Genomic DNA, 56,240 nt, shown 5'->3' on the forward strand with positions numbered 1-56,240 from the left:
TGGCATCGGGCGCGCCGCGGTCCATGAGCTCGGACCCGGACATGCCTTGGCACCCGGCGATGATATCCATGCCAGGGCCCAAGGCGGTGAGGTAGGTCTCGAGTGCGTTCATGCCTGCAACGCTACGGCGCGCACCTACACCAGCGCACGGCCGGCGCAACCGCTACGGCCGATTCTGTGGATAACCCGGCCCGCATACCCGCCATGGGCCGGAAAAGCTGTGGATAACCCCGAAAAGTGTCGTTTAGATTAGGCAAACGCGAGCCGGCGCGTGCCATCCACATGGGGGAAGACGAAAAAGCTAAGTCCAAAGACCACTAGCCACACTAGGCCGGCGCCCCATGCGGGCAGGGCCACGATGGGCGCGAGCATCACCATAAGCCACAAGATCATAAGCGGTACGAGCTGTGCGATGGTGGGAACCAGAGTGACGTTGCGCTTGTCGGCATAAGCGCGCATCGCGCGGCGGTACGGGTGGGCGAAGACGAGGACGAAGGCTGCCACAAGGCATACGAGCGCCCCAACCAGTGCGGCAAAGATATGCGCGCGGCTAGCCAAGAGTGCCACGGCCGCACCGATGAGGATGGACGAGCCCAAGCGCACCCATGGCGGAGTAGGGATGGGGGTGGTGTGCTCGCGCATGGCGCCGTAGGCAGCGTTGAAGTTCATGCCGCTAAGGCTACCATTCGAACATACACTTGCATGTGTCCGGGTGAGGGTTCATACTATTCGGGTGAGTCAAACGAGCGTTCGCCTAGAAAAAGCGGTGGCCGGGCTAAGTAGGTCGGACCGCGTGGCGGTGCTGCGTACCCGTATGCGCGCTATGGAGCGCGGTCCGGAAGAAGAGCTGGTAGATACGCTCCCTGGCCTGGCGCGCTTGCTTCCTGCAGGTGGTCTGGCGCGCCGGCAGGTGGCGCACTGTGCGAGCTGCCCGGCGCTGGTAGTGGAGCTTATCTGCCACCTCACCGCCCGTGGCGGGCATGTAGGCGTGGTGGGGTGGCCGGATTTGCTACTCGCACAAGTGGCCGAGGAGGGTGCTATCGAACGCGTGGTAACCGTGCCGGATCCGGGGCTGGAATCCTGGATGGTGACGGGAGTATTGGCGGAAGGGTTGGACCTTGTTGTCCACCATGGGCCGCCCGGCGAGGTGAGCCCTACCAAGGCTCGGCCGGTGCTGGCAAAGGTGCGCGGCGGGCGCGCGGCGGTGCTCACGGTGGGCACGCGCCTGCCCGGCACGGCGGTGGGGATAGGGGCACGGGTGAGTGCCTATCGGGGCGTCGGCAAGGGCAGCGGGCGCATTCGCGGCGTGGACATGGACGTGGAGGTGACCTCGAAGCAGGGGGCCTCGCGCGGGGTGCTCACGGTGGGGCAGCGTCGCCGGTTGGAGGCCGTATGAGGGTAGCGGCCGTGTGGTTTCCGGATTGGCCCATCCAGGCCGCCGGCGGGCAGAGCCCTATGGTTATTGCGCGCAATCACTCGGTGGCGGTGTGCGATAGGAGGGTGCGCCGGGCGGGTGTTCGGCGCGGGATGCGCCTGCGCCAGGCCCAAGCGCTGTGCCCCGAGGCCGCAGTGGTGGAGGCCAATCCGGACCGGGATGGCGCGGCGTTTGCGGAGGTCGCGGCCGGCTTAGATGCGGTGGCGTCCTCGGTGGAGGTGTTGCGCCCAGGCCTGGCGATTGTGGATGCGGGCGCGGCTCTGCGCTACCACGGGGAGAAAGCACTAGAGATGCTTGTCGACGCCTCTTCGTACGCCGGCTTCGACTCCACCCTCGGCGTTGCCGATGAGATTGCCACGGCCGTTATCGCAGCCCGGCACCGTGGTGTGGGCGCAGTGGTGCCGGAGGGCGGCTCGCGGGAGTTTTTGGCCACCCAGCCCGTAGGTGTGCTGGCGGCCGATGAGGCCTTGGGCTTTGAGGCGGGGTTTATCGCACAGCTGGACAAGCTAGGCGTGCGGCGTCTGGGCGACTTAGCCGCGCTGCCGTTTAAGCAGGTAGCCATCCGGTTTGGCGAGCCGGGCCGGCGTGCCCACGAACTGGCCCAGGCCCGTGCGGATAGGCGCGTGGCCCCAGAGCTGGCGCGCCCGGATCTGGCGGTGGAGATGGAAGAGCGCATCGAGCGCGTGGACGCGGCGGCCTTCGCGGCCCGCCAACTTGCGGCTCGGCTGCATGCCCGCTTGGAAGCGGCCGGCAAGGTATGCCTGCGGCTGCGCGTGGTGGCGGAGTTTGGCACCGGTGAGGAGCTGGCGCGGGTATGGCGCACGCAGGAGGCGCTGACGGAGCAGGCCACCGCGGACCGCGTGCGCTGGCAGCTCGATGGCTGGCTCACGCGCGCTACTGGTGAGGGCGCGGCCATTCGCCGCCTGGCGTTGGAGCCGGTGGAGGTTGCTGCCCCGTCCGCCACCGGTTTGTGGGGTGGGGAAGGCTCGCAGGAGCAGGTCAAGCGCGTGATCGCCCGCGTGCAATCACAGCTGGGGATTGACCGCGTGCTGCAGCCGCGGGCAGTGGGCGGCCGTGGGGTGGCCGAGCGCATCGAGTACGTGCCCTATGGCGAGCAGCGCGACGCCCCGCCGGACGGCGAGTGGCCCGGCCGCATTCCCGCACCCTTGCCTGCACGGCTGGGCGGTGGGCCGAACCACCCGGCCGCGCGCATTCGGCTTGTCGACGCCGCCGAGCGCCCCGTCTTCGTCACCGCCGAAGCCCTCCTGTCCGGGGTGCCGGTGGCCTTGAGCTGGGGTGCGCATCGTTTCCGCGTGCTGGGTTGGGCCGGGCCGTGGCCGGTGGATACGCAGTGGTGGACCGATACTCCACAGCACGTAGCGCGCCTGCAGGTGGTGGGCCAAGCCGACCGCGAAGAGCATCAGCGGGCCTGGCTGTTGGTATGGTCCGGCGGCCGCTGGCGGGTTGAGGCGACCTATTAATCGCGAATATCGACCACGAGGCGGGTGGGGTTATCGAGCACCTGCACGGAATAAGGCTTGCGAGAGGTCATGCCGATGACAAATTGGCAGCGGCCCTCGTAGGTGCCGCCGTTGACCACTTGGGTGACAATTCCTTCTGTAGGGGCATCCACCACGCCGATGCGGGGATCGTCCTTGCCGGCCTCGAAGGGATAGACCACGCCGTCGATATTGACATTGAGTGCGGTCTCTCCGGAGTAGTCAATGGTCTTGCCGGAACCCTGCTGTGTGGGTGTATCGGCGTAATCCACGAACCAGCCGGGAGCGCCGCCGCCATCGAGCTCGAAGACGACGCGCTCAAAACCCTCGTGCCGGCCGATGCGCACGTCGGTCACCGTGAGCTCGGAGGGCGCCTGCGGCCGGAGGGTTTTCATCTCCATATTGGCCTGGCCCAGCGGATTGAGCTGGGAGTTATCCGCAGATGCAGCCATGGTGGTGCGGTCCGTCTCTTGGGCGGCGCAGCCGCTGAGGGAAGCAGCGACGAGGAGTGTTGCGGCGAGACGGACTTTTAGCATGCCCCCTAGGTTATAGTTTCGGCCGTGAACTGTATAGCCGAGGGGGTATTTCGTGGCCGAATTGTGGCCAAGGGTGTGAGCTGAAATGCAGAAAGGTTAGGCTTAGGTATATGACCGAGTTCTGTTCAGATATCCAGGTAGAGCCGCTGCCAGGCACGGCGAAGAAGGAATCCGTCTATGTGCTTTTTGAGTGGCCGGGCGGATGGTCGCGAGACGTGCTCGACGGCGATACCTTTGGGCCGGAGCTCACAGCGCAGCTCAAGACCAAGCTGAAGGGCATGGCGGGGCTGCAGCTTATTCGCCGGCCGGGCCGCAACGGCCGCCAGGTGGGCAAGATGCACCGCTGCTACCTGGTGTGGGCCGAGCAGGGCGTGATGGAACTCGTGCTGCTGACGGGACCGGAGAAGATCCTCGATCTGGACCTGACCGGGCCTGGCCGCAATGGGGGCGGCGCTTTGGATACGCCGCTGGTGCTGGTGTGCACGCACGCGAAGCGCGATACGTGCTGTGCGGTCAAGGGCCGGCCGCTGGCTGCGGAGCTGGTGGCGGATTATCCGGATATGGTGTGGGAGACCTCGCACACGAAGGGGCACCGGTTCGCGCCGTCGGTCATGCTCATGCCATGGGCCTATTCCTTTGGTCGCATGAATAAAGAAGCCGCCGCGCAGATGATTGCGGCGGCGGCGAAGGGGAAGTATTTCTACCCGGTAAATCGCGGGCGCGGTATTTTCGGCCCGCGCGGCCAGGTGGCGGAGTTGGCGGTGGCCCGCTCGCTTATTGACGCCGGCGAGGACCTCTCCTACGGCCAGCTCACCGCCACCGACGGCGGCGAGGTCAGCCACACTGACGGCCGGCGCTGGCGTGTGGCGCTCGAGGAGCGCGAGGTAGAAGGCGTGGTCTCATCGTGCGGCGATGCGCCGAAGAAAGGCCAAGCCATCGTAGCGACCGGCGTGGAGCCGGTCGCGGAGTAGGCCGAGCGGGGAGGGGCGGCGTCGGCAAGCGGGGGCTAGCGGCGCATGACCTTGGAAGAAAGCCAGTTGCCGAGGAACTGGGCGGCCTGCACCAGCACGATGATGATGAGTGTGGCCACGACGGTGACTTTCCACTCAAAGGCGCGGTAGCCGTAGACGATGGCAAAGTCACCCAAGCCGCCGCCGCCGACGTAGCCGGCCATAGCGGACATATCCACGATGGCGATGAATAGGAAGGTGTAGCCCAGAATCAGCGGGCCGAGGGCCTCCGGAACGATGACGGAGGTGATGATCTTCCACGGCGAGGCACCCATGGAGCGGGCGGCCTCGATAACACCGGGATCGATGGCCACGAGGTTTTGCTCCACCACGCGGGCCACGGAGAAGGTTGCGGCGATCACCATGACGAAGGTAGCCGGGCCGCGGCCGATGGAGCCGCCCATTACGGCGACGGTCAACGGCTGGGCAAAGGCCAGCAAGATGATGAACGGGATGGGGCGGACGAAGTTCACCAGCAGGTTAACAATGACGTAGACAAACCTGTTTTGCAGGATGCCGCCCGTGCGGGTGGTGTAGAGCAGCATGCCCAGGCCAAGGCCGAGGATGCCGGAGACGATGAGGGTGGTCGAGACCATGATGAGGGTATCGACGATGGCCTCGGCGAGCGAAGGGCCGAGGCGGTCCCAGTTGGCTTGGGCGAGGTTGGTGACGGTCATCGTGCAATCTCCTCAATCTGGGTGGTGGTAGAAAGCGTGCGGTAGAACTCTTCGATGGCGTTATTATCGCCGCTAAGCCGCACGGTCAGCTTGCCAAAGGAATGCTGCTGCAACGTGGTGATACCGCCGTGGACAACGGCGATGGACACGCCGGCCTCCTTGAGCCGAGCGGCGGCGGTGAAGAAGCCGGATTCCTCGGTGAGGTTGATGGTAAACAGGCGGCCTTCGTGCGCAAGCAGGTCGTCGGTTTCGACGACGTCGGGTTCGTTGCGCAGCGAGGTGGCCACGAACTTGGCGGCCACGGAGGTCTGCGGGTTGGAGAAGACCTCGTAGACGCTGCCTTGCTCTACTACGCGGCCGTTTTCCATCACGGCGACCTTATCGGCGATGGAGCGAACGACTTCCATCTCGTGGGTAATAACCACGATGGTGATGCCGAATTCCTTGTTCACCCGGCGCAGCAGGTCGAGGACTTCCTGCGTGGTGGTGGGGTCGAGGGCGGAAGTGGCTTCGTCGGCAAGCAGCAGCGAAGGATTGGTGGCCAGCGCACGGGCAATGCCAACGCGCTGCTTCTGGCCGCCGGAAAGCTGCTCCGGGTAGCTCTTGCCTTTGTCTCCCAGACCGACGAAGTCCAGCAGTTCTTGCACGCGCTGGGCGCGCTCCTGCTTGCCGACGCCCTGCAGCTGCAGCGGGTATTCAATATTGCCGGCCGCGGTGCGCGAGCTCATCAGGTTGAACTGCTGGAAGATCATACCGATATTGCGGCGAATGCCACGCAGCTTCCGCTCGGACATGCCAACGATATTGGTCTCGTCGAGCAACAGCTCGCCGGCGGACGGGGTGTCCAAGCCGTTGATCATGCGCACGAGGGTGGACTTGCCGGCGCCGGAATAGCCAATGATGCCGACGATTTCGCCAGGCTCGATGGTCATGGAGACATGGTCGAGCGCCTTAATTCGCGCCTTTTTCTGCTTAAAGATCTTGGTGATCTCGCGGAACTCAATGCGGGTGCCGCGGTGGGTGGAATCTGCCACGTGTTTGCGTCCTTAGCTAGGAAAGTGCCAAACCCCGCCGGGGTCTCCGGCGGGGTAAAAGCAAGGGTGATTAGTCCAGATCTGCTTCGAGCTTATCCAGGATCTCCTGCAGATCCTTCTGGCTGCGCTCCACCTCGACGGAGGTGCCGGCGGAGTCTTCGTCAACGCCCTCCTGGACGGCGTCGCTGTGCCATAGCTCGGCGAGCTTCTTGATGTCCTCGTTATCGGCGTCTTCCTCGCGGACGGCGAAGACGTTGATGTACGGCTCTGCCTCTTCAGAGTTTGGGTCGTCCTGGAAGATGGCGGTGGCTGGGTCGATGCCGGCGCGCTCCAGGAAGGAGTTATTGATAATCGCCGGGGTGCCCTCGCCGTGTGCGGACGTGGTCTGTGCCGCGTCTACCGGGGTGACCTTGACCTTGGACTTCTTCTCATCGATGTCCAGCGGGGTGGGCTCCAGGTTGTCCTTGTCCTTCAGGGTGAGAAGGCCGGCCTGGACCAGCACGTTGATGGCGCGAGCCTGGTTGGTGGAGTCATTCGGGATGGCGACCTCTTCGCCCTCGATGCCGTCGAGGGAGTCGTGGTCCTTCCAGAACAGTGCCAGCGGCACGATCTCGGTAGCCACGATAGGCACCAGGTTGGTGCCGTTGCCGTGGTTATACTCCGCCAAGAACTTCAGGTGCTGGAAGTTATTGGTGTCCAGCTCGCCCTGGTCCAGAGCCTGGTTCGGGGTGTTGTAATCCGCGAAAGGCTGGATATCAATGTCATAGCCTGCGTTCTTTGCTTCCTGCTCGAACGCTACCCAAGCCTTCTTTGCGTCATCGGTGGTGCCGACTTTGATGGCCTTGGAGTCATCGGAGTCGGAAGAGCATGCCACCAGGCTGGTGGCAGCGATGGTTACGGCGGCGGTAGCAGCCACTACGCGACGGATCTGCATGGGGAATCCCCTTCTTGTAGGAGTTGAAATAATTTGCTTGTTTAGCAACTTAGCAATCAGCGAACCGCTTTGTCTATTGTAGGCATCACGTCCCACCGGCTTGTCTAGAACAATAATTCGATATTACGCTTGCTGGAGTGGAATTTAATGGCGGAAGGGCACTGTCGTGGTCGCGGGTGGAGCGCATCCTCTCCGGCCGCGAATCCGCTGCGCCCGTGCCGGTGGATCACCTTCCTGGGTCTACGGTTTCTGCCCGGCGCGGCCATTCCACCGTGCCCTTTGCGGAGCTGCATGCGGTAAGTTCCTATAGCTTTCTCGACGGCGCCGCCGAGCCGGAGGAACTGGTGGCCCGGGCCGTGGAACTGGGGCTTGAGGGGTTGGCCATCGTGGACCGCGATGGTTTTTATGGCCTGATGAAATTTGCCGAAGCCGCAGCTAAAGCGAACCTTCCGGCCATATACGGTGCTGAGCTGTCGCTCGCGGAGGCCCCGGTGACCGTGCTGGCGCGCACCCCGGAGGGCTATCGCCGCCTGTCGCGACTCATCGCGCGCGCCCGGATGGAGGCGGGGGAGAAGGATCGCGTGACTTATCCGCCCTTGGATGAGGTGGCGCGCGAACTGGAAGGGGAGTGCTTCTTTCTGGTAGGGCCGGAGGCACTAGCGGAAATCGATAACCTGCTCGAAAGAATAAAAATAGACAGCATAGTTCTCGAATATTCGTGCAGCATGTCCCCCGAGGATGCGGATCGGCACCGTTTCCTCGATAAATACAATAACCTGCGGGCCATCGCAACCGCACGGCCCGCGGCCGCGACCCGCGACCAAACTCGGCTCGCCGCCGCCAAGCGTGCCCTGGCCCGGCGCGAATCCCTCGCGGCCGCCGCGCCGCACGTCCACCCCATGGGGGCTGGCTGGCTGCGATCCGGCGAGCAGATGGCGCAACTCTTGCCGGATCGGCCGGAGCTCATCGCCGAAACCGTGGCGCTCGCCCGCGAGTGCTCCTTTACCTGGGACGCCCTCGCTCCCAACCTGCCGCATTTTCCGGTGCCGGAGGGGTACACCGAAATGAGCTGGCTGGAGCACGAGGTCTGGCGCCGCGCCAAGGACCGCTATGCTTCGCGCCCGGCCGAGATCAGGCAGGCGGCGAGGAAACAGATTCGGCATGAGCTGGGCGTCATCAAGCAGCTGGGCTTTCCCGGCTACTTCCTGATCGTGTGCGATCTGGTGGATTTTTGCCGCCGCGAGAATATTCTGTGCCAAGGCCGCGGCTCGGCCGCCAACTCCGCGGTGTGCTTTGCGCTGGGCATTACCAATGCAGAGCCCATCTCCGCGCAGTTGCTCTTCGAGCGCTTTCTCTCCCCGGACCGTGATGGCCCGCCCGATATTGATATCGATATCGAGTCAGGCCGCCGCGAGGAAGTCATCCAGTATGTCTACCGCACCCACGGCCGCGATCGCGCCGCGCAGGTGGCCAATGTCATTACCTATCGCCGCAAGGGAGCTACCCGCGATGCCGCCCGCGCGTTGGGCTACCCGCAGGGCTCGGCCGATGCATGGTCGAAAGGTACCTCTGAGCCGCCTGCCGACGTCTCCTCATTAGCCGAGCAATTCCTCGGCCAGCCCCGCCACTTGGGCATCCACTCCGGCGGCATGGTGCTGTGTGACCGGCCCATTGCAGACGTCGTTCCTATGGAATGGGCGCGCATGGAAAATCGTTCCGTATTGCAGTGGGATAAGGACGATTGCGCGGCCGCCGGCCTGGTGAAATTCGACCTTTTGGGCCTGGGCATGCTGGAGGCGCTGCACCATATGATCGATGCCGTGCGCGCCACCACCGGCCGCGAGGTGCACCTGTGGGAGCTTGATCTGGCCGAGCCGGAGGTCTATGACATGCTCTGCCGCGCCGATGCGGTGGGTGTCTTCCAGGTGGAATCTCGCGCGCAGCTAGCCACGCTGCCGCGTCTGAAGCCGCGCCGCTTCTTTGACTTGGTGGTCGAGATCGCGCTCATTCGCCCCGGCCCCATCCAGGGCGGGTCCGTGCACCCCTACCTGCGCCGCCGCGATGGCTTGGAAGAGGTGGCTTATGACCATCCGGTGCTGGAAAAATCCCTGGGCAAGACGTTGGGCATCCCGCTCTTCCAGGAGCAGTTGATGCAGATCGCGGTCGACGCCGCCGGCTTCTCCGGTGCCGAGGCCGATGACCTGCGCCGCGCCATGGGCTCGAAGCGATCCCCGGAAAAGATGGCCGCGCTGCGCAGCCGCTTCTTTGCCGGCCTGCACGAGACCAACGGTATCGAGGGCGAGGTGGCAGAAAAGCTGTGGGCCAAAATCGTGGCCTTCGCCGCCTATGGCTTCCCGGAATCCCACTCGCAGTCCTTTGCCTCGCTGGTGTATTTTTCCGCGTGGTTTAAGTACCACTACCCGGCGGAATTCTGCGTGGGGTTGCTGCGCGCGCAGCCGATGGGTTTCTATTCCCCGCAGTCGCTCATCCAAGACGCCCGGCGCCACGGCGTGCGGGTGCTGCCGGTGAGCATCAATGACTCCGGCGTCCAGGCCCGTGCGACGGGGTCGGCCGAGATTCGCTTGGGCCTTAACCTCATCAAGGGGCTAGGGGAGTCCGCCGCCGAGCGCGTGGAGGCGGCCGCGCCTTTTACTAGCGTGTCCGATCTTTCGCGCCGGGCGGATCTCAGCGTGGAGCAGGTGGAGGCGCTGGCTACGGCCGGGGCGCTGGAGTGTCTGGGGCTGGATCGTCGCCAAGCGCTGTGGCAGGCTGGCGTCGCCGCCACCGAGCGTGAGGGCATGCTGCCCGGTACGTCCGCCCTGGCCTCGCCGCACCTGCCCGGTATGTCCGCGTTTGAGCTCATGGCTACCGACGTCGCCGCCACCGGCGTGACCCATAACCAGCAGCCGATGGAGCTGGTGCGTGCCTCGCTTGCCGACGTCCTCCCTGCCTCCCAGCTCCCCCATGTCCCCGATGGCACCCGCGTGCGTATCGCCGGCATCATTACTCACCGCCAGCGCCCGCGCACTGCTTCTGGCCTGACCTTTTTGGGCGTCGAGGATGAAACCGGCCTGATGAACGTGATGGTCTCACCCGGATTGTGGTCGCGGCATAAAGTCCTAGCCCGCACCGCCCGGGCGATGATCATCCGCGGCATCGTGCAAAATGCCACCGGCGCGGTCAGCGTGGTTGCAGATAAGCTCGAGCCGCTGGATTTTGGGGAATTCCTCTCCCGCGGCTCCCGCGACTTCCGCTAGTTGCCGCCGCTGCGCAGCTCGTCCGCGTTGAGCTTATTGGCCAATTCTTTGGCTACCGCAAACGGAATCCACAGCAGCTGGATATAGATGAGCTTGGCAAAGAAGATGGCGATATTAGTCCCAGAGGTCGCTGCCTCCGCTGTGACCTGCTCTGTGCCGAAGACTTGCAGGCCAAATGCGGTGGCACCAGCGACAAGGAAGAGCACTATGGCCGTGGCCAATGCGGTTTTCAGGCCTTTGTCGCGGGCGTCGGTATGCAGGCGCAGCTCGTACTCTTCCATCTCCGTAGTAGGAACGTCGAGGTGCCGAATGGACTGGCGCAGCCACGTGGTGCACATGGTCGCCGCAATGCCAGCTATCGGCCACAGCAGATTAGACAAGCCAAGCGCGAAGAAGTGCAGGGGCGCCGCCACGATGGCCAGGCCGAGAAAAATATCGCCGGCCAGGATCAAGCGCTTGCGGCGGGAAACAGAGGCAGGAATTGTGGTAGCCATTAGGAATTCTTCCTATAGATTTCAGTGGACATAGGGGCAAATTCCTGGCGGGAAAAGATGGCCTCCACTGGAAGGTCAAAGACCTCGCAGACGCGGAAAGCTAGGTCCAGGCTGGGGGAGTGGTCCCCGCGCTCAAGGGCTCCGACGGTCTGGGGGTTGACGTCGATGGCCTCAGCCAGCTGCGCGCGCGACATGTCCCGCTCGGCGCGTAGCACGCGTACCCGGTTATAAATGGGTGCGGAGGGCTTCTTCTTTGGGGACATGAGTCAAAGTATTGCATAAACCCAACGCCCTGGCAAGGGTTGCTACTCGACGCCGAAGATATCCCCTGGCTGGCAGTCCAGTGCCGCGCATAGTGCTGCGAGGGTGCTAAAGCGTACGGCTTTGGCACGATTATTCTTCAATACGGAGAGGTTGACTGGGGTGATGCCTACTTCTTTAGCGAGTGCCGTTCCGGTTATGCCGCGCTCTTCCATTATTCGGTCGAGGTGGCAGACTACCTGGGGCCCTTGTGGCTCAGACAAGTCCTTCGACCTCCTCTTCTAGCTTGCAACCGCGCTTGATGGCGGCTGAGAAGAGCTGTAGGGCGCAGGCAAAGAGGTAAAGCAGCGCGAGCTCGCCAAATGACGTTCCGCTCTGGCTGGACCACCAGTCGATCCCTAGCTGTGAAGAGGCCCAGTTGTTGCCCATACCTTCGAGCGGGAAGCGTCCGATAAACCAGACGAGAATCCCGATGGCTATTCCATTGAGGAAGCGAATATTTTTCGTAGTGAAGACCTGCCCGCGAAGCATGGGCTTGACCAGACGGTAGGTAAAGAACGCGATGATCAAAATAGCCGCAATCTTAACGACGAGCGCTGCGGTGAGCATCCAGAATGGTCCGCCGTCGAGGTTGTGTTTGCTTAGGCCTTCTGGGATGGCTGCGCTCAGTGCGGTGGAAAAGCGTCCGGTGGCAAGCTCACGCAGGTAGGTAGGGCCGAGGATGACGATGGTAAGGAGGCAGATGCCGGCCGCTGTGTTAATTTCGCGGCGCTCGGCCTTGGAGGTGGGTTGTGGGGTGGTCATGACAATCCTTTCCGCCGATTGTTTATCGACTCTCGATGTTGTCGTAATTCGATAATATCGATTAACGATAAGTGAGGCAAGGGTATGGCCCGATTGATACTGTCAATAACTATGAGCGAAGAAATGAATCCCGTCTCGCCACGCCTGGTGACCTCGCGTTATATCCACCACCTGAGCTGGATGATTGTCCTCGCGGCGGCCGCCGGTGCGGCAGGTTTCTGGTGGACCCCGTGGTTCTACTGGGCGGCCGGGCTTTTCGTCGCCCTTTTCTTCTGGCTGCTCTGGCTCATCCCCGCCCAGGTGCGCAACATGGGCTGGCTCGAGACCGACGATGAGCTGCTTATCACTCGCGGCAAGCTCTGGCATTCCTTCACCGTCGTGCCCTACGGCCGCATCCAATTCGTGGACGTGACCTCCGGGCCCATCGACCGCGCCCTCGGGCTAAAAAAGCTGCAGCTCCACACGGCCTCGGCCAGCACGGACGCCACCATTAAGGGCTTGGAAGCCCCGCTTGCCGACGCCCTCCGTACCCGCCTTGCCCACCAAGCCCGCGAACGGATGAGCGGCCTATGAGCGACCAGTCCAGCACCCAACCAAGCTTCCGCCGCGTCCACCGCCTCACCCCGCTGCTGCGCCTATGGTCAGTGATCCTGGCCCTCATCGCGGCCTTCGCCCTCAACGTCAACCTGGAAGCCCTGCGCGATATCTTCGCCTTCATCACTGGCGAGCACCGCGGCGAGGCCCTGCGCGATACCGCCCTAGCTCTCGCCGCGTTCGTTGCAGTCTGCGCGGTCGTGTGGCTCGCCTCCGGCCTGTGGTGGCGCCGCATGGGCTACCAGCTCGGCGCGGACGAGCTATCCCTGCGCCGCGGACTCTTTTCCACCCAACTGCGCACCGCGCGCTATGACCGCACCCAGGCCGTCGACGTCGTCGAGCCTGTCATCGCTCGCCTTTTCCGGCTAGCGGCCGTCCGTGTAGAAACAGCCGGCGGCCAATCATCAGTCATCGAAATCGCCTACCTCAAAAAGGCCGACGCCGAAGCCCTGCGCGAGGACATCCTCGCCCGCGTCCACGGCGCACCCGCACCGGCCGCGGACACTGACATCGACGCAACCGCAGCCGACTTGACCAGCGCCCCAACACCCGCCCCGCCGGCCGAAGAACCGACCCTCGTGCCCGAAATTCCGATCGCGCGCTCCCTTATGGCGGCCGCGTTGCGCGCCTCCACGCTTTTCCTCGTCGGTTTCCTCATCCTTGTCGTGGTCACCCGGCTGCCGCTGTCGACCGCGCTGCCCATCCTCGTCGGCGCGATACCCAACGTCTGGAACGTGCTCGATTCCTCCTGGCGCTACACCGCCCGCACCGACGGCGAGGTACTCAACATCACCTACGGCCTGGCCGATCGCCGCCGCCAAAGCATCCGCCTTGACCGCATCCACGCCGTGCAAATTACCCAGCCGTTCCTGTGGCGGCCGTTGGGCTGGTACGAGGTGAGGGTGTCGGTGGCGGGATATGGGGCGTCGGCAAGCGGCAAGGCTTCTGGCTCCACCCGCATCCTGCCGGTCGGCTCCCTCGCCCAAGCCCGGCAATTCCTCCCGGCCGACGCCGCGCCCACCTACGCCTCGCCGGCCCGCGCCAAATGGGTCTCCCCGCTGGATTACCGCCAGCAAACCGTCGCGCTCACCGGCGACTACGTCATCGTGCGCAACGGCCGGCTCAACCGCCGCGTCAAGGCCATCCACACCTCCCATATCCAGGAGCTAACCTACCGCCGCGGGCCGATTTCCCAGGCGCTCGGCCTAGCCACCGTCAACCTCGACCTAGTTCAAGGGCCCGTGCGCATGGCCGCGCGCAACCTCACGCTTGCCGACGCCACCGCACTCCTTGCCCGCCTGCGCTCCCGCCAACTGCCAGGGCTTAAACCGCCCCGTTAAAGCCCAGCTGGCGCCACGCCTCGAATACGGCCGTCGACGCCGAATTCGACAGGTTCATCGAGCGCCTGGCCGGCACCATCGGAATGCGCACGCGGTCCGTCACGCGCGGATGGTTAATATGCTCCTCCGGCAGGCCAGTCGGCTCCGTGCCGAAGAGAAGGACATCGCCCTCCTGGTATTCGATATCCGTAAACCACTTATCCGTATGCGTGGTAAACGCGAAGACGCGCGCCCCCGGCAGCGCATCCATGCAAGCCTGAAAATCCTTGTGAATCTGCACATCGGCCAGATCGTGATAATCCAGTCCGGCGCGCTTTAAGTGCTTATCGTCGAAATTAAAGCCTAGCGGCTCAATCAGGTGCAGGCTCGCGCCCGTCACCGCGGCCGTGCGGATGGCGTTGCCCGTATTGGTGGGAATGACGGGGTTATCAAAGACAATGTGCAGCTGGCTCATGCCTTCAGTCTAGGATGGTGGCTATGAGCGCTACCAAACTAGATGGCACACTGTACCGCGACGAGATTTTCGCCGACCTCGCCCAGCGCGTGGCCGCGCTGAAGGACAAGGGGATTACGCCCGGCCTCGCTACCGTCCTGGTCGGCGAAGACCCCGGCTCCCAGTCCTATGTGAAGATGAAGCACCGCGACTGCGAAAAGCTCGGCATCAACTCCATCCGCAAGGACCTGCCGGCCGATGTCACGCAGGAAGAACTTGAGGCCGTTATCGATGATCTCAACACCGATGATGCCTGCACCGGCTACATCGTCCAGCTCCCGCTGCCGAAGCACCTGGATGAAAACGCCATCCTCGAGCGCATCGACCCCGAAAAGGACGCCGATGGCCTGCACCCGGTTAACCTGGGCAAGCTCGTGCTCAACGAGGATGCACCCCTGCCGTGCACCCCGAACGGCTGCCTGCACCTTTTGCGACGCTTCGGCGTTGAGCTCAACGGCGCCAAGACCGTGGTCATCGGCCGCGGCGTTACCGTGGGTCGCCCCATCGGCCTGATGCTTACCCGCCGCAGCGAGAATTCCACCGTCACCCTCTGCCACACCGGCACCAAGGACCTGGCCGCCGAGACCCGCGAGGCCGATATCGTCATCGCCGCCGCCGGCCAGCCCCACATGCTCACTGCGGACATGATTAAGGAAGGCGCCGCGCTTCTCGACGTCGGAGTCTCCCGCGTCGACGGCAAGCTCACCGGCGACATCCACCCAGACTGCTGGGACAAGGCCGGATTCGTCTCGCCGAACCCGGGCGGCGTCGGCCCGCTGACCCGTGCCTTCTTGGTGCGCAATATCGTCGAGCGCGCGGAAAAGTTGGCGTGAATCTAGACAATCCGCACGACGCCGGCCTCGCACCCTCCTCGCTGCCGCCCGCCGCGCAGTGGGCAGCCATCGGGATCTTCGTGGCCGGCGTGGTCGTCTCCGGCGGCTACGCCGTCTTTGAGTACTGGCGCCGGGCCACGTTCCTCCTTGGCCTCGCCCTGCTGTGGCTCACTGTGGTCCGCCTTACCTGCGATTCCCGTCGCGTCGGCGTGCTGGCAGTGCGTTCGCGTCGCTTCGATGCCTGCTTTACCGGCCTACTCGGCGCCGTGATGGCCTTTCTGGCCTTCTCCGTGGATTCGCTCGGCAGCTAGTTATCCACAGTCTTTTGTAGAGCTTTCACCTATCTCGGCCTTAGAGGGTGTCGTTCGGGAGATTATCCACAGGCTGCCGCCCGTCACCGCGCGCCGAGTTGCGCGGCCGGTTTAGGCTCAGGGCCATGATTTCGAACTACCTGACAGCCGTGAATTCCCCGATGGTGCTCATCGAGGAGTGCGTTGGGCTGTCGGTAGAAAAGCTCGTCGATAAGGGCTTTAGCGATCGCGAGGCCGCCGAGTTTGCCCGCCTTGCCGACACCTACTTCGACCGCACTTCCTTTCGCGCCAAGCAGCGCGCCGCCCGCCGCACCACACTGCCGCTTGACGCGCTAAAAATCATCGAGCACTATGCCCAGAAGATGAAAACCCAGCGCGCGGCCTGGGCGCTGCGCGAGGAACTATGCGCTCTGCGCGTTGCTACCAGCGAGATTGAAAAGCGCGCCCGACGCCTTGTCCGCGAGGAGCGCACCACCAAGCGCTCTGAGGGCGTGCGTCTTACCCGCCGCCGCGATGACCTGTGGACGCTGACCATTACCGCCGAGTCCGAACTGGTGGCAGAGATTAATAACCATGTCTCCACCGTCGCCGATGCCCGCCGCGTCTTTTCCCAGGGTGCCGCCGCCTCCACAATCACCACCAATGTGGTGCTTACCCTCAATGAGATGGTCAAGGTCATCCACGGCGAGGACGTCACCTTGCAGCTAACCAATGGCGCGCAAATCTCCGGTGCGGACCTTGCCCGCCGCGCGCTTGCCGACGTCGGCCTTATCACCCTCATCCACCCTGTCACCGGCCCCGTAAACCTCTATCAATCGCGGCGCCGAGCTACATGGAAGCAACGCCAGATGGCGATGGCGGAAAACCCTGTGTGCCCGTGGCCCGATTGCCATACGCCAGCGGATGAATGCCAAGTCCACCACCTCACCCCGTGGCTGCTCGGTGGGGACACGAATCCCGAGAACCTCACCATGGCCTGCAAGTATCACAACGGGGTCAATGATGATGACCCTAATGCGCCGCCACGCCGCGGCCGGCTTGAGCGCCGCCCCGGCGAAGGCATCGTCTGGCGCCCGCCTTGGGCCAAGCCGCCCGAAGACGGCTGATCCCGTCCCGCCGCGTCAAGCCATAACCCCAGCGCAGCGTGCCGCACCGCTTATAGTTAGTGCGCGCTGCGCGGCTTCGGCGATCTCAGATGCAGCGAGCCTTTAAATCGAGTACTCGGTGGGATCGCCCGCCGCAGAATCGATGCCCGGGTCCGGTTGGGAAAGCGTGAGGAAATTGCGCAAGATGCGATCCATCTGGCGTGACTCGGTAAGAAAAGCGTCGTGGCCTACAGGGGAGACAATCTTCGCCATCGCCAGCAGGTTGCCGAGGTTGCGCGAGATGTGTTCCTGCTGGTGATACGGGTACAAGATGTCCGTGTCCACGCCGACGACCATGGTCGGTACCTCGGATGAGCCCAGCGCGCGGTTAAGGCCGCCGCGGCCGCGGCCGATATCGTGGCGGTTGAGCGCCTCGGTGAGGGTGACGTAGGAGCCGGCGTCAAAGCGATCGGCCAGCTTGATGCCCTGATAGTCCAGGTAGGAGTTGACGGCAAAGCGCTCATTGCGGCGGCGGTAGGGCCCGAGCGGGTTCTCGCCGGTCTGGGCCTGGACGCCGAAGCGCTCGTCGATTTCCTGCTCGCCGCGATACGTCAGGTGTGCAATGCGACGCGCGGCCGCCAGCCCCTCGCGCGGGCGCTGGGCGGAGGCGTAGTAATCGCCGCCGTGCCAGAAGGAATCCTGCTCGATGGCTGCGATTTGTGCCGACTGGATACCAATCTGCCAGGCGGAAGCGCGGGCCGATACGGCAATGACGCAAGCCGCATCAACGGCCTCGGGGTGCATCAGCGTCCATTCCAGCGTGCGCGCGCCACCCATCGAGCCGCCGATGATGGCGTGGACGTGGGTAATGCCGAGCTCGCGGAGCGCGGCACGCTCGGCCGTAACGAGGTCACGCACGGACAGCGCGGGGAAGCGCGAGCCCCAGGCACGGCCGTCGTCTGGGTGCGGGGAGGCGGGGCCGGTGGAGCCGGAGCAGCCGCCCAGTGCGTTGGTGGCGATAACGCACCACTTCGTCGTATCTAGCGCCTTGCCGGGGCCGACCAGATCCGCCCACCATTCGGCCACATTCGAGTCACCGGTCAGGGCGTGTTCAACCACAATGACATTATTGCGGCCGTGGGGATCGCCGAGGAGGTGGCCGAAGCGGTGGTAGGCAATGTGGGCGTCGGCAAGCGTGGCGCCGGCTTCGGTGTGAAAGTCGCCGATGTTAACTAAATTCATGCCAGCGCGTTAAAGCCTAGCTCGAGGTCCGCGATGATGTCATCGATGTGCTCGATGCCCACGGACAGACGGATGGTGGACTGGGTGATGCCGGCCGCGGCAAGTGCAGGCTCGTCGGACTGGGAGTGCGTGGTGGTTGCCGGGTGCACGGCCAGGGAACGGGTGTCGCCGATATTGGCGAGGTTGGAGTGGAGCTTGAGGGCGTCGATAAACGCCCAGGCTTCCTCGCGGCCGCCGTCGATGTCGAAAGAGAGCACGGAGCCGGTGTAGGCGTAGCCGAGCTTTTCCTTGGTGGCCTTGTACGGCGAAGAATCCAGGCCGGCGTAGTTGACCTTGGTGACCTTGGCGTGGTCTTCCAGGTACTCGGCAACGGCCTGGGCGTTGGCATTGTGCTTTTCGACGCGCAGCCCCACCGTCTCGATTCCATTCAGCGTCAGCCAGGCGTTGAAGGGGGAGATGGCGGCGCCGGTATCGCGCAGCAGGCCGGCGCGGGCCTTGAGCGCGAAGGCTGGGGCGCCGAGGTCGGCGTACTTCAGGCCGTGGTAGGCCTCATCCGGGGTGACGAAGTAGGGGAAGACGGGCTTGCCGTTGCGGGTGACGGTCCAGTCGAAAGAGCCGCCGTCGATAATCGCGCCGCCGATGGCCGAGCCATTGCCGGTGTAGAACTTGGTGGTGGAGACCACGACGATGTCCGCGCCGAGGTCCAGCGGCCGCGCGAGGGCGGCGGTGGCGATGGTGTTGTCCACGATGAGCGGGACCTGGTTATTGTGGGCGACTTCGGCGATGGCCGGGATATCGAGAACATCGGCCACGGGGTTGCCGAAGGTCTCGCCGTAGAAGGCCTTCGTATTCGGCTGGACGGCGTCCTGCCAGGACTGCGGGTCATCCGGGTCCTCGACGAGGGTAACGTCGATGCCCAAGCGCTTGAGCGTGACGGTAAAGAGGGTAGAAGTGCCACCGTAGAGGCGCGGGGAAGTAACGATGTGGTCGCCGGCCGAGGCGAGGTTCAAAATGGCCGCGGTTTCGGCTGCCTGGCCGGAAGCGAAGGCAATGGCCGCGACACCGCCCTCGAGGGAAGCGAGGCGTTCTTCCAGTGCGTCCTGGGTGGGGTTGGTCAGGCGGGTGTAGATAGGGCCGGCGTCGGAAAGATTGAAGCGGTTGGCCGCGTGCTCGGCGTCGTTAAAGACGTAGGAAGTGGTCTGGTAAATCGGCACGTTGCGGGCGTTGTGGTACCCGTCGAGGTTTTGGCCTGCGTGTACGGAGCGGGTAGCGAAGGACCAGTTGGAATTGGAGTTATCGTATTTCGTCGTCATGCTTGGCAAGACTAGACCAAGCGGTATATCTTGCGAACGAGTTTTGAAAAACCCGCTGGCAGAAACGAGAATAAAAATAGACCAAGCGGTCGGTGTGCGCTTGGTCTGGTGGGGTGCCTTGCTTAGCGGTGATGGTCTTGTTTCTCGAGCTGTTCGGCAATGCGGCGGGTGTTTGCGCGAGTTTCGTTGCTATTGCGCACGAGCTTGACCACGATGGCGATGATTCCGGCGAGGATAAGAAACGGAATGAGTATGAGTAGGAATTCAAGCGGGCCGAGGGACATGTATTACCTTTCTTTTATGATCCTTGGGGTTACGGTATCACTCGCGTAGGGCGGCCGCGACAGCGGAGAGGCTCGTGCGTAGTTCGGTGTCGCTAAGGTGGCCGAAGCCGAGGACGACGCCGTCTTCGGCGTCGGCGCCGCCCCAATAATCGCGCAGTGGGGTGAGTTTGATGCCGCGGGCGGCGGCGCGGGGGACCACGGCCGGGTCACACAGCAATACCGCGTGGAGGCCACCGTGGATGGGGAGGAGTTGCGTGCCATCGACGGTGCCGAGCGTTTCGGCTACCAGGTTGCGGCGGCGTTTATAGGTGCGGCGCATGCGGCCGGTGTGGCGTCGTAAAGCGCCGCTGGCAAGGTAGTGGGCGAGCGCTGCCTGGGGGATGGCGCCGACGGGTTGGCCGAAGACCTCGCGCACGCGGTCAACGGCCGGGCGCAGGCGCGGTGGGACGACGAGGTAGCCGCAGGCAATGGAGGGGGAGATGACCGAGGAGAAGGTGCCCAGCAGTACGGTGTGTTCTGGGGCGAGTGCGGCCAGGGCGGGCAGTGGCTGGCCGACGTAGCGCAGTTCGGAATCAAAGTCATCCTCGATGAGGAGGGCGTCGTGTGCGCGGGCCCATTCGACGAGTTCGGCGCGCCGGGCTGCAGGAAGTGAGCCGCCGTAGGGGTATTGGTGGCTGGGGGTGACGATGAGGGCGTCGAGATCGGCCGTGGGGACGGTGACGCCATCGGGGTCGGTGGGGATTTCCACCAACGTATGGCCGAGCGCGTGGGGCACACGGCGCAGGCTGGGGTAGCCGGGGGATTCCACGCCTACGCGCAGCTGGCGGCCGAGGGTGCGCAGGAGTACGGAGAGGCCGTCGCGGGCGCCGGCAGTGATGAGGATGCAGGCTGGGTCGACGTTAAGCCCGCGCATGTGGCGCAGGTGCGCGGCGACCTCGTGGGGCAGATCGCCGGAGGGGTCGACAGCCGCGGCGCGCCACGCGGCCCTCCATTCAGGGGTGAGGATGCCGGCGGTGTCGGGCAGACCGGGGGTCAGTGACACCAGCTCGGGTTCGGCGGCCGGTGTGGGGGCCGGCTCCGGGCGCGGGGCGCGGGCGTGGGGGAGCAGCGGGTTGATGACGGTGCCGGAACCAACCTCGGCGGTGAGGTAGCCCTCGGCTGTGAGTTGGTCGTAGGCGGTGACCACGCTGCCTCGGGAAATGCCGAGCTGCGAAGCCAAGTGGCGGGTCGAAGGAACGCGCTCGCCGGGCAGGAGGACGCCGGCGGCGACCTGAGCGCGTAGGGCTGCGGCGATTTGCACGGGCAGCGGCCGTGCATCAGAGGGATCGAGGCGAAGGGGCACGGGCCCATCATAAGTGGTCTAATCCAACACGCTGAAAATGGCTCTTGTCTTGTACCACTTGGGTGGGCCACTATGGCACCTATGACTGAACAGGTAAATGAACAAGGACGCGCTACCACGCGCGTGAAGCGAGGACTAGCCGATATGTTGAAGGGCGGCGTCATCATGGACGTCGTCACGCCGGAGCAGGCGCGCATTGCGGAGGACGCGGGTGCGTCGGCCGTGATGGCGCTGGAGCGCGTGCCGGCCGATATCCGCGCGCAGGGCGGCGTGGCCCGCATGTCTGACCCGGAGCTTATCGAGGGCATCGTCGAGGCCGTCGACATCCCCGTCATGGCCAAGGCCCGCATCGGCCACTTTGTGGAGGCACAGATCCTGGGCGAGCTGGGTGTGGACTTTATCGACGAGTCCGAGGTGCTTAGCCCGGCCGATTACGTCAACCACATCAATAAGTGGGATTTCGACGTGCCGTTCGTGTGTGGTGCGACCAACCTGGGCGAGGCGCTGCGCCGCATCACCGAAGGCGCGGCCATGATTCGCTCCAAGGGCGAGGCCGGCACCGGCGACGTCTCCGAGGCTGTGAAGCACCTGCGCACCATTAAGGCGGAAATCGCGCGCCTGCGCCACCTGGATCGAGACGAGCTCTACGTCGCGGCCAAGGAACTGCAGGCGCCGTACGACCTGGTTGCAGAGGTGGCGGAGACCGGCAAGCTCCCGGTCGTGCTCTTCGTTGCCGGTGGCGTCGCTACGCCTGCCGACGCCGCCCTTGTCCGCCAGATGGGCGCCGAAGGCGTCTTCGTGGGCTCCGGCATCTTCAAGTCCGGCAACCCGGCGGCGCGCGCGGAGGCCCTCGTGAAGGCTGCCACGCTTTACGACGACCCCGCTGAGCTCGCCAAGCTTTCCCGCGGCCTGGGCGAGGCCATGGTGGGCATCAACGTCAACGACGTGCCTGCACCGCACCGCCTGGCTGAGCGCGGATGGTAGCCACCGTCGGGGTGCTGGCGCTGCAGGGCGGCGTCGAGGAGCACCTGCGCATTCTGGACGGGCTCGGGGTGGCGACTCGCCGGGTACGAGTACCGCGCGATTTGGACGGGCTCGATGGGCTGGTGATTCCGGGCGGCGAGTCGAGTGTCATCGATAAGCTGGCGCACAGCTTCGGGCTGGCCGAGCCGCTGCGCGACGCCGCGGCCGCAGGATTGCCGGTGCTCGCGACCTGCGCGGGGCTCATTTACTGCGCCCGCGAGCTCGAAAACCCCGCGCCGGGGCAGCAGACGCTGGGGCTTATCGACGTCACCGTGCGCCGCAACGCCTTCGGCAACCAGCGCTTTTCCGAAGAGCGCACGGTTCCTGTGACGGCTGGCGAGGAAACACTCGACATCGAGGCGAGTTTCATTCGCGCGCCGCTGGTCACCCGCGTGGGCGAGGGCGTCGAGGTCATCGCGACGGTGCCGGGCGAGGACGGCGACGCGGTGGTCGGCGTGCGCCAGGGCCGCGTGACGGCGCTGAGCTTCCACCCAGAAGAAAACGGCGACGCCCGCGTGCACGCCGCCTGGCTCGACAGCTTCTAAGCATGCAGACACACCAAAGCCGCCTGCACCGGTCTCGAAGAGGCCGCCGCCAGCCATGAGCGGAACCACAGACAGCATCTTGGCGGAGGTACCCAGCTCGAGGATGGGGAAGAGGTCCGTGTTGTAGTCACGCAGCACGTTGCCGGTCACGGAGATGGTGTCCTCGCCGCGGCGGATGCGCTCGATGGAGGTCTTGGTAGCGGTGACCGGATCCTCGATGGAGATATCCAGGCCCTCGGTGTCGTGGTCCTTAAGGTACTTCTCCACCAGGGACTTGATATTGCGGTCGTGGCCGCGCTCCGGGTCGAGCCAGAAGATGGTCTTCATGCCGGACAGGCGAGCGCGGTTGACGGCGAGTTTGACCCAGTCCTGGATCGGGGCGTCCTTGGTCTGGCAGGCGCGCCAGATGTCGCCGGTCTCGACGCCGTGCTCGATCAGCACACCGCGGCGACAGCGATCCAGCGGCGGGGGATGCCGCGGGGATCAGGGCGGAAGCGGCCATCGAAATCGTGGGAGCCGGCTGCGGCAGCCTGGGCAAGCTGTTCAAGGAGGTCGGCGCGGTGGCCACTGGCGTTGGCGCGTAACCAGGCGGCATCTGCCATGATGCGCTTGCGGTTCGTTCCGGTTACAGCGCGCCGGCCTTGCCGTGCGACGGCATCGCGCCAACGCTGCAAGACCGTCTCTGGTTCGACGTGTGAGTGGGGGACCACCACTGGCTTCGCGTCCTGGGGAACGCCGAGCCAGTGGATGTGGGGGCGATCAAGACCTGGGAACACCCAGGTGTCTTCGTGGGCGAGGCCGATGAGGATCCACGGGGTGCGGCCTTGCTCCCAGGCATGGCGCTTGCGCATTCGCAGTTGCACCGTCACGCCGGCTGCACTTGCCAGCACCCGCAGGGCAGGAATGCCGAGTCTCTCAGCGGTGGGGCTGGCTTGGCAGCGCAATGGCCCTTCGTTAGTGTCAAAGACGAAGACAGGGTGCATGCCGTCATCCTCGACCCCGTGGAAAACAGCTTCGCCAAACCACCAGTCTTGCGCGGGAAAAACATTGGTGTCTGGGGTGCGGGTGCTGGCGCGGACCTGGCTCCCGCGCCCCAGCTTGCCATCAGCGGAAGCTGTGGCGTTGGTGAGCAGCAAACCGGTGCGGACGGCGTCGCGGTGCGGGAGGCCCAACTGGCCTAGTCCGGTGTCGGTGCGATAGGCCTGGATGATTTGCTGTTCGCCGCCCGGGAGCACAGTGGAGAGCTCCCAGACTTGGCCGTTGCGCTCGTCCACCATATAGGTGATCACCCCGGCATATCCTGATGCGGTGAGCAGCGGCTCCGAGGCCCACCCACGAAGTCTCAGATTCCCCACGGGGCTGTAGGTGCGGCGTGCAGTGCCAACGGCATCAAGGCTCAGCGTTCCGGTGTCATGGCCGTGGCGGAGCCGGTGGGTGGCCAATGCGGCTTCTACCAGTGCGGAAACCGCGGCCTGCGTAACGTGGCTGTCTCCGTAGCCGAGCCGGCCGGTGCCGAGGTGCCCATGCAGCACCGCGAACTGTGCGGCCAGCAGCGGCAGCTTGTGCACGCGAGCAGCTGCCACCACGCGCAACACGGCTGCCCGGTCACCGGCGGTGAGCCCGCCGAGCCCGCGGTCAAGAATCCCAGTGAGGCAAGATTCGGCGAGCTCGAGGGTGGACACCTGGTCGCGGGTCAGCGTCAGTGGAGTGTCGGCGGACTCGGAAGGTTCAGAAGGTCCGGAAGGTCCGGAAGATTCCGCGACCGTCGGCGGGCAGTTCACCAGTACCTGCGCGAGATGGAGACAGCGCGGGCTGAGCAGGCAGCCGCATTCGGCTCTATCGGGCGGAGTGAGGGTGACGGTGGCACTTCCGACAGTGATGGTGGTGCTGTCGGTACCGGTCTCGACGGTCCAGGAGTCGGGGTCAGCATTGTCGAGGCGTTTCTGCAGGCGGGCTGGAAGCGCTTCGATCGTGGCAGCGACGAAGGCCGGGTCCATGGGAGGTAGGTTGGCATGGGTCATGGATTCACCTGCTCTGCCACCCACCGTGCCAGCGCCGTCGGGGAGACAGCGGAGACAGACATGCCAGCGTTTGCAGCGCGTTGGGCGATCATCGTGTTGTAGCGTGCGGTACCTGAATCATCCAGCGCGGCGCACCCGAGGAGCCGAACACCGGAGGTGTGCATCGATTCGATGTGTGCCAGCATCTGGGACACTGATCCGCCTTCCTCGAAATCGCTGATCACTACGAGCATGGTCCGGGACGGCACAGTGACGCGTTCTTGGGCGACGGAAAGTGCACCGGCAATATTCGTGCCACCGCCGATGCGTATTTCGAGCAGCAGAGACAGAGGGTCGTCGACGTGTTCTGTGAGGTCGATGACCTGGTGGGAAAAGGCGAGGAAGGTCACCGACAAAGCGTCCACTCCGGCGAGAATGGAGGAGGTCATCGCGGCGAAGATGGTGGACGGTTCCATGGAGCCGGAGACGTCGACAAGCACGATCACGTGCCAGTCGGCGCGACGTGCAATGGGCTGGCGGAAAATTGGGGTGGCTACGACGAGCTCCGGGGTGCCGTCGGGTCCGTGCACAGCGTGGCGCAGGTTCCTGTGGATGGTGCGGGCGGCGTCCAAGCGCGGGGAGGGGCGAGTGGAAGGCCGCCACCCCTGCAGGCCACGTAGCGCCGGGCGCATTCGCGAAGCCAGCGCCTGAGAGAGCTCCGCGACCATGCGACGCAGCATCGGACGCAGTTTCGTCAGCGCTGATTCGGGCATGCCGCCGGCGAGGGTGAGGACGTCGTTGAGGAGTTCGACGGAGGCGCGGGGTTGGACGTCGAGAAGTAAATCCATGCCGAGCGGATTGCGCGAGGTGACTGCGGACGCGGCAATGTCCTCGCGTACCTCCTCGCCGAACAACTCATCGAGGTCTGAAGCCCATTCGCGTGCTGTGGGGTAGCCGGGCTCCGTGCCGCCCCGTCCGCCCAATGATGCAGTGGCGCCCCCTTCGCCGGCACCGCTGCCATAGAGCTGGTCCAGGCTGCGGGCCAAGCGGCGGTGCTGCGGATCGGTCAGTTCGTGGTGGCGCCGACCCAGCACGAGTGCCCATCGCTGCTCCGGCGTCAAGGCCGCAGAAGCAAGCCCGAGCCGCTGGAGACGCTCCCACGCGGCGAGGTCTTCGGCAGCCCAGCGGCCACGTTCTTCAGCTGGGACGTGGCTCGGGCGCACATGGTTGGCGCCAAGTGCTTCCATCAGGCGCTCGCGCTCGGCGGCAGACATCGGGTCGAAGCCAGCACGCAGCGCCGGAAGGCGCGCGATGAACAGGGCTTCTTCGAGGTCCTCGACACCGAAGCGGAGGTCGTCGAGGAGATCGCGGTCGTCCGCAAGCAAATCCGGGCTGGCGGTGATGAGGCCGGTGAGCCAGCACTCTAGATCGTGGCGGGCATCCGTACTGGCGGCACCGCGGATCCGGCCCGCGATGCTGGGCACATCGTCCAAGTGCTGGTCGAGACGCTGCAGCAGACCGGTAGCCGCGCCCTGCATGAGCGGCGAAGCAGTGGAGGCGAAGCTCCTCAGCGAGTGCGCCAGGCGCATCCCCACATCGGTGTGGCGAAGGGCGACGAGGCGACCCAATGCGCTGGCATCGGCCGGGTCATCACTGCCGCTAAGCCCGTTGACCTGGGCGACTGCGGCATCGCTGAGAATCTCCAGGGCACTGCTTATCGACGCCCCGCGTTCCACCTCCGCCATGCCTGCCACCGTGCCCTCGCCGATAGCGGCGAGCACCTCGATGGCCTCGACCAAGGCGTCAATCCCGGCGCGGGCGGGGAGTTCCTCCTTCACAACAGCGAGCCACCAATCGAATTCGCTGGCCAACCCGGCTGCCGCAGCATCAGACAAGCCGGTCACCAAGGCAGCCGTATCCGGGTCCGCGCCGGGACGCCGGGTGCGCAGCACGCCTTCCGCGGCTTGGGTGACGGTTACGCCGAAGGTGCTGACATGGGCGAGGCTGGCATTTGTTGTCACGTCGTAGTGCACTGTCCATTTTGTGCTCACCGCCTGGGCGCCGCCGAGGCCGGTCACCTCGGTGGAGGTGCCGTAGGAGATGCGGGCGACCCGGCAGCGCTGCAAGAACACCTCGCGGCGGGCATCCAACGTCTCTGACGCCGAGGAGCCGTTGGAGCGCAGTGGCGTCAAGACCAGTTCGCGCGGCGAGTCGTCAGGACCCGGTAGACGCAGGGTAGAAAGGTCTTCCTCGAATGCGAGAACCAGCCCGGACTGCGGCGTTCCGGGGGCGAGCGAGCCGCGGTCGCTGCCGATCAGAACTTCTTTGGCGGCGCGGGCCACCACACGGCCACGCCCGAGCACATCGCCTTGTGCGAAGACAGATGTGCAGGCTTCCAGCACCTCGCGACGCCCCGGCACCGGCAGCCCGCGCAATGCCGCGAGATCGAGCGCCATCCGGTGGGCCTCGCGGATTTCAGCTGGACCGCATGGGTGCCCGCAGGCGCGGATGCCCGCCGCCAATTGGGTGAGTAAACCGGCCACAGCATCCTCAAAGGCAGACACGCTATCGCCGTGGAGCAGCACGGCGCGTTGCCATCGAGGATCGCGGATGCCGGATGGGTAACCGGAACGGGAATCGAGCAGCGCGTGGGAGTAGGGGACCAGGCTCGCCGTCGTCGAGCGGGGTGCAGGCAGTGAATCGAGTAATGCGCGATCGGATTCCGCTTCAGCGTTGACGAGCTCATCGGTCAGCGCAGGACTATGCCACGCGCCGGTTACCGCGGCCACGTGTGGGCCGTGTGCTGCGCGGGCGCGCCGGATACCCTCGCGCATCGACGCCTCTCGCGCGGCTGTTTCCGTATCGACGGCTTGCTCGTGCCGGAAAGCCCATCCGAAAGCAAGGCCACTGCGGCGCACTGCTTCGGGGTCTGCGCCTGCGGAGGGGATTTCGACAAGGCGGTCCCAGGCATCGTCGGGGTGTTCGGCGCGCACGTGAGCGTCGATAAGCAAGCCCACGTTGATGCCTGCTTCTTCTGAAGCGGCGGGCCGCGCGGCGGGGGAGAGGTCCGCGCAGATCACCGGCACCCCGCGCGAGCGCGCCCACCGCACGGCGACGAGCTCCGGGCTGAAATCGGACAAGGGCCAGAAACCGGTTCGACCGTCATTGTCAGCCACTGCGAAAGCGAGCGGCGCCGCCGTCTCCGGGTGGGCGATCCACTCACACCAATCCTGCGCCTCAGTAGGCAACTCCAGCACAATCGCGTCCGGGTGAGCGGTATCCAGCGCTCGCGGCAACACGCGCGCGAGTGACGGCGAATGGTGGCGCACACCGACAAGAAAGACAGGATCGCGCGCTAGCTTATCGACGATCCCCGCAACATCCACTCCCGTCATGCCAACTCGTCGCGTTGATCCCATAGCGTGCGCCACGGTGTTGCGCCTTCTTGCGCCCGGCGGTGAACAACTGCGTCCCAGTACCCACGCAAACGGTCTGCATCTGACGCGTCGTCCTTGCGGACGACGCCGAGCAGGTGCCCAGCTACGTCGCGCAGACCGTCGCTGCGGGAGGGGAAATATGAGGCAGCCAGGGCGATCGACGTGCTCACGGAGACTGCTTCGGCAGTGGAGAGAACCGTGGTGGGCTTTTCCACCGGCCATCCTTCGCGGCTGACCCCGGCACGTAGGTCGCGGAAGGCGGTGACGAGGACTTCGACAACAACATCGTCGACAGGTGCATCGATGTGTGCGGCATCGAGCGCCCGGCGGGTCTGCGCGGTGACCAGCTCGATCTCCGCGTCAAGGTCAGCGATGGGGTGGACTGTTTCGAAGCTGAAGCGGCGCTTCAACGCTGCGCTCATTTCGGAGACGCCGTGATCGCGTAGATTCGCCGTGCCGATCAGACCGAAGCCCTCGGTGGCCGCCACCGACATATCGCCGAGCTCGGGCACCGCGATGCGTCGCTCAGATAGGAGGGAGACCAGTGAGTCCTGGACTTCCGGCAGGCAACGGGTGATCTCTTCGATGCGGGCAATGCGGCCGTGCTCCATTGCGCGCATCACTGGACTGGATACCAGCGCCTCCGGGGTGGGACCTTTGCCCAATAGCATCGCGTAGTTCCAGCCGTAGCGCAGCTGATCCTCCGTGGTACCTGCGGTGCCCTGCACCACCAAGGAGGAGGTGCCACAGATCGCCGCCGACAGCAGCTCGGAGAGCATGGATTTGGCGGTGCCCGGCTCGCCGACGAGCATCAGCCCCCGCGAGCCGGCCAGCGTGATCACGCAGCGCTCCACCAGTGCTGGGTCACCAACGTATTTCGGCGTAATGGTCAGCTTGGACCGCCCCGCCTTCAGATCCCTGCCGCCCATGATGAAGGTGACCACGGCCTGCGGCGTGAGCTTCCATCCCGGTGGCCGCGAGCCGGTGTCCCAGCGCTCTAAGAACTCGAGTTCATCGGCGAAGCGCTCCTCCGCGAGCTCGACTTGGTGTGTCATCGGCGTCTCCTCCTCGTGGTCTCCAGTTCCGCGAATTGCGGCGCGTCGTCGCTCTGGGAGCGCTCCCAGCACTTAGCGAACCATTCCGTCGGCGGCAGGGGTGCGACCGCGATGCCCAGCTGCGGCTCGAACTCTCCCTTGGGCCCAGTTTGCTCGATGCCGAATGCGGGTAGCTTCCATACCTCGATCGGGAGCTGCCCGTCTGACTTGTGCACCTTTTCTACCCATCCGCCGGGCAAGAAATAGCTGCGGCCTGAGCGGGGGCGCTTGCCTTCGACAACTTTACCGGCGGCAACGAGCTCGGAACCGGCTCGGACGATATCGGCCTTCTTCCAGGCGTTCCAGCGGCGGATATTCTTGTCCGTCGGGTCGGGCCACGCCAACAGCTGCAGGTAGTAGCGGGCCGCATCCTCACTGACTCCCAATGTGCTTGCCGCTGTCGCCACGAGATCGGGCGCGGAGACGAGCGGGTCGCGCGGCTCTCCCTTGCCCGGCTGCTTCAGCCATTCCGCGTAGGCGGTGAGGACACCGTGTGTGCGGAGGTCCACCGCCGCAACACGCATCCTGCTGGTGCCGAAAAGGCGGTCCTTTGCCCATTCGCGCGCCAGATCCAGGTCGCGGCACGGTTCCTCGACATCTGAGAGATCGACGAAGATCACATCCCCATCATATTGCTGTTCAACTGTGAACCGGCCGGCTTGCAGATCTTTGCGGTCTGTGTCGCCTTCGGCGCGTTTCGGCGCACCGATCGCGCTGCGAATTGCGTCATCGTCCTCACCGACGCCGGTGATAGCGACATTGATTGCCTCGACGCCCCGCGGGGAGTTGTGCAGCCGCTCGGCATGATCAGCCAGCGCAGGGCGCAACGGATCGGTCATATCCAGTTCACTGGCAAGCCAGATCAGAGCGCCGACCTCTTGGGCCCAGCCGTCGGCATTGTCGGTGTCGAGGTGCTGGCCAGCGGCAATGCTCTGCAGCACGTTCTCCTTCAGCATCTTTGGGATGCGCTCGGCGATGCGCGCCGGCAGCTCGGGCAGGTAGTCCGGCCCGTGCTCTGACCAGTACCGGGCCATGGCGTCGGTGTCCGGGCCCCTGGTCAGCAACTCCTCCGCATTGTCGGGCAGGCCGGCTGCCAGGATCGCCGCGAAGTGGTCGTCGAAGTTTATCAACCGGTCTCTAGCTGCTTTGAGCTCGTCGACCTTCAGCCCCATGGCCGCGCGCAAATCCTTCGGCACGAAATTAGTCTTGAAGGAGTAGAGATTAGGGAAACCAGCGGCGATCAAGTGGGCGTCGGCAAGCGGGGCGTTAGCTGCGGCGGCGAGAGCCTCGCCCACAGAGGCTGAGTACGGCTGTGGCCCGTCCTGCTCGATGCGTGCGAGCAGCATGTCGAAGACCGGTTCAAGGTCTGTGCGTGACGGCGCGATGCCAGTTCGGCTCAATAGCTCCAGGGGTGTGCCGTCCGCAGTCATCGGTTCCTCACCAGCTACACGCACAACCGGGATGATGCGGGAACCACTGCGATCAAGTCGCACCGCCCGCGGCGGCAGCTGCTTCTTGCTTCCTGGCGTATACGGCCCAGAATCGTACGATTCAAACACGAGGTTGTCGGCTGCCAGCGCTCCGGCGTCCCGCAGCACAATCCACAGCTCCTTCAGAGCCTGCACTTCGTCCGCGGTACGCCCGGGAGATGCCGCGGAAACAAGCAAGCCATCGCCGTGACCGAGCAGTTGCATCCAGTCGTTTGAGCCGAGGCCGCGGTTGTGGGTGTACCCCTTCTCAGGGACATAGCGGTCGTGCATTCCCAAGATTGCTGCGCCTTGCCAGATGTCCATCGCGTCGAAACGCTCGAGGGGAGACCACGTGAAGGGACGGAGCACGTCACGGTGCTCGGCGAACGTCGGCGCCCCGGTTAGCTCCTCCGCCCGCGTGCCGGTGTTCTCCTGCGGCCAGGTCGTCGCCGCCTCGTGTGCAACGGACGCAATCGCGTAGCGCAGCACCGGGTCGGCAATATTGAGTGCGTCGCCGACAAATTCGCACAAACGCTTATCGACGCCGCCGTCGTTCCCACGCGCCTGTTCCACCAGGGGACGGACCTCATCGGCAGTGATCTTCCGCAGCTTCTCGCTTGTCTCGGGCTCGCGCACGCGGAAGTGGTGCCACAACATCTTCGAGTGGAAGCGCGTGCCGCGCACCGCCACCGGGGTCATGTCATCCGGATCCACAACGACAGCATCTATGCGTTCATTAGTGAGAATCCACCGTCCGCCGTTGGGGCGGCGAAGTGCGCCGATGACTGTGCGCGCGTGCTCGCCGGTGACGGTGAATTCGGTTCCGTCAGCATCGACCAGCAAACAGAAATCAGGGTCGTCGGGACGGGTGAACACGGCATGCCGGTGGAATCCGTCCGCGGTGGAGAAGTGCGATCCCTCGGTCGTGTCCTCCACCGGCCGGTGCTGAGAACGCCGCGGGCCGAGCACTAAATCTGGGTGGCGGCGGCACTGCTCGGCGAACCAGTCAGGCAAACTCTCGCGGCCAGTGGCCCCGGTGGCTGGATCGACTTCTACCACATGGGAGACGTCGTCAAGCGGGGAGCGTTCGACGAGCCATACCCGGTCGCCGTCGACGAAGAAATGCTCGCTGCCGCTCGCCAAGGTGGAATGGCCGGGGCGCATCATCGTGTCGGCGCCGAAGATACGCGCGCCGGGCACCGGGACCGAGGCGGTGAGACCGTCGTACGAAAAATGTTTCCATGCGCTGGACATGCCCTTGGGGGTATCGTCCCACCACAGCCGCGGATTCGAGTTGGTGTAGGTGGCGAGGCCGAATTGGCCGTCGATTTCCACGGCGCTAAAGAGCTTCTCGCCGGTCCAGTTGGGAATCTCGGTGGCGGTGCGGCCGCGCAGGTAGGTAGCGCGGGTATCTTCTCTCACGATGACGCCGGGCCAACAATCTGCGGGGTCTCGCCACAAAGAGAGCTGAATCGGCTCCCCGTACTTCCCGTCGAACTGCTCCAATTCAGGCCAGCCGAGCTCATCGGGCAGGCCGCGGCGTAAGGATTCAGCCAAAGGCACGGCCGGATCGCGGTGAATCGCACGCACCCGGTCGAGAAGCGACTGAATCTCCTCGTCGTCGACGAGCTCGAAGCCGCGGACGAATGTGGTGGCGTACGTGAGGTGGTCGACGGTCGGCACTCCCGCTTCAAGCTTGTCGACGATCCCCGTGAGCAGCTCCACCACCAACGTCCTGACGTGCGGGTCGGCGGTGAGCACTTCCACGACCTCGGGATGGCCCATCGCATTCTTGATCCCCAGAATGACAGCTCCTCGCAGCGATTCGTCCGCCATGAGGTGAGGCAGCGGTGCGCGCTCTGGAAGGCGTGCCCACCTGGCGAGGTCGACGTCCGGTTGCACTGGTGCGTGAGAGAACGAGAAGGTCAGTCCGTTCGCGAGAACCTGCTCGACGGCTGACGCGGGCAGGAAATGGAGACGGTCTTTAGGCACGGTGACGGTGCTGAGACCTGCATGGGGGAGGATGTCCGCGAGAACCGGTGCCAACTGGGTCGAGGACGTATGCGGCCATTTCGTCCACTGCGACTCAAACAGGAGGAGGCCGGGCACGAAGTCCGGGTGCACGCCGTCTTTGACCACGTCGAGCGCGCCCGCGGCATCCAGCAGGTGCAGCCACGGGTCGGTGTCCACGTTCCGCGGGAACAGGGTGAGCAGGCGGTCAGTGAGCGAGGGGTCGTCCTCGACGGCGCGGCAGATAGCCTTCTCGTAGTTCTTCCAGAAATGCGCGCCGGCCAGGTGGATCGACGGGGCGCGCAGCAGGTCGCGCACGACGCCGACTTCCTCCTCAGCGGTGTCTAAGTCAGCGGCCTTCGCCAGTTTCGCCAGCTCTTTCTTCATGCCGGCGTGCGGGCTCATCCCGCCACGCACGCGCTCCACGCACAAGGTGCGGTACGCGCGGTACGCCTCCTCCGGTTCGAGCTGTTCCGCCAGTCGTTTCGCCTCGTTGCCCAGTTCCTTGGTGCTCAGCGCTCCGGCGTAGGCGAATTCCAAGACGGCTTCGGCGTGGCGGGTTTCGTCGATCGGCAGCGAATGGCGGCGTTCCGCGTCGCGTGCCTGCGTGAACATCTGCGCGGCGAGCTTACCGTTATCCGCGGCGATAAAGATCCGCCCGGCTTCCTCGAAGAAGGTGGGGAGGAAGTGCGGCGCGCTGTTGTCGAGTTTGTCGGCTAAAGCGGCTATCGAGTCCTTGAATTGCTTCGGCTTGCTGCCCGCGTATTTGCCTGCGCGCTCCAAATCGGCGACAAGGTTGAGCGCGTGATGCGCGTTCTCGGGGTCGTTGAGAATCGGCCAGGCGGGAAAGCCGATCGCCCGCCGCCGTGTGTGGCCCACCTCTACACGGCCGGCCGGCTCGAGCCCGGTGACTCCGAGCGCCAATTCTTCGGCTTCTGCCAGCGGCTCGGGTGCGAGCTGAACGATCGTGCGGCCGGAAAGTGCTGCGTGGGTGAATGACGCCGCCACGAGCGGCACCGAGCTGTCCGTCGCATTCTTCGTGATGCCCCCAAGGTTAAGGCGTGTGCTGTCCTCGAATGTCATCGGCGACTCCTACGGTTCGTTTCCAATTCTTCGAATTGCGGCGCGTCCTCGCCCTGGGAGCGCTCCCAACAGGCAGTGAACCATTCCGATGGCGGTAGTGGAGCCACCGACACATTGAGAAGAGGTTCGGCCTTGCTGCGTGCGCCTAATTTGAAAATGCCAAAGGGCTCCGTCTTCCACGTTTCGATCGGTAGGTGCGGAGGCTGTCCTTCCGTCCATCCGCCAGGCAAGAAGTACTTTCTTTTGGCGCGGGACCGTTTCGCCTCAACGACGACTCCAGCATCAATCAACTCAGCGCCGGCGTTGGTGATGTCGGCTTTCTTCCATTCGTTCCAACGGCGCACATTCGCGTCCGTCGGGTCCGGCCACGCAAGAAGCTGCAGGTAGTACGCGGCGGCATTCTCGCTCACGTGCAAAGCGGAGGCCGCTTCTTCCACGAGCTCGGGCACGACGGCGCGCGGATCGTGCGGATCGCCGTCGCCTGGTTCGCGCAGCCACTTCGCGTAGGCAGACAAACTGCCCTGCAAGAATAGTTTCAGCGCCCAGAGGTCATCTGTGGAGGTGACGCACATGAGCGCAAGTTCGAGGGCCTGCTGCAGATCAGGATCATCAGCGTCGGTGATGTCGCTCAGATTGACGCTGATTGAGCCGGCACCGGGCCAGGCTCCCTCTGTAAATGTGAAGCGTCCTGATTGATAGATTGGATCGTCGGGGTCTTCGAATCTTCTGGTGGGCACGTTGAGCCTGCGGGCGGTATCCCAGTACGAAGCCAGAACGCCGACATTAAGATCTTGCCGTTTTTCAGGGGAATCGTGCAGTTTCTCGGCGACATCGGCTAAGTTGCTGCGAACTGGGTCGGACATGTCGACCTCGGTGGCCAGCCAGAGCACCGATTCGACCCTCGAGTCCCAATAGTCGTCGTGTTTTCCGTTGAGGACATTCAGAAGGGTTTCTGTGGATAGGTTGTTCGGCTTTCGGTCCGCGAGGTCCGCCGGCAGCTGCAGAGGAGCAGCCGGACCATGCTCTGACCAGTACTCGGCCATTGTCTGAACATCTAGGCCGTTGTCCAGAACCCATTCGGCGTCGTCGGGAACGCCTGCGGCGAGCACGCGCAAGAAGTACTCGTCGAAACTGCTCAACCTGCTTCTGGCTTCATTTGCTTCAGCAGCCTTGATTCCCATTGCAGTGCGCACTTCCTTGGGCATGAAGTTCGCTTCGTATGTGTGGAAGTTCGGGAATCCGGCCATGATCAAATGCGCTTCAGCCACAGGAGCTCCGGTGGCCGCGGCGAAAGCTTCACCAGGCTCTGGCGACCACGATTGCGGGCCGTTGTCACGGAGACGCTCGATGAGTGCGTCGAAAACTGGCTCAAGATCCGTGCGAGATGGCTTGACTACCCGCCGGCTTTCAAGCTCGAGGGTATGTCCGTCAATGGTGATGGGGTCTCCTCCGTCTGCACGCGCGACCATGAACTCATTCCCGTAGTACTTTCCTGCGGGCAGCGTCAGCGGCGGGAACTTCGTATGGAGTTCCCGATAGCGTCCGTTGTTCAACAGGTGATCGATGGTCAAGTGCTCAGCCGACAGGAGATTCGCATCCCGCAGCAGAACCCACAGCTCCTTAAGGGCGTGGGCTTCCTCGAGCGTGCGGCCAGGCATGGCAGCGAGCGCAAGCAATGCGTCGGCACAGCCGAGCAGCTCCATCCAGTTATTCTCACTGACCCTCCAGGAATCCGGCTTCGGCGGCAATTCTCTGTCGGTCAAGCCGAGCCTTGCTGCCCCGTGCCAGACGCTGAGAGCGTCGATATCGTCCCACCGGTGAACCATGGCTGAAAGGAGGATATCTTTGTGCTTTTGAATAGCAAGTGTTCTGGTCACAGCTGCATCCGGCGATATCCGAACCTCCGGCCACGACTGCGCAAGGGCTGCGGCATGCTGCGCGATTGCGTGGTTCACCACATCTTTATCGATGCCCAGGAGCTGTCCGACGGTATCGGCAGGATCATCGTCGACGTCGAAATCAGTACAGCGCTCAAGCACTATGCGCAGGTCATCGGCTGTGATCGTGCGTAGCTTCGCACTGACCTCAAGGTTACGGTGCCTGGTGTGGTGCCACCACATCCCGCTGCTGAACCCGAGGCCGTAGGAAAGCGTGGGCATTCCATCCGACGGGTCGATCACCCACGTGCCCTGTCTCGATGTCGACAGAATGCGTGGCTGCCCATTGGGCAAGCGAATGACGCCGAAGACCGAGCGAGCGAGCTCGCCCGTCACCGTGTATTCGGTGCCGTCCGCGTCGACAATGAGGGCGAACTCTGGGTCGCCCTCCCGGCGGAAGACCGCGTGCCGGTGGTAGCCGTCCGCCGTGGAAAACCGTGAGTTTTCCGTCTCCTCGCAAACAGGCCGGAGCTGGGAGAAGCCTGGTTTGAAAACGAGGTCGGGGTGGCGGCGGCATTGCTGCTCAAACCAGTCAGGCATTGATTCGCTGCCGGGTGCCCCGGTGTCGGGGTCAATCTCGATGATCTTCTCTTCGTCATTGAGCACCCAGAAACGGCCACCTTCAACGAAGATCTGTCTGGTGTTGAAGCTCCATGCAGGCTGGTCGGGCCGTACGACTACCCTCTCTCCGAGGAGACGACCGCCGGGAACAGGGACAGAGGCCTGGAGACCTGCAGTGTGAGGGAAATACGACACCTTGATATCTAACGGTTCACGCGCACCAGACCAGCTGATTTTGGTCCCGTTAGCGGAACGGTGCCGGGTCACAATAGCAATTTGGCCGTCGGCTTCGGTGACGTCCTTGATCGGTTCACCCGTCCAATTCTGAATCTCGGTGGTGGACTCGCCGACGACAAGAGCAAGCTGCTTGTCGTTGTACACCAGGACACCGGGCCAGCAATCCTTCGTTCCTACCCAGTGATTCGGGTCATTTTCATATTTTTCCCCGTAAGCAATCTCGAACTCGGGCCAACCCAGCTCTTCTGGCAGGCCGCGTCGCAGAGTCTCCGCAAGCACCTCGGCGAGGTTTCCGTGGTATGCCCGGACCCGGTCGAGCAGGGCTTGGATCTCGGTGTCGTCGACGAATTCAAAGTGGCGGACGAAGTCGGTTACCACGGTCAAACGGTTCGTCGTCGGCGGTGCCGACTCTAAGGACTCGACCCGCTCCGCGAGCAGCTCGACCACCACGGGATGGAGGTGCGAGTCGGTGGCGATGATGGTGATCTCGTCGGAGTGTCCAAGGGCCCGCTCGATGCCCTGGAACAGGTATTTACGCAGTTGTTTGCTGGTAGCAAGGTGGGGGAGTGGAGACCGTTTCTCACGGCTCGCCCAGGTTTTGAGGTCGATGTAGGCCAGGCGAAAATTGTTAGTGAAATCGATGGCAACGTCATGGCTTAGCAACTGCTCCCACGCTTCTGCGGGGATTTTGCCTAGCCAACCGTCCGGCACAGCGATAGCTGTGCAGCCGGCGTGGGGAAGAATCTCGTCGAGCAGCGGAGCGAGTTTCTCTTTGCTATCCGTGCCCCACAAGATTCGAGTGGCTAGTCCGACAATACGCTGAACGAAATCAGGGTGCTCGCCCTGCTTGACGAGCTCGATAGCCTCGCTGCCGCGGAGAATATCGATCCAGTCGTCGACTTTGATTTCCGCCGGCGACATCGTCAACAAGTGGGCTTGCAGCGTCTCGTCCTGTTTGGCCGCTGTGCGGATCGCGGTCTTGTAATCTATCCAGAACTTCTGATTAGCGCGCAGGATGGAGGGTACCCGCAGCAGAACTGCGGCCAGTGCGGTTTCCTCGTCGGCGGGGTTCAGTCCCGCCGCTTTGGCCAGCTTCGCCAGATCTTTCTTCATCCCGGAATAGGGAGTGAGGCCACCGCGGACACGTTCCAGGCACAGTGTGCGGAACCGCTCGTATGCCTCTACAGGTTCCAACCGCTCAGCCAGCTGCGTGGACTCCGCAGTGAGTTCCTTCACGGAGACCGCCCCCGCAAAGGCGAATTCCATCATGACGTCACGGTGGCGCTCTTCGTCGATAAGCAATGCGTGCCGGCGCTCAACTTCGCGCGCCTTCGTGAACATCTGCGATGCGTACGACGTGTTTCCCGCTTCCAAGAAGATGCGGCCGGCTTCTTCCAGGAATGTCGGCAGAAAGTGTGGGGCGCTGGCATCGAGTTTGTCTGCGAGTGTGTTGATCTCTGTCTTCACCGCACTCGGCTTGGATCGGGCTCGCTTGGAAAGTCGTTTCAAGTCGGCGACGAGGTCGAGCGCATGCTGCGCATTGTCAGGATCGTTGAGGATCGGCCACTCAGGGAAACCGACTGCGCGCCGGCGAACATGACCGACATGAGTCTGCTCTTCCATCTCAAGTCCCGTGACTGCGAGGGCGGCTCTCTCTGCTTCCAGCAGCGGCTCGGGAACGAGTCTGACAATGGTGCGCTCTGGCAGCAGGCGGTGCGTGAAAGTCGCAGCGACGAGCGGAGACGAGGCAGAATCGGATGACTGGGTAATACCTCCTTGCACGAGGCGGGTGTGGGTATCACTCATTGTCGCCGTCCTCAATGGTGCGGCCAGCGTAGATTTGCGTGGCCATACGCACACCTTCGCTGTAGGCGACGGGGCCAACCTTGCACACAGGGACGACCTTGCCGTCGATCTCCCACGACAGCTCGCCTGTGTACGTCTCCACTTCGGGATCCCCTTCTGCGCCGAGCCAGTATGCTGCCTCCACAACATGGCCGCCTTCGTAGATGCAGGTTGCCGCATACCCGCCCTTGATGCTGTACCCGAGCGAGCGGGCGTGCCCTGTTGCGAAGCGGACCTGTTCGAAGTACGCGTCTTCCCAGGTACGCAGGGCTGTGGTTGCCTCGTCCGGCAGCGGATCGGGCATCGTGTACACCGCGCGCTGGAGCTGGTCGAAGCGCTGTTCCACGCCGAGATCCGCGGCGAATTCGCGTAGCTCGTCCAGATCGTCCAGCAGCACTGGGTGCGGGATGAGAATCTCAGTTTCTTCGATGGTGCGGGTTTCGCCGTCCAAGTCCACGATACCGAGCTTTACTTGTCCGTCCTCTTCGGTCGCGTTCCGCAGGAAGCCTGTCTCGCCGTCACCGTCCGCGGGTTGGATGATGAGGTCGCGCAGCCAGGACTGCCACGCTTCATCTGGCCACACTGCCGCAATGACAGTAGCGGGAACTGGTAACGAGCGCAGCAGCCATGTTTCTACCTGGGTGCCGCATTCTTCGTCGTGGCTTTTTAGCCACGTGAGCAGGTTGTCCAGCTCGAAGTATTCCTCGGTCTTCTTCACCTTCGCGGGCACGGATTTCAGCTGTTTGCCTTTTGCATTGCGGGCATGGATTGCACCGTCATCAATAGTTAGGGCATAGCCGCCGGTCACGTCGATCCATGTGGATTCTGCAGGAGTGCTCATGCCAGTGAATGTACCGGAATTCACATTTGTTAGTGGTGGGGTAAGCAGCAAAAGGGTGTGCCCACCCGGCCGGTCCCCGGCGTGCCACCGAGGAAAACTCACAAACCAAAACCCCGGCCGCCGTTCGGAAACGGAGACCGGGGCCGGAATGACCGAGCGTTTACTTCTTCAGTCCGTCAATGATCTCGTTGAACCTAGCAACTGGGCGCATGACGGCAGAGGTCTTCTCGTCATTTGGCCAGTAGTAGCCGCCGAGGTCGGCGGGGTTGCCCTGGGCGTCGACAAGCGCCTGGGCGATCTCGTCTGCCTGGGAGGACAGCTGGGAAGCCACGTCCTTGAAGGCTGCGGCGAGATCGGCATCATCGGTCTGGTTAGCCAGCTCTTCGGCCCAGAAGGTGGCCAGGAAGAAGTGGGAACCGCGGTTGTCGATTTCGCCAGCCTTGCGGGACGGGGACTTGCCTTCATTGAGCAGGCGTTCGGTGGCCTTGTCCAGGGTGGCAGCCAGGACGCCGGCCTTCTCGTTGCCGTTGGTCTGCTTTTCGTGGCGGAAGGACTCGGCCAGGGCCAGGAACTCGCCGAGGGAATCCCAGCGCAGGTGGTTTTCTTCCTCGACCTGCTGGACGTGCTTCGGGGCGGAGCCGCCCGCACCGGTCTCGAAGAGGCCGCCACCTGCCATGAGTGGAACCACTGACAGCATTTTGGCGGAGGTGCCCAGTTCGAGGATGGGGAAGAGGTCCGTGTTGTAGTCACGTAGCACGTTGCCGGTAACAGAGATGGTGTCCTCGCCGCGGCGGATGCGCTCGATGGAGGTCTTGGTAGCGGTTACCGGGTCCTCGATGGAGATGTCTAGGCCCTCGGTGTCGTGGTCCTTAAGGTACTTCTCCACCAGGGACTTGATATTGCGGTCGTGGCCGCGCTCTGGGTCGAGCCAGAAGATGGTCTTCATGCCGGACAGGCGAGCGCGGTTGACGGCGAGCTTGACCCAGTCCTGGATCGGAGCGTCCTTGGTCTGGCAGGCGCGCCAGATATCGCCTTCCTCCACATCGTGGGAGATAAGAACCTCGCCCTGGGAGTTGCGAACCTCAACGGTGCCGGCGGCTGGGATCTTGAAGGTCTTGTTGTGGGAGCCGTACTCCTCGGCCTTCTGCGCCATCAGGCCAACGTTCGGCACGGTACCCATGGTGGTCGGGTCGAAGGCGCCGTTTTCCTTGCAATCCTCGATAACGGCCTGGTAGACGCCGGCGTAGGAGGAATCCGGGATGACGGCGAGGGTGTCCTGCTCCTCGTCGTTCTTATTCCACATGTGGCCGGAGGTGCGGATCATGGCAGGCATGGAGGCGTCAATAATGACGTCGGAAGGCACGTGCAGGTTGGTGATGCCCTTGTGGGAGCTGACCATGGCGAGGTCGGGGCCGTCGGAAAGCGCGGCGTCGAAAGCAGCCTTGATTTCTTCGCCGTTGTCCAGGTTCTTCAGGCCCTCGTAGATAGCGCCCAGGCCGTTCTCGCCGTTGAGGCCGGCAGCCAGCAGCTCCTCGCCGTACTTGTCATAAACATCGGCGAAGAAGGCGCGGACGACGTGGCCGAAGAGGATGGGATCAGAGACCTTCATCATGGTCGCCTTCAGGTGGGTGGAGAAGAGCACGCCCTCTTCCTGAGCGCGCTTGACCTGTGCGAGGAGGAACTCATCCAGGGCCTTGGCGGACATGAAGGTGCCGTCGATGACCTCACCCTTGAGAACCGGCAGCTCCGGCAGCAGGGTCTGCTCGCCGTCGGCGGTCTTGAGGACGATGGACAGGGTGTCCTCGTTTTCCAGGATGACGGACTTTTCATTGTGGCGGAAGTCGTTGTCCGCCATGGTGGCAACGTTGGTCTTGGAGTCCTTGGACCACTCGCCCATGCGGTGCGGGTGCTTCTTTACAAAGTTCTTCACGGCCTCCGGGGCGCGGCGGTCGGAGTTGCCCTCGCGCAGCACCGGGTTAACAGCGGAGCCCTTGACGGAGTCATAGCGGGCGGCGATGTCCTTTTCTTCCTCGGTGGAAGGATTATCTGGGTAATCAGGCAGATCGTAACCTGCGGCCTGCAGCTCGGCGATGGCCTTCTTCAGCTGCACCAGGGAAGCAGAAATATTCGGCAGCTTGATGATATTTGCTTCCGGGGTCTTAGCCATCTTGCCCAGCTCGGCCAAGGCGTCTTCGACCTTCTGCTCCTCGGTCAGGCGCTCCGGGAACTGCGCGGCGATGCGGGCGGCCAGCGAGATATCGCGGGTTTCCACGTCGATGCCAGCGGTGGAAGCGAAGGCCTCCACGATGGGCTTGAGGGAGTAGGTCGCCAGCAGCGGCGCCTCATCGGTACGGGTCCACGTAATCTTTGCCATGATTCTCCTAATTAACGTTGGAAAATTGTTCAAGTGCCCAGATTACCGATTTTGTGGGCGGCATGTGGGCCAGTTTGCTGAAAGTGATCCCCCATTTGCCGCCCCTTGAAAAGGGTTGCGTGGCCGCTGTCACCCATGCGCGGGAGGGGTGGAGATATTCACGAGCCCCCGCTGCGGGCATGCTGCAGGCGCAGACGGGGTGTACCCTCACTCTCCATGAAAATCATCGATGAGCTAAGCCCGCGCAGCGCACGCGAACACCGCGTTCGCCGCCGCCCGCTGCCGTTGCAAACGGAGATTACCGCCCGTCGCCGCGCCATCGTCATGGTGGCCATGGCCCTGGGCGCGTTTGCCATCGGCACGACGGAGTTCGTGTCTATGGGCCTGCTGCCGCTTATTGCAGATGATTTTGGCGTTTCGGAAGAAAACGCCTCCACGCTCATCACCATCTATGCGATGGGCGTGGTGGTCGGTGCCCCGTTGATTGCGGCTTTTACCGGCAAGCTGCCGCGCCGCCGGCTCATCCTGCTGCTCATCGGCTTCCTCGTGGTGGGTAACCTCCTTTCGGTCTTGGCACCGAACTACGCCATCCTCATGGTCGCGCGCTTTATTGCGGGCATGCCGCACGGCGCTTATTTCTCCGTGGCTAATCTCTCGGCAGCATCCATGGCACCCCCAGGCGGCCGCGGCAAGGCCATGGCTTATGTGGGTATGGGCCTGGCCATCGCCACGGTTATTGGTGTACCAGCCGCCCAAGCCCTCGGCTCCGCACTGGGCTGGCAGGCGGCCTACCTGGTGGTCGTGGCCCTGGGTATCGTCACCGCCATTGCGTTGTTCTTCCTGATGCCGCACATGACGGAGATGAAGCAGACCGATATCCGCACCGAATTCGGTGCGTTCAAAAACAGCCAGGTGTGGTTCACCGTCATCATGGGCGTGGTCGGTTTTGGCGGCATGTTCTCCGTCTATACCTATATTTCCTGGACCATGACCGAGGTCGCTGGCATGGATCAGAGCCTCATCTGGGTCGTGCTCATGGCCTATGGCATCGGCATGACCATCGGCAATGCTTTTGGCGGCTGGCTCGCTGACCGCAACCTGGAGTTTGGCATTATCTTTGCCTTGGCCTGCCTCATCGTTATCCTGACGGCCTTCTATTTCCTTTCCGGCCACGCCATCCCCGCTACTTTGTGCTTTGGCTGCGTGGCGTTTATGGGCTCCACGCTGGTGCCTTCGCTGCAGCTGCGCTTGGTGCATGTGGCTGGCGACGCCCAGACTTTGGCCGCAGCCCTTAACCAGTCCGCGCTGAACATCGCAAACGCGGCCGGTGCGACCATTGGCGGCGCCGTGGTGGGTGCCGGCTTGGGCTACTCCGCCCCGGCGCTGGCCGGTGCGGCCCTAGCGGCTGCGGGTTGCCTGGTGTGGGCTGCGACGATGTGGGATAAAAAGCGCCTTTCTCGCCGCGCCTAGGCATACCGATATGCTGTTGGCATGACCCTTACCATCGCGAGCGTTAATGTCAACGGAATCCGCGCTGCGTGCAAGCAGCGCAATGAAAATAACCCCGGAATGAACGCCTGGTTGGAGGAGACTCCGGCCGATATCGTGCTCATGCAGGAGGTGCGCGCAACCCCGGAACAAGCCGAAAAGGCCCTGGCCCCAGCCCTCGAGGCGGGGTGGCACTTAGCTCTTGCCGACGCCGCCGCAAAGGGCCGCGCCGGCGTCGGCATCTTGTCTCGCACCCCGCTTGCCGACGTCGAAGTGGGCTTCGGCTCCTTTACCGACGCCGGCCGCTGGATTGCGGCTACCACCCGCGATATTCGCGTCGCCTCCCTGTACCTGCCCTCCGGCGATACCGGTTCGCCGAAGCTGGATGAAAAGTACCGCTTCTTGGATGAATTCCAGGAGGTGCTGGCGGAGAACGCGGCGCGCACGAATTCGGATGGCAGCCCGGCCGATATGGTCATCGGCGGCGACTGGAATATCTGCCACCGCGCCCAGGACCTGAAAAATAATAAGGCCAACGAAAAGAAGGCTGGCCACCTGCCGGAAGAACGCGCCTTCATGGACCATGTCTTTGGTGCGTTCCCGGATGACACGCCGCAGGAGAAGAAGAACCTGGGGCAGTGGCAGGGCGTAGTCGAGTACGCCGGCGGCGAGCCGTGGTCCCCGGCCGCAGAACCGCAGTGGTTCGACGTCGCCCGCCGCCTGCATCCGGACGAAGACGGTCCTTATACCTGGTGGACCTACCGCGGCCAGGCATTTAATAACAACGCCGGGTGGCGCATCGATTACCAGGCGGCCACCCGCCCGATGCTGGAGCGCGCGCAGCGCACCTGGGTGGATAAGGCTCCTACCGTGGAGCAGCGCTGGTCCGACCATTCCCCACTGCTGGTGGAGTACCGCTGATGACGCCACTATTTAGCGTCCTGTATGTAGTTGGTATTACGGCCGAGTCCATGACCGCCGCCTTGTCCGCCGGCCGCCAGAAGCTCGACCTTTTTGGCGTCACCATGATCGCCTCCATGACGGCGCTGGGCGGCGGCACGGTGCGCGATATGATCCTCGATGACCCTCCCTTTACTTGGGTTGAGCACCCCATCTATTTGGTGATCGTCATCGTGGCGGCCGTGGTGACGGTGGGCATGTCCTTCCTCATGCACTACTTCCGCCACCTCTTCCTCATCCTGGATGCCCTGGGGCTTGCGGTCTTTTCGGTGCTCGGCACCCAAATTGCGGTCCACTTGGGGCACGGGTTCATAATTGCCTCGGTTTCCGCGGTGATTTCCGGCGTCTTTGGCGGCGTGCTGCGTGACCTGCTTTCAGACCGCATCCCGTTGGTCTTTTCCGGCGAGTTCTACGCCGCTATCTCGCTGCTCGCCGCAGCACTATTTATGACGCTGTACCACAGTGGCCTGGCCGAGGAACCGACCGCGATTATTACCGCCTCCGTGTGCTTTATCGCCCGCTTGGCCGCGATCTACTTCAAGAAGGGCCTGCCCGTCTTCGAATACCGCGACGCCGAGCAGCAGATGGATCCGCGCCTGCGTTTGTCCGCGCGCATCGTGCGCGATGGCGCCCGCAAGGCCAAGCGCAAGGCGGGCGCGGCCACGCGCTATGCCAGCCCCATCACGCGCCCGCTGACCCGGCCGCTGAGCCGTCCACTGGGGCGCACGTTTAAGAACAAGTCACGAGAGTTTTCTAACGCGGCGGAGGGCACTGACTACAGCGATATTTCGAGCAATCGCATCGCGCGTCGCCCGAAGCGGCAGTCGATTACCCGGCCGAGTGGCCGGCACTCGCCAGGGGCACGGGGAGTAAACGTCGAGCAGCAGTGGAGCTTTAATAAGGGGGACGTCGGCAAGCGCAAGGCACCCAAACACAAGCAGTAGTGCTACTATGGGTAGGTCAAAAAATTCAGTAATCTGCAACGGAGAAAGTTCATGGCTCGCGCAATTATTTCTTTCGTCCTCGGCGCTGTAATCCTCGGCCTGAGCATCTGGTGGTGGACCGTTGTTGGTCCGTCCTTCGCTTTCCTCGGCCCCATCGTGCTCATGGGCGTGGGCGGCGCGCTGATGGTATCCGGTTGGGCCATCCTGATGGACGTAGTCAGCCCCACCTCCCGCAAGCTCTAAAATCCTTGCGCCGCATCCCCTGCCTAATCGGGCAGGGGATTTTTTCGATCCCTCGCTCAGGCGGCGCCGGGGAAGGAAGTGAACCGCGCGGCGAGGCTAGGGGGTAGGATAAGGCACCATGACTGCAGACAATTCCACCGTTTCCCGCGTCCTGTCCGGTATCCAACCCACCGCTGATTCCTATCACCTGGGTAATTACCTGGGAGCGCTCAAGCAGTGGATTGACCTGCAGGACGGCTATGACGCCTTCTACTTCATCCCTGACCTGCACGCGATCACCGTGGAGCAAAATCCGGAGGAGCTGCGCAACCGCACCATCGCGGGTGCCGCACAGCTCATCGCCCTGGGCATTGATCCGGAAAAATCCACGCTCTTCGTGCAGTCGCACGTGCCCGCCCACGCGGAGCTGACCTGGGTTTTGCAGTGCCTCACCGGCTTTGGCGAGGCCTCCCGTATGACCCAGTTCAAGGATAAGTCCGCCAAGCAGGGCTCGGATCGCACCTCCGTGGGCCTATTTACCTACCCGATCCTCATGGCCGCAGATATTTTGCTGTACTCGCCGGATTATGTGCCGGTGGGTGAGGACCAGCGCCAGCACCTGGAGCTGACCCGCAACTTGGCCGAGCGCTTCAACAATAAGTACGGCGAGACCTTCAAGGTACCGGAGCCGTTCATCCCGGAGGGTGCGGCCAAGATTTATGACCTGCAGGAGCCGACCTCCAAGATGTCCAAGTCTGGCGCCAACCCCAAGGGTTTGGTCAATCTCTTGGACGCACCGAAGACCTCAGCCAAGCGCATTAAATCCGCCGTGACGGATGACTTGGGCTCGGTGGCCTTTGACCGCGAAAATCAGCCGGGCGTGTCCAACCTATTGGTCATCCAGTCCGCGCTGACCGGTGAATCTATCGATTCCCTAGTGGAGAAGTACGCCGACCAAGGCTATGGCCACCTCAAGGTCGATACCGCAGATGCGCTGCAGGAATTTACCACTCCGCTCAAGGCGCGCTTTGATGAGCTGATGGCGGACCGCGGCGAGCTCGAGCGCATCCTGGCTCAGGGTGCGGAGACGGCGCAGGAGATTGCCCAGCCGCTTGTCGACGACGTCTATAAGAAAGTCGGCTTCCTTCCTCGCCTGCGCAAGTAGCATGGGGGCTGCTTCCCCCGTGCTCCACCCCACAAAGGGACAACAGGGCATTTGCCAGTTACTCTAGGTGGGATAAAAATTTTGTGAGCAAGAAGGGAAGCACGTGCCAACCACCACGCAATCCTCCTCGAAGAAGACGGACCACTACGGCATCGAACGCGCCAATGCCGACGATCCCGGTGCGGTAGATAAGATTCGCTCCAAGTCCAGGTTCGTTGATCACCTCATGCGCATGAACGAGCGCTACGGTGCCGAAGGCGGCAACCAGTTTGCCGCCGGCATCACCTATTATTCGGTGCTCTCCATCTTCCCGCTTGCCATGCTGATCGTGGCCACCGTCGCCGCCGTCTTGGCTAACCGCGAGGACCTGCTCAATGATCTGCAATCCCATATCACCAGTTCTATCGATGGCGATATGGGCGATACGGTTAACAAAATCCTCGATACCGCCATTGACCAACGCGGCGCCATGTTCGGTATCGGTGGTTTGACCACCCTGTGGTCCGGCCTGGGATGGATGAATAACCTGCGCATCGGTATCTCGGCGATGTGGGGTATCGATGCCAACGAGGGCGGTTCCTTCTTGAAGAAGAAGTTGTCTGACCTGGTGGGCCTCATTGGCCTTATCGTGGCGTTCCTCATCGCCTTTGGCGTGACCGCCGCCGGTTCCTCCGGCCTCACCCAAAAGATTTTTGAGCGCGTAGGAATCGAGTCCTTCTCGGGCATGGACTTGGTGATTTTCTTTGTCGGCTTGGCTGTGGGCCTCGTGGCGAACTTCATCGTTATGTGGTGGCTGATTATGATCCTGCCGCGCACCAAGGTGCCGAAGAAGTCTGGCCTTATCGGCGCGGCCATCGGCGCTGTAGCCTTTGAGGTGCTCAAGCAGCTGTCTACAATCATTATGTCTTCTGCTACCGGCAGCCCGGCCGGCGCGGTCTTTGGTCCGGTCATCGTGCTCATGGTGGTCATGTACCTAATTTGGCGCGTGGTGCTGTATATCTCCGCGTGGACCGCCACCACTAAGGAATCCCTGAAGTACACCCACCCGCCAGTCCCAGAACCAGCCGTTATCCGCGTGCGCAATGAGATCAAGGAGGGCGCGCCTGCTGGTGCGACCTTCGGCGTCGGTGCCGCATTGGGCGCTGCGGCCGTGGGCGCGTGGAGCCTGTTGCGGCGAAAGTAAATCTCCCCCTTAGGGGTGAGGACGCCCCTGCCATTGGGCTTTAAAATAGACATTATGAACGCCAATGACATCGCACCGAATCTTTATGAGGAGTGGGGACTAGACCGCCGCGACGGCGCACACGAGCTTTTAGTCTTGTTGGAGTCCAAGGATCTGCAGCTCCAGCAGCAAGGCCAAGACGCCGAGGAGCCGCGGCGCGCGCAATTGCGCATCGCCGCCAGCGTTGTGGGTTCTGCCGCGAAGAGGGCGGAATACGATAAGGCGTGTGAGGCAGGGTTGCGCCCCACCTGGGGTGATTTAGGGCAGTTGGGTGCAGTAGGCCAGTGGAACCCGCGGCCGCAGCAACCGCAGCAGCAGGTTCAGTTTTCCCAGTTCGGTCAGGCCGCGGGGCCAGGGCCCCAAGTTAAGCAGGAGCCACAATTTGCGCAGACCGCTAGCCCCTATGGGTCACCGTATTCGCGCAATCCCTTCGCCCCTCAGTCCAATCCGTTCCCACCAGCAGCGGCGGTGAACGCGGCTGTCCCCGCGCCGTTGGTACAACAATCAGTGGCTGAAATTAGTCAGCGCGCTGGTCAAGATGCGCGCATCGGAATGGCCATTTTGGACCTATTCTTTTTCTCACTCATCAGCGGTAGCTTCGGCGGCGCGCTGCTTTCTGGTGGCGTGGATGAGCTCTCGACGTTTATCGGTGGCGTCATCATCTTGCTGCTCTACGTTTTGGGCACCGAGTGTTGGCTTGGTGCCAGCCCGGCCAAGCTGCTGATGGGCTATACGGTGCGCGATGTCGATACCAAAGAGCGGCTTAGCCTCACCCAGTCCGCAAAGCGCCAGTGGTGGCGCCTCGTTAATGTCGTGCCGGGCCCCGGTACTTTTGCCAGCTGGGTGGGCGCCGGTGTGCACACCTTCACCATTTCGGAGAAGAATAACCGGCGCGGCTCCCACGATGAGTGGGCTAACGCCGAAGTAGTGAAAAGGCACCCACGCAAATAGCCAGCAACACTACGGCGCCGGCGATAACCCAGCCGAGCCACCCCTGCACCCCGGCCAAGGAGGAGTTGGCCGATTGTGCCTGGGCATCGGGGGCCGGGGTGGCAGCAGGGGAGGCAGGGGAGTCGGCGTGGGAATGGGCGTCGGCGTCGGCAAGCAACTGCCCTACACCATCACCGGGATGCACCTTATAGGCCTCGTGCAGCAGTTTCTGAGCCTGCTCCCACGCGCGCGGGCCGTGCTCCACGGTGGTATCGAGCAGCACCGCTTGCAGCCGCCGGCCATGGCGGTCGAGCGCACCGACGAAGGTATGGTGCGCATCATCGGTAAAACCCGTCTTGCCACCAATACCGTCCGGATCGTTGAGGAAAAGCCCGTTATCGTTTCCTAGTTGGTAGCCTTCATAATCTCCCCAGCCCGGAAAATCTACGGAGTCCGTATCCACAATGCGCGCGAACGTCGGGTTATGGAAGGCCGCGCGGTAAATGCGGGAAATATCCTCGGCCGAGGTAGACATCCCCGGGGCGTCGAGCCCGGAGTAGCTGGCCGCGTACGTGGAATTCGTACCGATTTCAGCCGCCTTCTCGTTAACCTTGCGCAAAGTGGCCTCGTCGCCGCCCAATTCCTGCGCCAGCGCATGCGCAGCGTCGTTGCCCGAAGCCATGAGCAAGCCCTGCAAAAGCTGCTCCACCGTGTACGTGCCGCCTGGGCCGATGCCCACCGCGGAACCATCGATTTGCGCCGATTCTTCGCCCACCTCGACCTTCTGGTGCAGGTCCAACTCGTCGATGACCACGAGCGCTAGCAGCGCCTTAATGATGGAGGCCGGCCGGTACCGGCCGTTAGGGTCCTTCATCGCGACGATCTCGCCGGTGTCGATATCGGAGACCATCCAGGCTGCGGCCACCACATCCTTATCCACTTTGAATCCTTCAGGCAGGGTGGTGCCGCAGGGCTCATCGCTGTCCACCGGAGGCAACGGGGTGGGGGAGGCCTGCCCAGGAGCGAGGCGCTCCGAGGTGGTGGTCGCCTTTTCCGGGCGTTCGGAGTGCGGGCATTTATCGGTATCCGGCGCGGCGGTACGCGTGGTGGTTGGAGCGGTCGGCGTTTCCGCCAGTGCTAGCGGCGGGCCGCTCGCCAGCACGGCGGCGAGAGAACAAGCGAGAATTCTTTTCATGACATGACACATCTTAGGCCCGTGCTTACGATGGGACGCATGCATGACGCGCCATTGATTAGCCCCGAAAACAAGGACTCCGCCGCCGACGTGGTGGCGCACCTGCCTAAGGTCTCCCTTTTTGAAACCATCACCTCCTCGGCCACCACGCCGGAAGAGCTCACCGCCGCTCTCCGCGAGCGTTATGAAGCTTTGGCTGCCGACGGCGTGGTCTACGCAGAAGTGCACCTAGACCCCGCAGAGCTTGGCCTCGACGCCGCCGTGGTTGCCGAAGCCGCCGTCGCTGCCGGCGTCCCTAACATTGATTCCCGCATCGTCCTGGCAGGCTCGGCCCCAGAGGGAGCAATGCCTGATGAGGCCCCCGTGGTGGGCTATAGCCTGCCGCAGGACCAAGCGAGCGCAGCCGCAGATTTCCGCGCGGATTTCCTGCCCACCCAGATCCTGGTGGGAGAGGACTTCGCAGAGGTAGAGCGTGCCGCCCGGGCTGGGGTGAATCGCCTCATCCACCCAATCAATATGATCGATGATTTCACTGCGAATATTGATGGCATCCTGCCGGGCAAGGCATCTGGATACATCCGCGATCGCCACATTCCACTTGTCTTTACTCCGCTGGAGGAGTCCGAAGATCTCAATGACCATCCGCTGCCGCTGCTGCAGCAGCTGGGCTTTACCTGTGCCATTTCTTCGGGCGAGACCACCTTGACCAAGCAGTTCCTCGCGCTGAGTGAGACCTTTGGCTATGGGCTGGAGGAATTTTTCGATCTCACCGTCAAAGCAGTGGAGAATTCCTTCGCTGACCAGGAATTACGGCAGCATCTGCTAGAAACGGTTATCCTGCCAGCATACGAGGAACTATCAGACCCCGAGCTGGCAGGCCCAGACACTGAAGAGTCTTTGGCAGATGCCGCTGAAGAAACTACTGACTAAAGGAGAATTACATGCCTTCCGTACTTTTCGTTGTTACCGCCGCTGAGGAATGGACCCTGGCCGATGGCACCAAGCGCCCGACCGGTTATTGGGCCGAGGAGCTTATTGCCCCGCACCGCGTCTTCCAGGGCGCAGGCTGGGATATCCACTTCGCCACCCCGGGGGCGAAGGCTCCCGTCGTAGATGAGTACAGCCTGGAGGTGCTGCCAGACAACGTACGCATGGCGCAGGAAAATTACTTGGCAGAGTTGGGCGTGGCGCTAGAGAACCCGATGAACCTGGCCGATGTCAATGAGGAGGACTATGACCTCATTTTCTACCCGGGAGGCCACGGGCCGATGGAGGATCTTGCCTACGATCAGGATTCTGCCCAGCTTATTCAGGCGCGTATGGATTCCGGCCGCGCGCTCGGCCTCGTTTGCCACGCCCCGGCCGCGCTATTGGCAGTGGATAATGAGAATTGGCCGTTCAAGGGCTACAAGATGACCGCCTTTAGCAATGCCGAGGAAGGCGAGGAGATGGTCGCTGCCGCTAAGTGGGCATTGGAGACTCGCCTGCGCGAGCTGGGCGCGGACTATCAAGAAACCGATGCCATGTCCCCGAATGTCATCGTGGATCGCAACCTCTACACCGGCCAGAATCCCGCCTCTTCTGAGCCGCTGGCACAGCGTATCCTGCGCGATTTCTAAATGCGCATCCCGCGAATCCTCAAGGCCGGGACTGCCCTGACAGGAGTGGCCGGGGCCGCGGGCATGGCGGCGTATGCGCTCAGCCGCCGGCCGTACCTGCGTGAGGTGGCACCGGGGCTGCGCAGCCCGGTTCTGTACTTGCCTATGCACCTGCTTGCCGACGCCACCTTTGCCCGCGCCAGCCGCTTCTTTGCCAGCATCGATTTCTCCCGTCCGGTGCGGCACGCGGTGGATATTACGGAGTTTTCCGCTTCCTTCGGTGGCCACGCCTTTAGTGCCCGCGTGCTTACCCCACGCGGCGATGCCCAGGGCGCAGCCACCGCTGGGCCGCGCCCCGTGGTGGTGTGGACGCACGGCGGCGGCCATCTCATCGGCGGCCCGGCCATGTATGACCCGCAGAATGCCCGCATGGCGTCCGAGCTCGGTGCCATCGTGGTGGCCCCGCGCTACCACAAATCCACCCAGGAGCCGTTCCCCGCGGACCATGATGAGTGCTACGCCGCGCTGCGTTGGGTGCAAGAACACGGCGATAAGCTGGGCGGGGATACCTCGCGCATCGCGGTCGCTGGCGATAGCGCCGGCGGCGGCCTCGCCGCGGGCTTGGTTCAGCGGGCCTTTGATGAGGGACATCCGGTCCGCGCGCTCGGCTTGGTCTATCCCATGCTGGATCACCGCACCACGGACAAGTCCGGTGCGGTGGGCCAATTCATCTGGACGGCGGGCCCGAACCGCGGCGCGTGGTCGATGTACCTGGGAGATGACCATCTGGATGTTGACCTGCCGCCCTATGCTTCGCCGGCCACGCGCAGTGATCTTTCCGGCCTGCCGCCAACGTGGATCGGGGTTGGTGGCATCGACCTTTTCTGCGATGAATCCGTGGCCTTTGCCCAAGCCCTCGACGCCGCCGGTGTAGACACCACCCTCGACGTGTGGGCCGGCGCCTATCACGGCTTCGACCAGATTAAACCCAAGGCGCCACAATCGCGCGAGCTTATCGACGCCCTCATTGACCACCTCCGCCGCCACCTCTAAAGTCACGTACTGAGGGAGGACGAGCGATGAAATACAACACGCACGTGTCGTGGGTCGTATTTTTCACCAGCGTGATTGTTCTCGGTCTGATTCTGGGCGGGGTTTTTGGGATAGGAACCCTGGGCCGATCCATTGTCGGACTCAGTCTGTGGATCGTGTGGCTGATTTTCGATAAATACATGCGCGACCGGACCCGGATCCGACGCCAAGAGGAAGAAGCGCCGGGCCGCTAGACACAAAAAGCCGCCCCCTCTCCGTCCAGCTGCTGTGCAGTGGGGCAGAGGCTAGGGCGGCGGATGTTACGCGCGGCTGGGGCCGCGCGACCTGGTACGGGTTTAGAACTTGGAGAAGCGCTTGATGAGCATATCCTCCAAGCCCTTCCAAGACTCGGCGTGCTCGTTATATGGCTTGGACGGTACGTAGCCGGCGTGCTCGGTGGAGCCGAGCATGTAGCCCAAGTAGTCCTGCAGGCGGGGGTGAGCCAGCATATAGGAGTTAATGGAATCGTCGCCTGCCCAGTCGGCGGCATCGGCGCATACCTCATAGCAGCGCGCCATCTGATCGGAATCGACGGCCTCCGGGCCCTTTTCGATATCGCGCACGATGCCATTGAAGGAGTACTGGTTATCCGGGTGGACCTGAACTTCTAGCTCGCCGGCATTAGCGGCGGCGACAACCTCTTCCCAGGTGGATACGCGGGCTAGGTCGTGGTCATCGTTGTCCATGATCCAGCGCACCAGGGTCTTCGGGGAATCGAAGGTGAAGATCTCGCCCCACTTGCCCAAGAAAATGGGCTTGCCGTCCAGGTAGGTGCGCAGGGTGTAGACGGACTTGGACTGCGCGGTGATCTTGATGGGATCGATGCCGGCCGCGGCCCACGGGGAGTTATCGTACGGGTCAGCGGCCTCGGCGGCGGCCTTGCGCTTTTCCTCGGCTTCCTTGGCCGCTGCAGCGGAGGCGGCAGCAGCAGAAGAGATGCGCTCCTTGGCATCGGAGACCTCGGCCGCATCAAAGTCATCGCTGGAGACCACGCGGACGTGCTCATCCAGGTCCTCGATGACCTTCTTCCAGTTGCCGGCGATGACGTGGCCCACGCCGGACCACTCGCTCATGCCCTGTTCGCCGGAGTAGTGGTCGGCGCCGCGGGAGACGTTGCGCAGGATGGAGTGGGAGGCGAAGAAGATGGTGGTGTGCTCTGCACCGGCGACGTCGGCAAGCGCGGAGGCCATCTCCAGGTTGCGGGCCACCGTGGATACGTTCCGGTGGCTCGGGCGACCAGCCAGCGCTTCCGGCATGCCGATGAGGTCATACTCATCGCGCTTGGCTGGGGTAACGCGGTCCGCATCGCGGCCGGCGAACTGGTCCCACTGCGGGTGGTCCAGCAAATCGTGCTTAGTGTCAGACTCCACGAAGCACAGCAGCTCGGCGGGTGAGTTAAAGGCTAGGACGGCCTCGTCATCGCCCAAAAAAGCCTGCCACTCGGAGCCATGTTGGCGCCACTTGGGTGCCCAGAGGGTATAAAAATCGCCCTCGGTCAGCGAGAGCTTTACAGGTACAATTGCGCGGGTGCTCATGGCGTTTTAGTCTACCCAACGCCCTAAGCAGCGCGCGAGAGCGCACCGGCCTTAAGCCGTGGGACGCCAAAAGCCTTTGAATTGCATGCCCATATTTGTGGTGCGCAGCGGGTTGGTTTGCACCGGATCACCGGCCTCCACGATTTCGCCATTGCCGGAATACATTGCCACGTGCCCATCCCATACCACCAGGTCACCGGGCCGCAATTGATCCGCACTGACCTGCTGACCAACCGCCTGCTGGTCTGCTGTGCGCGGCAAGTCCACCCCGGCCTGTGAATAAGCCCATTGGGTAAGGCCCGAGCAATCAAAGCCACCGTTTCCGGTGCCGCCCCATACGTAGGGCTGTCCCACTTGGCTCTTCGCCGCGGCGACCGCGGCCTGCCCGGCGGCCGAACTGCCCTCGGCAGAAGGCTCTGGTGCGGGCGGGGGAGAAGATACCTCGTGTGTGGTGGCGTCGGCGCCGGCATCAGCGCCCGCGGCGGATTGTTCTGGAAGAGCGGTGGTTTGCTGGGTGCTGGTGGGGCTTAAGGGGGCGTCGGCAAGCGCGGAGCGCACCGGCCGCTGCGCTACCGGCTGCAAGGACTGAGCGGCCGCGCTGAGATCACCCATCAAGCGCTGCACGCGGGCAGTGGCCATGCCCAAGTGCTGAGAGATAAGCGCGCGAAGCTGAGCCAGAGCGGCAGCACGCGCCGATGGATCCAGCGAGAGGAAACCCAGCGCGGTGGGCAGGGCCTGGCGCACCAGCTGCGTGGCAATGCCCACCAGATCCCGGATGGTGCCCGCCACCAAGGTGCGGGCCTGGCCAAGCGCGGCAGAGATGGTCTCATTATCGAGATCGATATTTTTCGCCGACTCGAGTAGGGGAGCGGGATTGCCGTGGGCGATGGCGGCTAAAGGCTCGGCGGCGGAAAGGTCCGGTACGTGTGGTAGCTCTACCTCGGGAAGCTGGGTCGGTTGCAGGGTGGCTATTTGTTTGAGCGCGGTATCAAGCATCTATATCGCCGCCCCCAGGTGCTCGCCCAGTGTGGCGTCGGTGTCTTCTGCCTCGCGCGACATCTGGAAACCGGATTGGGCAACCTGCCCCATATCGTTGCGCAGCACGCTCATGCGCGCGCCCACATTATCGAGCGCGGCATGCACCGCCTCATTGAAAGCGGTGAATGCGGAATCTTCAGGCAAAACGGGGTGGGGCGGATTCTCCCCTTGGGACTGGGCGTGCAGGTCGCGGGCGAGGTGGCGGGCATAGTCAGTATCGATCGTGAAAGGTCTCATGCCCTATTGGACTGCCCGATGGCCCATTTGGTTCCCAAAAAGTTTAAAGTGGTGGTCATGGACATCCACGTAGTAGACCACCCGCTTGCCGCCTCCCGCCTTACCCTCATGCGCGATGCGCGCAGCGATAACTCCGCGTTCCGCGCCGCCCTGAAAGACTTGGGCGCCATGCTTGTCTATGAAGCATCTCGCGACCTTGCCGTGGAGAACTTCGACTGCGCCACCCCGGTTTCTACCGCACAGGGCACCCGCCTGCAGGACCCGCCCATTATCGTGCCGATCATCCGCGCTGGGCTGGGCATGGTGGACCCGGCCCTGTCTATGATTCCGGATGCACAGGTCGGCTTCATTGGCATGGCGCGCAACGAAGAGACGCATGAGCCGGTGCCGTACCTTGAGGCATTGCCGGAGGACCTGACCGGCCGCACGGTGTTCGTGGTGGATCCGATGTTGGCCACCGGTGGTTCCCTGCTGCACGCTTTGCGCCTGCTCGCCGGCCGCGGTGCCACCGATATCACCGCGATCTGCATGGTTTCGGCCCAGCCGGGCGTGGATGCGCTGGCCGAATCCGACCTGCCGGTGCGCCTAGTCACCGCCGCTATCGATCCTTCGCTCAACGAGGATGCTTATATCGTTCCAGGCTTGGGCGATGCCGGCGACCGCCTCTACGGTCCGCGCAATATCGACCTTTAAGGTAATCTTCTCCCTGGAAAGGCGACCGCACTTTCCAGGGGGAGAATATGAGTTTCATTCATCTAATGTGGTCGAGCTACGGCCATGGATTTTCACAACAATTGCGGCGCGTGCGGAAACGTAGGGGGATTTCGCAACAGGCGCTCGCGGAGATTTCTGGGGTCTCCCGCAGCCAAATATCCAATCTAGAGCGCAATGAAAATGGTGTGCACGCCATGGCCGATCCGCAGCTGTCTACGGTATATAAGCTGGCCTTGGCCCTAGAAATCCCGCCGGCGGTGCTGCTGCCGGCCGGCGGGGACGTGGTGGAAGGGCATTTGACCGATTCCGCGGTGGCCGCCGCCGAGGACGTTGCGCCCTTCCCACAAGGCTATGTGGACCGGCGTCGGTTTGCCGCCACGTGGAATGGCGCCTTGAGCTAGAGCACCCCGGATCACCACCTGAGTTACTGAACCGCATGGTCTAGTTGTAGACTTTGCACCCAGACGTATTTCAACGACAGGGAAGGCACGCGGATGATCTCGGAATTCATCAACGAGTGGTTCAATGCCCACCGTGCGGAGGTCATCGCGTGGCGGCGCCATATTCACCGCCACCCGGAAACCGCGAACCAAGAGGTAGAAACCACCAACTTCCTCGCTTCTATCCTGCAGGACTACGGTCTGGAGCCACAGCGCTTCCCCCAGA

51 protein-coding genes and 1 pseudogene (2 of these 52 only partly in view) are annotated in these 56,240 nt (G+C 63.4%); 25 read left to right on the forward strand and 27 right to left on the reverse strand.

Going from position 1 to position 56,240, the window contains the following annotated elements; all coding sequences use genetic code 11:
- Together MHY13_RS01570 and MHY13_RS01575 are read right to left on the reverse strand one after the other, a co-directional pair.
- A protein-coding gene (locus MHY13_RS01570) for an HNH endonuclease signature motif containing protein (RefSeq protein WP_204610140.1) crosses the window boundary here: on the reverse strand, positions 1-112 show its start. It extends 926 nt beyond the left edge of the window; only the first 112 of its 1,038 coding nucleotides appear in the window; its start codon is at positions 110-112; its stop codon lies beyond the left edge, outside the window.
- Between the two features lie 137 nt (positions 113-249).
- Positions 250-669: a hypothetical protein gene (locus tag MHY13_RS01575; RefSeq protein ID WP_239280239.1), complete on the reverse strand. Its 420-nt coding sequence runs from the start codon at positions 667-669 to the stop codon at positions 250-252.
- A 58-nt stretch (positions 670-727) separates the two neighbouring features.
- Here MHY13_RS01575 and MHY13_RS01580 point away from each other — a divergent pair, with 58 nt between their 5' ends.
- The gene (locus tag MHY13_RS01580; RefSeq protein ID WP_239280463.1) at positions 728-1,396 is read left to right on the forward strand and encodes a hypothetical protein; all 669 of its coding nucleotides are present in this window, start codon (positions 728-730) and stop codon (positions 1,394-1,396) included.
- Positions 1,393-2,916 (forward strand): DNA polymerase Y family protein, encoded by a 1,524-nt coding sequence (locus tag MHY13_RS01585; RefSeq protein WP_239280241.1) that lies wholly within the window; start codon positions 1,393-1,395, stop codon positions 2,914-2,916. Before MHY13_RS01580 ends, MHY13_RS01585 begins: the two co-directional genes overlap by 4 nt.
- Here MHY13_RS01585 and MHY13_RS01590 read toward each other — a convergent pair.
- Positions 2,913-3,470, reverse strand: a complete 558-nt coding sequence (locus MHY13_RS01590) for a hypothetical protein (protein ID WP_239280243.1) — start codon at positions 3,468-3,470, stop codon at positions 2,913-2,915. The two genes, MHY13_RS01585 and MHY13_RS01590, sit on opposite strands and share 4 nt — an antisense overlap.
- Positions 3,471-3,580: 110 nt before the next feature.
- Between MHY13_RS01590 and MHY13_RS01595 the strand changes: the two genes are divergently transcribed.
- Complete coding sequence (locus MHY13_RS01595) at positions 3,581-4,441, forward strand: sucrase ferredoxin (RefSeq protein ID WP_239280244.1); 861 nt, start codon at positions 3,581-3,583, stop codon at positions 4,439-4,441.
- 35 nt (positions 4,442-4,476) lie between these two features.
- On the opposite strand, the gene MHY13_RS01600 is transcribed toward MHY13_RS01595, so the two are convergent.
- The 3 genes from MHY13_RS01600 to MHY13_RS01610 all read right to left on the reverse strand — a co-directional run bounded on the left by MHY13_RS01600 (position 4,477) and on the right by MHY13_RS01610 (position 7,125).
- Positions 4,477-5,157, reverse strand: coding sequence for a methionine ABC transporter permease (locus tag MHY13_RS01600; RefSeq protein ID WP_239280246.1), 681 nt, complete (start codon positions 5,155-5,157; stop codon positions 4,477-4,479).
- Positions 5,154-6,191, reverse strand: coding sequence for a methionine ABC transporter ATP-binding protein (locus MHY13_RS01605; RefSeq protein ID WP_204610137.1), 1,038 nt, complete (start codon positions 6,189-6,191; stop codon positions 5,154-5,156). The genes MHY13_RS01600 and MHY13_RS01605 overlap by 4 nt, the downstream gene beginning before the upstream one ends.
- 70 nt (positions 6,192-6,261) lie before the next feature.
- Positions 6,262-7,125, reverse strand: coding sequence for a MetQ/NlpA family ABC transporter substrate-binding protein (locus tag MHY13_RS01610; RefSeq protein ID WP_239280248.1), 864 nt, complete (start codon positions 7,123-7,125; stop codon positions 6,262-6,264).
- Between the two features lie 137 nt (positions 7,126-7,262).
- On the opposite strand from MHY13_RS01610, the gene MHY13_RS01615 reads away from it, so the two are divergent.
- A complete protein-coding gene (locus MHY13_RS01615) occupies positions 7,263-10,382 on the forward strand; it encodes an error-prone DNA polymerase (protein WP_239280250.1) in 3,120 nt (1,039 codons plus the stop codon).
- Here MHY13_RS01615 and MHY13_RS01620 read toward each other — a convergent pair.
- From MHY13_RS01620 to MHY13_RS01635, 4 genes are read right to left on the reverse strand one after another with little or no spacing between them, the layout of a single operon-like run.
- On the reverse strand, positions 10,379-10,876 hold the full coding sequence (locus MHY13_RS01620; protein WP_239280252.1) for a hypothetical protein: 498 nt from the start codon (positions 10,874-10,876) through the stop codon (positions 10,379-10,381). The two genes, MHY13_RS01615 and MHY13_RS01620, sit on opposite strands and share 4 nt — an antisense overlap.
- Positions 10,876-11,139: a helix-turn-helix transcriptional regulator gene (locus MHY13_RS01625; RefSeq protein ID WP_005322660.1), complete on the reverse strand. Its 264-nt coding sequence runs from the start codon at positions 11,137-11,139 to the stop codon at positions 10,876-10,878. The genes MHY13_RS01620 and MHY13_RS01625 overlap by 1 nt, the downstream gene beginning before the upstream one ends.
- Positions 11,140-11,181: 42 nt before the next feature.
- On the reverse strand, positions 11,182-11,400 hold the full coding sequence (locus MHY13_RS01630; RefSeq protein ID WP_255712183.1) for a helix-turn-helix transcriptional regulator: 219 nt from the start codon (positions 11,398-11,400) through the stop codon (positions 11,182-11,184).
- Positions 11,393-11,941, reverse strand: a complete 549-nt coding sequence (locus tag MHY13_RS01635; protein WP_005322654.1) for a hypothetical protein — start codon at positions 11,939-11,941, stop codon at positions 11,393-11,395. Before MHY13_RS01635 ends, MHY13_RS01630 begins: the two co-directional genes overlap by 8 nt.
- 111 nt (positions 11,942-12,052) lie before the next feature.
- Between MHY13_RS01635 and MHY13_RS01640 the strand changes: the two genes are divergently transcribed.
- Together MHY13_RS01640 and MHY13_RS01645 are read left to right on the forward strand one after the other, a co-directional pair.
- On the forward strand, positions 12,053-12,514 hold the full coding sequence (locus MHY13_RS01640; RefSeq protein ID WP_179387420.1) for a PH domain-containing protein: 462 nt from the start codon (positions 12,053-12,055) through the stop codon (positions 12,512-12,514).
- Entirely contained in the window at positions 12,511-13,875 is a 1,365-nt protein-coding gene (locus MHY13_RS01645; RefSeq protein WP_239280254.1) for a PH domain-containing protein, read from the forward strand. The genes MHY13_RS01640 and MHY13_RS01645 overlap by 4 nt, the downstream gene beginning before the upstream one ends.
- On the opposite strand, the gene MHY13_RS01650 is transcribed toward MHY13_RS01645, so the two are convergent.
- Positions 13,859-14,329, reverse strand: coding sequence for a tRNA (cytidine(34)-2'-O)-methyltransferase (locus tag MHY13_RS01650; RefSeq protein WP_005322648.1), 471 nt, complete (start codon positions 14,327-14,329; stop codon positions 13,859-13,861). The genes MHY13_RS01645 and MHY13_RS01650 overlap by 17 nt on opposite strands.
- A 23-nt stretch (positions 14,330-14,352) precedes the next feature.
- Here MHY13_RS01650 and MHY13_RS01655 point away from each other — a divergent pair, with 23 nt between their 5' ends.
- The 3 genes from MHY13_RS01655 to MHY13_RS01665 all read left to right on the forward strand — a co-directional run bounded on the left by MHY13_RS01655 (position 14,353) and on the right by MHY13_RS01665 (position 16,618).
- A complete protein-coding gene (locus tag MHY13_RS01655; protein WP_239280256.1) occupies positions 14,353-15,201 on the forward strand; it encodes a bifunctional methylenetetrahydrofolate dehydrogenase/methenyltetrahydrofolate cyclohydrolase in 849 nt (282 codons plus the stop codon).
- Positions 15,198-15,512, forward strand: a complete 315-nt coding sequence (locus MHY13_RS01660) for a DUF3017 domain-containing protein (RefSeq protein WP_239280258.1) — start codon at positions 15,198-15,200, stop codon at positions 15,510-15,512. The genes MHY13_RS01655 and MHY13_RS01660 overlap by 4 nt, the downstream gene beginning before the upstream one ends.
- Positions 15,513-15,637: 125 nt before the next feature.
- Positions 15,638-16,618: an HNH endonuclease signature motif containing protein gene (locus MHY13_RS01665; RefSeq protein WP_239280260.1), complete on the forward strand. Its 981-nt coding sequence runs from the start codon at positions 15,638-15,640 to the stop codon at positions 16,616-16,618.
- 102 nt (positions 16,619-16,720) lie between these two features.
- On the opposite strand, the gene MHY13_RS01670 is transcribed toward MHY13_RS01665, so the two are convergent.
- The 4 genes from MHY13_RS01670 to MHY13_RS01685 form a co-directional block, all read right to left on the reverse strand.
- Complete coding sequence (locus MHY13_RS01670) at positions 16,721-17,839, reverse strand: homoserine O-acetyltransferase (protein WP_239280262.1); 1,119 nt, start codon at positions 17,837-17,839, stop codon at positions 16,721-16,723.
- Positions 17,836-19,152, reverse strand: a complete 1,317-nt coding sequence (locus tag MHY13_RS01675) for an O-acetylhomoserine/O-acetylserine sulfhydrylase (protein ID WP_239280264.1) — start codon at positions 19,150-19,152, stop codon at positions 17,836-17,838. The genes MHY13_RS01670 and MHY13_RS01675 overlap by 4 nt, the downstream gene beginning before the upstream one ends.
- 122 nt (positions 19,153-19,274) lie before the next feature.
- Positions 19,275-19,436 carry a hypothetical protein gene (locus MHY13_RS01680; protein WP_239280266.1) on the reverse strand — a complete coding sequence of 54 codons (162 nt, stop codon included), beginning with the start codon at positions 19,434-19,436 and terminating at the stop codon, positions 19,275-19,277.
- Between the two features lie 37 nt (positions 19,437-19,473).
- A complete protein-coding gene (locus tag MHY13_RS01685; RefSeq protein WP_239280268.1) occupies positions 19,474-20,778 on the reverse strand; it encodes a PLP-dependent aminotransferase family protein in 1,305 nt (434 codons plus the stop codon).
- A gap of 81 nt (positions 20,779-20,859) precedes the next feature.
- Between MHY13_RS01685 and pdxS the strand changes: the two genes are divergently transcribed.
- Positions 20,860-21,762, forward strand: a complete 903-nt coding sequence (gene pdxS, locus MHY13_RS01690) for a pyridoxal 5'-phosphate synthase lyase subunit PdxS (RefSeq protein WP_239280270.1) — start codon at positions 20,860-20,862, stop codon at positions 21,760-21,762.
- A complete protein-coding gene (pdxT, locus tag MHY13_RS01695; RefSeq protein ID WP_239280465.1) occupies positions 21,756-22,346 on the forward strand; it encodes a pyridoxal 5'-phosphate synthase glutaminase subunit PdxT in 591 nt (196 codons plus the stop codon). The genes pdxS and pdxT overlap by 7 nt, the downstream gene beginning before the upstream one ends.
- Before the next feature lie 18 nt (positions 22,347-22,364).
- On the opposite strand, the pseudogene MHY13_RS01700 reads toward pdxT, so the two are convergent.
- From MHY13_RS01700 to MHY13_RS01735, 8 genes and pseudogenes are all read right to left on the reverse strand, one after another.
- Positions 22,365-22,787 (reverse strand): annotated as a pseudogene (locus MHY13_RS01700) (NADP-dependent isocitrate dehydrogenase); the annotation flags it as partial.
- Entirely contained in the window at positions 22,781-24,367 is a 1,587-nt protein-coding gene (locus tag MHY13_RS01705) for a hypothetical protein (protein WP_239280272.1), read from the reverse strand. The gene MHY13_RS01705 and the pseudogene MHY13_RS01700, both read right to left, overlap by 7 nt.
- The gene (locus MHY13_RS01710; RefSeq protein WP_239280274.1) at positions 24,364-27,741 is read right to left on the reverse strand and encodes a DUF5682 family protein; all 3,378 of its coding nucleotides are present in this window, start codon (positions 27,739-27,741) and stop codon (positions 24,364-24,366) included. The genes MHY13_RS01705 and MHY13_RS01710 overlap by 4 nt, the downstream gene beginning before the upstream one ends.
- The gene (locus tag MHY13_RS01715; RefSeq protein WP_239280276.1) at positions 27,738-28,838 is read right to left on the reverse strand and encodes an AAA family ATPase; all 1,101 of its coding nucleotides are present in this window, start codon (positions 28,836-28,838) and stop codon (positions 27,738-27,740) included. The genes MHY13_RS01710 and MHY13_RS01715 overlap by 4 nt, the downstream gene beginning before the upstream one ends.
- Complete coding sequence (locus MHY13_RS01720) at positions 28,835-33,439, reverse strand: hypothetical protein (protein WP_239280278.1); 4,605 nt, start codon at positions 33,437-33,439, stop codon at positions 28,835-28,837. Before MHY13_RS01720 ends, MHY13_RS01715 begins: the two co-directional genes overlap by 4 nt.
- The gene (locus tag MHY13_RS01725; protein ID WP_239280280.1) at positions 33,436-37,980 is read right to left on the reverse strand and encodes a hypothetical protein; all 4,545 of its coding nucleotides are present in this window, start codon (positions 37,978-37,980) and stop codon (positions 33,436-33,438) included. The genes MHY13_RS01720 and MHY13_RS01725 overlap by 4 nt, the downstream gene beginning before the upstream one ends.
- The gene (locus tag MHY13_RS01730) at positions 37,973-38,860 is read right to left on the reverse strand and encodes a DUF4132 domain-containing protein (RefSeq protein ID WP_239280289.1); all 888 of its coding nucleotides are present in this window, start codon (positions 38,858-38,860) and stop codon (positions 37,973-37,975) included. The genes MHY13_RS01725 and MHY13_RS01730 overlap by 8 nt, the downstream gene beginning before the upstream one ends.
- Positions 38,861-39,020: 160 nt before the next feature.
- On the reverse strand, positions 39,021-41,234 hold the full coding sequence (locus MHY13_RS01735; RefSeq protein WP_239280291.1) for an NADP-dependent isocitrate dehydrogenase: 2,214 nt from the start codon (positions 41,232-41,234) through the stop codon (positions 39,021-39,023).
- Between the two features lie 216 nt (positions 41,235-41,450).
- Here MHY13_RS01735 and MHY13_RS01740 point away from each other — a divergent pair, with 216 nt between their 5' ends.
- From MHY13_RS01740 to MHY13_RS01770, 7 genes are all read left to right on the forward strand, one after another.
- Positions 41,451-42,704 carry an MFS transporter gene (locus MHY13_RS01740; protein ID WP_239280293.1) on the forward strand — a complete coding sequence of 418 codons (1,254 nt, stop codon included), beginning with the start codon at positions 41,451-41,453 and terminating at the stop codon, positions 42,702-42,704.
- A 21-nt stretch (positions 42,705-42,725) separates the two neighbouring features.
- On the forward strand, positions 42,726-43,643 hold the full coding sequence (locus MHY13_RS01745) for an exodeoxyribonuclease III (protein WP_239280295.1): 918 nt from the start codon (positions 42,726-42,728) through the stop codon (positions 43,641-43,643).
- Entirely contained in the window at positions 43,643-44,626 is a 984-nt protein-coding gene (locus MHY13_RS01750) for a trimeric intracellular cation channel family protein (protein ID WP_239280297.1), read from the forward strand. Before MHY13_RS01745 ends, MHY13_RS01750 begins: the two co-directional genes overlap by 1 nt.
- Before the next feature lie 51 nt (positions 44,627-44,677).
- On the forward strand, positions 44,678-44,869 hold the full coding sequence (locus tag MHY13_RS01755; RefSeq protein ID WP_005322618.1) for a hypothetical protein: 192 nt from the start codon (positions 44,678-44,680) through the stop codon (positions 44,867-44,869).
- A 118-nt stretch (positions 44,870-44,987) separates the two neighbouring features.
- Positions 44,988-46,013 (forward strand): tryptophan--tRNA ligase, encoded by a 1,026-nt coding sequence (gene trpS, locus MHY13_RS01760; protein WP_204610104.1) that lies wholly within the window; start codon positions 44,988-44,990, stop codon positions 46,011-46,013.
- A gap of 103 nt (positions 46,014-46,116) precedes the next feature.
- Complete coding sequence (locus MHY13_RS01765) at positions 46,117-47,196, forward strand: YhjD/YihY/BrkB family envelope integrity protein (protein ID WP_204610103.1); 1,080 nt, start codon at positions 46,117-46,119, stop codon at positions 47,194-47,196.
- Positions 47,197-47,250: 54 nt separating this feature from the next.
- Positions 47,251-48,186, forward strand: coding sequence for an RDD family protein (locus tag MHY13_RS01770; protein WP_204610102.1), 936 nt, complete (start codon positions 47,251-47,253; stop codon positions 48,184-48,186).
- Here the strand turns inward: MHY13_RS01770 and MHY13_RS01775 are convergent.
- The gene (locus MHY13_RS01775) at positions 48,149-49,360 is read right to left on the reverse strand and encodes a D-alanyl-D-alanine carboxypeptidase family protein (protein WP_239192837.1); all 1,212 of its coding nucleotides are present in this window, start codon (positions 49,358-49,360) and stop codon (positions 48,149-48,151) included. The two genes, MHY13_RS01770 and MHY13_RS01775, sit on opposite strands and share 38 nt — an antisense overlap.
- 30 nt (positions 49,361-49,390) lie before the next feature.
- Between MHY13_RS01775 and MHY13_RS01780 the strand changes: the two genes are divergently transcribed.
- Genes MHY13_RS01780 through MHY13_RS01795 form a run of 4 tightly spaced genes read left to right on the forward strand, consistent with a single transcriptional unit; the run spans position 49,391 to position 52,244 of the window.
- Positions 49,391-50,290: an adenosine deaminase gene (locus tag MHY13_RS01780; RefSeq protein ID WP_239280299.1), complete on the forward strand. Its 900-nt coding sequence runs from the start codon at positions 49,391-49,393 to the stop codon at positions 50,288-50,290.
- A gap of 11 nt (positions 50,291-50,301) precedes the next feature.
- Positions 50,302-50,979, forward strand: coding sequence for a type 1 glutamine amidotransferase domain-containing protein (locus MHY13_RS01785; protein ID WP_239280301.1), 678 nt, complete (start codon positions 50,302-50,304; stop codon positions 50,977-50,979).
- Positions 50,980-52,011: an alpha/beta hydrolase gene (locus tag MHY13_RS01790; protein ID WP_239280303.1), complete on the forward strand. Its 1,032-nt coding sequence runs from the start codon at positions 50,980-50,982 to the stop codon at positions 52,009-52,011.
- A 26-nt stretch (positions 52,012-52,037) separates the two neighbouring features.
- On the forward strand, positions 52,038-52,244 hold the full coding sequence (locus MHY13_RS01795; protein ID WP_239228877.1) for a hypothetical protein: 207 nt from the start codon (positions 52,038-52,040) through the stop codon (positions 52,242-52,244).
- A gap of 102 nt (positions 52,245-52,346) precedes the next feature.
- On the opposite strand, the gene MHY13_RS01800 is transcribed toward MHY13_RS01795, so the two are convergent.
- From MHY13_RS01800 to MHY13_RS01810, 3 genes are read right to left on the reverse strand one after another with little or no spacing between them, the layout of a single operon-like run.
- Entirely contained in the window at positions 52,347-53,585 is a 1,239-nt protein-coding gene (locus tag MHY13_RS01800; protein WP_239280305.1) for a hypothetical protein, read from the reverse strand.
- 51 nt (positions 53,586-53,636) lie between these two features.
- Positions 53,637-54,581, reverse strand: a complete 945-nt coding sequence (locus tag MHY13_RS01805; protein ID WP_239280307.1) for a C40 family peptidase — start codon at positions 54,579-54,581, stop codon at positions 53,637-53,639.
- Positions 54,582-54,860, reverse strand: a complete 279-nt coding sequence (locus MHY13_RS01810; protein WP_239280309.1) for a chemotaxis protein — start codon at positions 54,858-54,860, stop codon at positions 54,582-54,584.
- A gap of 57 nt (positions 54,861-54,917) precedes the next feature.
- Between MHY13_RS01810 and upp the strand changes: the two genes are divergently transcribed.
- The 3 genes from upp to MHY13_RS01825 all read left to right on the forward strand — a co-directional run.
- The gene (gene upp, locus MHY13_RS01815; protein ID WP_049378022.1) at positions 54,918-55,553 is read left to right on the forward strand and encodes a uracil phosphoribosyltransferase; all 636 of its coding nucleotides are present in this window, start codon (positions 54,918-54,920) and stop codon (positions 55,551-55,553) included.
- A gap of 110 nt (positions 55,554-55,663) precedes the next feature.
- The gene (locus MHY13_RS01820) at positions 55,664-55,975 is read left to right on the forward strand and encodes a helix-turn-helix domain-containing protein (protein ID WP_239280311.1); all 312 of its coding nucleotides are present in this window, start codon (positions 55,664-55,666) and stop codon (positions 55,973-55,975) included.
- A gap of 93 nt (positions 55,976-56,068) precedes the next feature.
- On the forward strand, positions 56,069-56,240 hold the start of the coding sequence (locus tag MHY13_RS01825) for an amidohydrolase (protein ID WP_239280319.1). 1,019 nt of this gene lie beyond the right edge of the window; only the first 172 of its 1,191 coding nucleotides appear in the window; it begins with the start codon at positions 56,069-56,071; its stop codon lies off the right edge, out of view.

Origin of the sequence: Corynebacterium sp. ACRPE, assembly GCF_022347435.1 — a bacterium.
Classification (GTDB): domain Bacteria; phylum Actinomycetota; class Actinomycetes; order Mycobacteriales; family Mycobacteriaceae; genus Corynebacterium; species Corynebacterium tuberculostearicum_D.

Bases quoted from the DNA above. Each gene is read 5' to 3' on its own strand.
- MHY13_RS01575 (WP_239280239.1), bottom strand. From the start codon at position 669: ATGAACTTCAACGCTGCCTACGGCGCCATGCGCGAGCACACCACCCCC.
- MHY13_RS01725 (WP_239280280.1), bottom strand. From the start codon at position 37,980: ATGAGTGATACCCACACCCGCCTCGTGCAAGGAGGTATTACCCAGTCA.
- MHY13_RS01585 (WP_239280241.1), top strand. From the start codon at position 1,393: ATGAGGGTAGCGGCCGTGTGGTTTCCGGATTGGCCCATCCAGGCCGCC.
- MHY13_RS01645 (WP_239280254.1), top strand. From the start codon at position 12,511: ATGAGCGACCAGTCCAGCACCCAACCAAGCTTCCGCCGCGTCCACCGC.
- MHY13_RS01595 (WP_239280244.1), top strand. From the start codon at position 3,581: ATGACCGAGTTCTGTTCAGATATCCAGGTAGAGCCGCTGCCAGGCACG.
- MHY13_RS01625 (WP_005322660.1), bottom strand. From the start codon at position 11,139: ATGTCCCCAAAGAAGAAGCCCTCCGCACCCATTTATAACCGGGTACGC.
- MHY13_RS01600 (WP_239280246.1), bottom strand. From the start codon at position 5,157: ATGACCGTCACCAACCTCGCCCAAGCCAACTGGGACCGCCTCGGCCCT.
- MHY13_RS01675 (WP_239280264.1), bottom strand. From the start codon at position 19,152: ATGACGACGAAATACGATAACTCCAATTCCAACTGGTCCTTCGCTACC.
- MHY13_RS01640 (WP_179387420.1), top strand. From the start codon at position 12,053: ATGAGCGAAGAAATGAATCCCGTCTCGCCACGCCTGGTGACCTCGCGT.
- MHY13_RS01620 (WP_239280252.1), bottom strand. From the start codon at position 10,876: ATGGCTACCACAATTCCTGCCTCTGTTTCCCGCCGCAAGCGCTTGATC.
- MHY13_RS01780 (WP_239280299.1), top strand. From the start codon at position 49,391: ATGGGACGCATGCATGACGCGCCATTGATTAGCCCCGAAAACAAGGAC.
- MHY13_RS01705 (WP_239280272.1), bottom strand. From the start codon at position 24,367: ATGACCCATGCCAACCTACCTCCCATGGACCCGGCCTTCGTCGCTGCC.
- MHY13_RS01795 (WP_239228877.1), top strand. From the start codon at position 52,038: ATGAAATACAACACGCACGTGTCGTGGGTCGTATTTTTCACCAGCGTG.
- MHY13_RS01735 (WP_239280291.1), bottom strand. From the start codon at position 41,234: ATGGCAAAGATTACGTGGACCCGTACCGATGAGGCGCCGCTGCTGGCG.
- MHY13_RS01635 (WP_005322654.1), bottom strand. From the start codon at position 11,941: ATGACCACCCCACAACCCACCTCCAAGGCCGAGCGCCGCGAAATTAAC.
- MHY13_RS01655 (WP_239280256.1), top strand. From the start codon at position 14,353: ATGAGCGCTACCAAACTAGATGGCACACTGTACCGCGACGAGATTTTC.
- MHY13_RS01775 (WP_239192837.1), bottom strand. From the start codon at position 49,360: ATGAAAAGAATTCTCGCTTGTTCTCTCGCCGCCGTGCTGGCGAGCGGC.
- MHY13_RS01790 (WP_239280303.1), top strand. From the start codon at position 50,980: ATGCGCATCCCGCGAATCCTCAAGGCCGGGACTGCCCTGACAGGAGTG.
- MHY13_RS01710 (WP_239280274.1), bottom strand. From the start codon at position 27,741: ATGACGGGAGTGGATGTTGCGGGGATCGTCGATAAGCTAGCGCGCGAT.
- MHY13_RS01730 (WP_239280289.1), bottom strand. From the start codon at position 38,860: ATGAGCACTCCTGCAGAATCCACATGGATCGACGTGACCGGCGGCTAT.
- MHY13_RS01590 (WP_239280243.1), bottom strand. From the start codon at position 3,470: ATGCTAAAAGTCCGTCTCGCCGCAACACTCCTCGTCGCTGCTTCCCTC.
- trpS (WP_204610104.1), top strand. From the start codon at position 44,988: ATGACTGCAGACAATTCCACCGTTTCCCGCGTCCTGTCCGGTATCCAA.
- MHY13_RS01800 (WP_239280305.1), bottom strand. From the start codon at position 53,585: ATGAGCACCCGCGCAATTGTACCTGTAAAGCTCTCGCTGACCGAGGGC.
- MHY13_RS01680 (WP_239280266.1), bottom strand. From the start codon at position 19,436: ATGTCCCTCGGCCCGCTTGAATTCCTACTCATACTCATTCCGTTTCTT.
- upp (WP_049378022.1), top strand. From the start codon at position 54,918: ATGGACATCCACGTAGTAGACCACCCGCTTGCCGCCTCCCGCCTTACC.
- MHY13_RS01650 (WP_005322648.1), bottom strand. From the start codon at position 14,329: ATGAGCCAGCTGCACATTGTCTTTGATAACCCCGTCATTCCCACCAAT.
- MHY13_RS01770 (WP_204610102.1), top strand. From the start codon at position 47,251: ATGAACGCCAATGACATCGCACCGAATCTTTATGAGGAGTGGGGACTA.
- MHY13_RS01740 (WP_239280293.1), top strand. From the start codon at position 41,451: ATGAAAATCATCGATGAGCTAAGCCCGCGCAGCGCACGCGAACACCGC.
- MHY13_RS01810 (WP_239280309.1), bottom strand. From the start codon at position 54,860: ATGAGACCTTTCACGATCGATACTGACTATGCCCGCCACCTCGCCCGC.
- MHY13_RS01745 (WP_239280295.1), top strand. From the start codon at position 42,726: ATGACCCTTACCATCGCGAGCGTTAATGTCAACGGAATCCGCGCTGCG.
- MHY13_RS01720 (WP_239280278.1), bottom strand. From the start codon at position 33,439: ATGACATTCGAGGACAGCACACGCCTTAACCTTGGGGGCATCACGAAG.
- pdxT (WP_239280465.1), top strand. From the start codon at position 21,756: ATGGTAGCCACCGTCGGGGTGCTGGCGCTGCAGGGCGGCGTCGAGGAG.
- MHY13_RS01670 (WP_239280262.1), bottom strand. From the start codon at position 17,839: ATGAATTTAGTTAACATCGGCGACTTTCACACCGAAGCCGGCGCCACG.
- MHY13_RS01750 (WP_239280297.1), top strand. From the start codon at position 43,643: ATGACGCCACTATTTAGCGTCCTGTATGTAGTTGGTATTACGGCCGAG.
- MHY13_RS01715 (WP_239280276.1), bottom strand. From the start codon at position 28,838: ATGACACACCAAGTCGAGCTCGCGGAGGAGCGCTTCGCCGATGAACTC.
- MHY13_RS01755 (WP_005322618.1), top strand. From the start codon at position 44,678: ATGGCTCGCGCAATTATTTCTTTCGTCCTCGGCGCTGTAATCCTCGGC.
- MHY13_RS01665 (WP_239280260.1), top strand. From the start codon at position 15,638: ATGATTTCGAACTACCTGACAGCCGTGAATTCCCCGATGGTGCTCATC.
- MHY13_RS01785 (WP_239280301.1), top strand. From the start codon at position 50,302: ATGCCTTCCGTACTTTTCGTTGTTACCGCCGCTGAGGAATGGACCCTG.
- pdxS (WP_239280270.1), top strand. From the start codon at position 20,860: ATGACTGAACAGGTAAATGAACAAGGACGCGCTACCACGCGCGTGAAG.
- MHY13_RS01805 (WP_239280307.1), bottom strand. From the start codon at position 54,581: ATGCTTGATACCGCGCTCAAACAAATAGCCACCCTGCAACCGACCCAG.
- MHY13_RS01610 (WP_239280248.1), bottom strand. From the start codon at position 7,125: ATGCAGATCCGTCGCGTAGTGGCTGCTACCGCCGCCGTAACCATCGCT.